The following is a 56,368-nucleotide window of genomic DNA, read 5'->3' on the forward strand; positions in this document are numbered from 1 at the left end:
GGTAAACTTGGCGCCGACAGCGGCGACGTTCTCTTCGCCGGGGCTCAGCGGCTTTTCAACCACGGGCGCGGCGATTTCGGCGACGAACATGCGGTTGGCGCGGATCGCCCGGCGCTGCGCGACAATCAGCCAGATCAGCCAGAAGATGACCAGCAGCGCAATGATGACGATGCGCACATTTTCCGAGGCGAAAGGTTCATAGGGACCGACCCGGACGATCGGGCCGAACACCCAGATAACCAGCGAAAGCAGCGTGATGCCGATCAGCGTCCACAGCCAGCGCGATGTCAGAACCGCCCACAGGAAGCGCAGGATGAACATGTCACAGCCTCTTTTCGACCAGCACCTCGACGCGCCGGTTCAAGGCCCGGCCCTCGCGCGTGCTGTCGTCGGCCACCGGATCGGTGGCTGCGCGTCCTTCGGAATGAACGCGGTCCTGGGGCACCCCGTTCTGGACCAGCATGTCGGCGATGGCCGCCGCGCGAGCTTCCGACAGCCGCTGGTTGGTGGAGAGCGGGTTGGACCTTTGCAGAGGAATGCTGTCCGTATGGCCGACCACGGTGATGTTTCCGATCAGTTCCTGATTGGCGAGGATCACCTTGGCGATCGAGCCGATCAGGGGTTCGAAGCCTTCCGTCAGTTGTGCCCGCGACGACTGGAACAGCTCGGGGTTGGAAGCCTGGACGATCAGCTTGGCCAGCGAAACGCTCTCTGTGCCGCTGAGGGCCGCTCTGAGATCTGCCGGCGCGCCAGCCTGAAATTCCGGCAACAGCGCGAAATCCACGGCCTCTGGTGGCGGTGCCTCGACCTTTGGCGACGTGCGGCTGATATCTCCGCGCGTCGGAGGTGGCAGCGCGCGGACAAGCGCGGAAAGCTCGACTGCCTGGCTGCTCAGTCCCATCGAGAGCCCGATATGGATTGCGGTGGCGATGACCGCCGCAGCGAGCGCCATCACCCAGATCGGAACGATGAAGCGCTGCGGCTCGTCTGACGCGATCACGCCTTTCCAGTTCGGTGACAGTGGCGCGCCCTCGGCGTCGGCATCGCGCAGGAAGCGCGCCGCAGCCACGCGAACGGCATTGAGCGAGCGGTCGCCCGAGCGGCCGGGCACGCGGTATTTGCCGCGAAAGCCGAGCGCCAGGCAGTCATATTGCAATTCCAGCAATTCGCGATCCCGGTTCGGGTGGCGCTCCAGTTCGTCGAGACGGCTGAAGAATTGCGTGCCGGCATCGACATCGCCACGAAGCATGACCACAAGCGGTTGGCGCGGCCATGCGCTGGCGCCACCCCAGGGCGTGTTCAAGGCAAGATCGTCGAGCAACGCCGCCACCGCCCATGCCGCCTGGTCGGCTCGCTCCAGCGATGATCCCGTCGACATTGCCGTGTCGCGTGCCCGAACCAACTCGTCGAGCAACCGCGTGCGCAACGCTTCCGGGTTCTCTGGCGGCAGCGCGCTTTCAAGCTCGGGCGCGAACTCCAGCAAAGACGCAAACGCGTTGACGAGTGCGTTCGGGTGCGTGCGCGACCGTTTCACCGGCGTGCCCGGCAACAGGGGCGTCATCGGCCGCGGCATCGGCGCGCCGGTCAATCGTATGCGGGTACGTTCACGATCCTCCGACAGTCCGAAAGGATCATCCCGGCTCATGATCTCACCTGTTCACCGAATAGCAGTCCACCTGCGGCTCGCTCGGCAGCACACCCGAAACGCCGATAACGAAGCCGGGAGCATCGAGCAGCGAGGCCCAGTGCTCGCTTTTCTGATCCAGCTCGAGGCACAACCGGTCGCCGTCGTAGGGGATTTCGCGAGGCTGCGAATGAAGCGGTTTCAGCGGAATGCCGGGCAGACGGGATTTCCACAGGCCCTCGAACTGGTCGGCCGAGCCGACAGTCGCCTGATTGACGAATATCTTGCGCAGCGCGTCCTCCGACAGCTCGGAGCCGACCCGGATGACGATCCGGCTGGCCACCAGCAGCTTCGGGTTGTCGATACGGATTTTCCAGACGTTGGTCGAATGCCGCATGACGGGCAGCGCACGCGATTTCGGCTCGATGTAACGCAGGCTGAGGATGAGCGAGCGCAGCGCGTCCGCCAGCGCCGAATATGCCGGGCCAGGCGCCATATGATCGTAGGCGGGCAGTTCGCCCAGCCGTCGTGCGCTCGAGCCGTAGGTCGCCATCGAACCGGCGAGGCCGGCGAGCTCGAGGTAAAGCTCTGCCGGATGGAAGACATCCTGCGCCAGCATGTGCGCCAGTCGCGGACGCGCCGCGTTGGCGAGATTGAGCATCAACAGGTCTTCGACGCTGCGCCCCGGCCCGCCCATGACCATTTTGCCATGTGCCTCGGCGATCTGGTCGAGGCCGGCGACAACCTCCAGAAGCAATTGCCGGTACCAGGCGACCGCGCCGGTAACCAGCGTAGGCGGCAGGAAACTCTCATCGAGGGAGACGCCGCCGTCGGCTCGAACCCCTTTGATGTCGGCTATGGGCAGCGCGGTGTAGCCGCCAACCGATTTGCCGGGTGCAAGCAGCAACGCCTGCGGGCGGGCGATTTCGATTTCTTCAGGGTCTGAACCGCCCTGGACGGCGTCGCGGACCGAGACGATCCGCCCATGATAGCGCGCTCCAGTGGATGCGGCGTGCGCGGGATCGAACCCGATACCGCCGGGGGGCTCGAGCGGCAGGGCGATCAACACCGCTCCGGCGCCCGTATCGGGGGTGACCGGCAACGGTCGCGGCGCGTCCATCATGTCCGGGATGGAGAACGGGGTGCCGTCCGGGAAGATGCCCCGCGCGGACAGGATCGCCACCTGGCCGGCATCGAGCAAGGCCTGGTCCAGCGTCAGCTGCTGAAAGCCGAACGTATGCAGTTGCCCGGCCCGCAGCGCGCCGCGCACAGTCGCCTCGAAAAACCGGTCCTGCTGCTGGAAATGCTGGGTCCGGAGAAACAGCCCTTCGGACCACAGCACCCTGTTTGTATCGCTCATGCCGCTACTCTCTGCATCGAGCCCCTTGTCTCGGCCGCTAGGCGGAAATGCCGCCGCTGCCAAGCATGACGTTGATGGTGAATTGCGAGCCCGGCGACACCGACTTGGTTGTCCGCCAGTTTCGTCCGCCGGGCTCGCGGATCAGCGCAACGAAGCCCAGCGCCGTCGCGTCTGGCTCGACCGTAATGGTTTTGGATGCGGTTTTTCGCGGTCCGACGGAAATCTGATCCGATCCGATGAGATCGCCCGCGAGCGCGGAACCCGCATCCCCCTGCAGCGCAAAATAGTCGGCGGAATTGAATTTGCCGGAGCTGCGCAGCCGCATCACCAGCACCGTAACCGGCCGGTCACCGCCACCAGGTCCCGGGTTCATGCCGGCCGCGCCGGTCAGGTTGACAGTGATCACGGATGGCTTTGGCGGGCCGCTCTGGCAAGCTGAAAGCAGGCCCGTCGCGCCCAGGGCAATGATGAATTCGCGTCGGTCGATCATGTCTTAGTCCTCCTCCTCATATGCATCCCGAAAATCAGCGCCGATCTCGCCAAGGAAGCTCGATTCCGCACTCTGGGCGATTTCACGGTGGCGTTTCTGGTAAAGCTCCCACAGCTTGGCGCCGCGACCGCCCGAAAGCAGGGTGCCGATCGCGGAATTCGACTTCAGCTCTTCTTCGATCGCCGCAGGGTCGAAGCGGTCGATCATCCGCCGCAAGGCGGCCTGCACGCCCCGCCAGGCGCGCACGTGATGCTGCGCGAGATCGCGCACCGCGTCCCCGATCGCCGCCTCGCCGGCGAGAAATCCGGGGCTGCGCTCGGCGATGATGGTCACGATGGCGTCGTCGACCGTCGGCAGAAACTTGAGCGGATTGACCTCGGAGGGTCCGACCATGGTCTGGGCGACGCGAGCGTTTCCCTTTTCCTCGGCCCGCTTGCGCAAGAGCTGCATCAGGCCTTCCATCATGAGCCGGTATTGGCGACCGAACTTCTCCATTTCGGCGACGCTGTCGCGCCCGGGGAAATCGGCTTCTTCAATGCCCATGCCACGCAGGAATGCCGTGCGAAGGGCCATGTCTGGCTGCTGAGCCGCCGCCGAGGCGCGGGCAGGTTTGGCAGCCGCAGCCATGCGTGGAGGAGGGGCATCGGCCGCCTGTGCGGGCAAATCCCAGGGATTGGCGGATTGCGGTCTTTTGGCGATGCGTTCGCGCTGGTCGGTCGAGCTGGCACCGTTTCCCGAACCGGGCACAGCAGCCGGCCCGAAGCCGAAATCGTCATCAAATCCGGACGGCTGCCGCAGAACGGTGTCGGTTGCGCCGCCTGGTTCGGGACGGGCGGCGGCGCCTTTCGGCGCCGGCGTCGACACCGGATCGAGGCTGAACGGATCGTCGAACGCAGGCGAACTGCGCAGACTGGAATTGGCACGCTCGAACGCACCCGGAACCGGCTGCTCGAACGGGTTCGGCAGATCGGCTGGACGCGGCCGCCGCGGCTCTTCCTCGACCGGGGCCGAAAAGAAATCGTCACGGCCGATGCTCACCGGTGCCCGCGATGCGGGCGGCGACCGCTCCGGGAGCGGTTGGCTGGCTGGTGCCTGGCCGGCCGGCGTCTGCAGGTCGACGCAGACGATGTAGTCGCCCAGCCTCAGCCGCATGCCGTTCTGCAGCCGCGCCGACTTGCCGACGCCAAGCGGGCTGTCGGAATCGTTTATGAACAGCCCGCTGCTCGATGTGTCGGTGACGAAATATCCGTCCCGCCCGCCGGTGATCCTGCAATGCGAGCGCGAGACGAACATGTCGGGATCGTCGATCTGCCAGCCTGCGTCGGCGCTGCGGCCAATCACCAGCTCACCCTCGTCTAGCCGGGTCTGCCGCACCGCCTGGGTGCGTGGCCCTTGCTCCAGCGTCAGCAGCAGACTCATACCGCGACCCCCGCCATTTCCGGCCGACACCCGACGACGGTCCGCAGCCGCAGATCGTCAGCATCTCCGCTTTCAGCGGGCCGCGCAAGCCAGGCGGTCCGGGCGAGCTGTATCGCTCCGATACGGGGCGGCGGCACCGCGTCGCGAGCGAGCACGATGCGCAGATCGACGTCGAGAGCCCCTCCGACCATGTCGCGAACAGCCTGCTTGAACACAGTCAGGCGCTGACCACCCGGCAGGAACGCCTTGAAGTCCTCATAGGACAGCGGGCCGACACGGAGTTCGATCCTGCTTTGCCGGCTGAAGGTTCGCGGACCGATCGTCGCCCCGCGACCGAGCGCTGCGTAGGCCTTGCCGACACGGCTCTGGAGCTTGGCCGGTATGGCCATCCACGCGGCGACGAATTCCTTGACCTGGACCGGCACCTTGAATGCTTCCGCCAGGAACAGCGTCAGCCGCTCCGGGCCGTCGACCTGGCTGGCGAGCGAGGCGGCCTGGCGCAGCTTCACCGTGTCGAGATCGGGATTTTGGGTACCGGGAAGTCCAATCCCCGCCATGGCTTCGAGCATCGCCCTGACGCGGCCGCCGACCGCGCGTTCGACCTGCACTGCCGGATGCGCGTCTGCCCAGGCCCGATAATACAGGCTGATCATACGGTGCTGAAGGATGTTAACGAAGTCCACGAACGTCGTGTCGCTGGTCTGCTGTGCGTCGGCGCCGGTGAACCAGCGCTGCGACAGGCGATCGAGCACCCAGCGTGTCAGATGAAGCGGCATCGGGCCTTCCGGTCCCAGCAGCCCGAGATTGGCAATCGTCACCCGGGCCGGCACCCCGTCCTTCCCTGGCATCCCGTCCTTCCCCGGCACCCCGTCCTTCCGCGGCACCTTGTCCTTGGCCTGGCGGAATCCAACCACGTCCCTGGCGGAAAAGCTGAGACGTACATGCTGCCCGAGCCTTGCCGGCTCGCGGTCGGGATGGCCGGAATAGCCGAACAGCCCACCTCTTCGTTCGAGCCGTCGCAACAGCTCGAAAAAGTCGAACGCTTCGGACAGCTCCTCGGCCCGCTCGGGGTCGAACTTGTCTAGATCAGGTAGCGATTGCCGGGCGTCATCGGCCATGGCACATCCTCCTGCTTCTGCAGCAGCCGCGTGCGGGTCCGCACAAAGCCGTTTATTCCGGCGTGACGGGCAAACAGCCGTGCCAGCAAGGCCGAAAGCAGCAGCGTGCTTTGTCCTGCCAGGACCGACTGGTCTACATGCAAAGTCACTTCCGTGCCTCGTCCGAAGCACATCGGCCCGTCGATCTGCAGCCGTTCGATGACCGACCGCGAGTCGATGCGAACGATCGAGTGCACGTTGCGGGCAAGGCTCGGATCGCCCCGGTCGGCATAGAGATCGAGCAGCGCATGCAGCGGATCGACGCCGCGGCCTTCCTTGGCAAGGCTGAGGAAGTTGAGCGCGAGCTGCGCCACCAGCCGCCAGGCGAGATTGTCGGCGCGAGATTCGCCCTCGGCGCCGGATGGCAGCGCAGCGGGGATAGCCGGCTGCGGCGGGCGCAACGCGCCGAGAAGCCTGACCGTTTCGACCGGATCGCCGGCCTCCAGCGTCAAGGTCGGATTGTCGTCCAGTATAGGCAGGTCGCGGTTGGTGCAAAGTGCCATGATGTCGAGCCGCATCAGCGGCCGGTTCGCCGGGCTTCCGGCCGGACGCGAGATCGCCAGGAAGACATCGTCGCCGGTGTAAGAGGTGCGGGTCAGGCCGTCGCGCCGTTCATCTTCAGTGGCCCGGCGAGGGCGCCGTTCGGTGGAATAGACCCAGCCGCTGCCGCGGTTTTGCCCCAGGCTGAAGAGCTCCGGAATCTCGGCGTCGGTACCCTCGGTGTCGGCGTCCTCGACGCGGGTGACCCGATAGATTTCGAAATCCCGCGCCCGTGTGCGGTCGGCGTGCAGCACTTGCCGCGTCTTGCGGGGATCGAGCTCGATGACGTTGCACTCGCGCTCGAAGAGATTGATGATCGGCGTTGCGAAAAGCTCGAAATCGGCCGGCGTCAGGTCGGCAAGCTCCGGCACCGGACGCCGGAACATGAAGATGATCTCGAGCCCGGCCGCGCATTTGCGCACCACCGGCTGCAGCCCTGAAACCCGCACATAGTGGAAGCGCTCGGGCATCATGAAATATTCGCGCAGCAGGCGGTAGCCTTCGAATGTCGGACGGGTGCGCGGCATCAAGGCCTCGTCGTCGCCGATGCCGACCATTTCGGGCCCGGGCAAGGGCGACAGCGGGTTGGTCTTGCCCTCCGCGCGTGCCCCGACAGCCGAACAGGCGCCGAAGATCGCGTCGAACAGGAGTGGCGCTTTGGTGCGCCCGGCGAAATAGAGGTCGAGCCGGTCGAGCGCCAGCTCGTCGAGCTTGCCTTTTCCTGTCCGGGCCAGCGCGATGCGAAGCGCGGCTTCGCCGCCGACGCCGCCGATCGGCGTTATGCCGGCCGCAGCCAGCCCGCTGCGATCCTGGAAATAGCTGACCGACGTGATCGCTATCGGCCATAGCGTCATTTCCTGCGCGGTGGTGAATGTGCAGCGCGTCGACAGGCCGGGTTGCAGGCTGGAGACCAGCCGCGTGTTCCGCTTGACCACATGGCCGGCAATCATCGACTGAACCTGCTGGCCGGGTTTCAGCACAGCCATCGCCGTTGCCGGCGCCGGCGTGACCAGGTCGGGATAGAGGACATCCAGCACGCTGCGTGAAAACCGCGAGCGTTCCGCATCGACTTTCAGCCGGGTGCGCGCGGCGAGAAAGGCGACGCCGTCAAGCAGCCGCTCGACATAGGGATCCGGACACGGGACCGTATCGAGCGAAAGATTGCGCGCCACCGCCGGATGCATGTCGGCAAATTCCGCCGCAAGCCCGCGAATATGGGTCAGTTCTTCCTCGTAATATTCTACGAAGACCCGATCCATCTCAGGTTTCCCTAAATTCGGTCCGCGCCAGGCCGTTATCGAGATTGATCGTGGTGCGCAGGCGCATGCGTTCCGGTGTCGGCGTCATGATCAGCACAGCGTCTATCTCGATCTTCAGGCCCACGCTTTTATCGCCGAGGGTCACTGTGACCTTTGTTGCGCTTTCCTTGAGACGTGGCTCGAACGTGGCAAGCACCGAGCGGATCTCGCGTGCAAGGGCCTCGCGATCAAAGTCACGGGACGAACGGCCGGAAAAGGAAGGCACGCCGTAGTTGACGACACTTCGGCGCACCTGCGGAAAATCGGCGAGCGATGGCGGGTTGTCCGCCATCTGTTCGTTTTCGAAATCGGCAAGCAGCGGGACGGCCTCGAAGCGCTCGGTGTTGAACAAAGCCTCGATGTCGCGGCGCACGGCCTCCCTGAGCACGCGCGCCGACACCACAATGCCGCGACTTTCGATCTCAGCGCGGTGCTGGGTCTGGAACGTCAGACGATGCAGCCGCCGCTTCTGATCGGATGTCAGCTCGGCGTCGGCGTCGATGAGCCGCGCGCTGCTCGCAACGAGTGCGTCCAGCCGGTCCGCGCCAAGCTCGTCCCGCAAGACCTGGCGCAGCCCGTCTATCTCGGATGTCAGGCCCGGCAGGTCGTTCACGAGGCGGTCCCAAAGAGAGGGCTGGACCGCTTCGCGTTTCGCTCGCGAACTGCCGGCAACCTGTAGCTTGTCCGCGCCGGGCCGCCGAGCCTCACTTGCCGACATAGACGTCCATTTCAATTTCGTCGTTGCCGTCATAGACGAATTTGATTTTCTTGTAGGCGAAGCTGACCTCTTCCTCGATCAGGTCCGCCTCATCGTCGGCCTGCTGCATGTCGTATTCCATGATCGAGGCGTCAGTCAGGGTGACGACCAGGTAGTCGCTGGTCTCTCCGTCTATGGTCCGGCGCGCCGAGAACACCACTTCGTCCAGGGCCTTGTTGTCGAACAGCGCCTTTTTCAGGTAGGGCGAGGACTTGTCATAGTGCTTGGTGAACTTGATCATGCCCAAGGACACACGACCGCGGCGCGACAGCGAGTTCGGATCGTATGGCGCGATTATCTTGTAATCGACCCCGTGGACTTCGATTTCATCCTCGTGGCCGTCTCTGACGCTTGGACCTTTGATATCCGGAACTTTTAGAAAGCCATCGATCTTCATTGTTGTGGGCATTGTCTTTCTCCACCGCGTTCAAAACAAAACAAGACGTTATTGCTGCAAATCAAGCCTTCACGGACGGCAGTTCCGACACCAGCCGGAGCGAGGCGTTGATGCCTTCCAGCTGGTAGTGCGGGCGTAGATAGAAGCGGGCATTGTAGTAGCCCGGCCGTCCCTCCACGCTGTCCACCTGGACCTCGGCGGCGGCGAGCGGACGCTTGGCGCGCGCCTTGTCGTCGGCAAAGGCCGGGTTGGCCAGCACGTACCGGTTGATCCACTCGGTCAACCAGATCTGCATGTCGGAGCGTTCCTTGAACGAGCCTATCTTGTCGCGGGCAATCGCCTTGAGGTAATGGGCAAAGCGCGAGACCGGGAAAAGATAGGGCAGGTTGGCGCTCAGCCGTTCATTTGACTGTGCATCGGGATCGACCAGCCGCCCGGCGCGCGTCTCGTCGTCCTGCAACGAATGCGCACCGATGAAAGCCGCAAGGTCGGTGTTCTTCCGATGCAGGATGGGCATCAGCCCGAGCTTGGCCAGCTCGGCCTCGCGCCGATCGTCGATGGCGACTTCCGTCGGGCATTTCATCGCCACCGAGCCGTCGTCGGTGGGGAAGCTGTGCACCGGCAGGTTGATGACCGTGCCGCCGTTCTCGACGCCGCGGATCTGCGTGCCCCAGCCATAGAGCTTGTGACTGCGGTTTATGTTCACGCCCATCGGGAAGGCGGCATTCATCCAGACATATTTGTTGTGGTCGCCCTGCACCTCTTCCTCGAAGGTGAAGCCCTTCACCGGAACGGTGTCCGTGCCATACGGCAATCGCGCCAGGACGCGCGGCATGGTCAGGCCGATGTAGCGCGCGTCCTCGCTCTCGCGCAGCGACTGCCACGAGGCATAGGCCGGGTTGGAGACGATCTGCTGCAGGTCCTGCGGGTTCGGCAGTTCCTGCCAGCTGTCCATGCGGAACAGGCGCGGCGAGGCGGCCGCGATGAACGGCGTATGCGCGGAGGCGCAGACGCCCGACATGTTGCGCAACAGGCCGACATCGCGTGGGTGGTTCGAGAACTCGTAGGCGCCGATCAGGCAGCCGATCGGCTCGCCGCCAAGCATCGAATACTCGTCCGTATAGACTTTCTTGAAGATCGGGCTTTGATCCCACATCTGGCCTTCATAGTCTTCAAGCGTGTCGGCGAGTTGCTCCTTGGAAATGTTCATCACCCGGATCTTCAGCTTCTGATCCGTCTCGGTGTTGTTGACCAGATACCAGAGGCCGCGCCACGTGCCTTCCATTTCGCGCACTTCAGGCGCGTGCAGGATTTCGTTGACCTGCTCGGACAGCATCTTGTCGATACCTGATATCAGCGACTTGATCGACTTGATCGCGTTGGACGAGATGGTCGTGGTATCGGAGCGGGACTGCGCCGCAAGCGCCAGATTGCGGACGAGTTGCTGCAGTTTCTCGCTGTCGTCCTTCTTGACCTTGAAATCCTTCTCGAGGAGCCCGCTGAATTCTCCGAGGTCGATCGCTTCCGCTTCGGCGGCGACGGTTGCGGTCTTTTGCTGTTCGGCCATGATCTATTCCTCAACCTTGTCGCCGTCGGACATTGCCTGGCTGGCGATCTTGCTAAGAAGCGGCTCGTTGTTCAGAAGCTGGGCAATGCGCTTTTCGGCATCGACGCGGCCATCCATGAAGCCGAGCAGTTCCTCGAGCTGGCGCCGCATCTTGAGGATCTCGGCCAATTGCGGGACCTGCTCGGCGATCCTGTCCGGTGCGAAATCCCCCATCTTGGAGAAGGTGAGATCAAGCGCCAGTTCCTCGTCCCGTTCGGCGCCTTCAGCCTGAGGTAGTGTGTTCTTCACCCGCGCCTTCACGCGCGGTCCAAGTGCCTCCATGAAACGCGGGAAGCGGTTCGCGTCGGTTTCGACAAAGGAGCGGTCCAGCACCGACTTCGCCGCTTCCTTGGTTTGTGAAGCGCCGGAAAGGTCGGCCATGACGGCCATGACAAACGGCAGCTCGATGGTCGTCGGGCTGCCATAGGTCTCCACGTCGTAGGCGATCTGCACGCGCGGCGCGCGATTTCGTTCGATGACCTTTGCTTTGCTTTCGGCTGCCATGGCTTGCTACCTTTCATCCTTCTGGGCCGTCTTCTTGGCATCGGGAACGCCGGCAAGAAGCCGGAATTCCTTCAGCCCCGACGGGGCGAGATCTTCCATCAGTTCAACAAAGTCCATGTGCACCATCCGGCGCACGCGGCGGGCGAGATGCGGGATCGGGCTTGACGGTTCGGTGCGGTCGTAGAAGGCGACGACGAGGTCGAGGCATTTCACGACGTCGTCGCGGGAGGAAATCCGGTCTGGGAGACCCGTGCTCGATTCCGCGTGGCTTGCCATACTTGCCATTGCATCGGCTCCGTTTCGAGCGGGCGTCGGATCTGCAGGCGTGGGAGCTGGCTTTGCCGCGCCATTCGCCATGGCGCCAGCTGCCGAATTGCGTTCGAGGGTCGTCAGCAAACGCTGCAGAAACCGCTTTAATTCCGGAACGGCGGCGCCGCTGCCTTCCAGACGAACGTTGAGGGTTGTTTCGACCGCGTTGAGGGCCGCTAGCGCGGCGCGGGCATCGGCGATGAGCGACGTCATCTCAGCGCTGGCTTGATCTGTCTGCGCCGCGCATCCACTGCGCACCCGGTTCAAAAGCTGCCCGTGCGCACTGACCAGCGTTGCCTTTTCGGCCGCATTCAATCCTGAAGCCGCTTCCTGAAGCATGACGCGGTCGTCGATCGCGCCTTGTTCCAGGTCGCGTCCACTGATCGGGCCGATTGCGCGCGGTGCGAGGAACGTCATCTGCCGCAGGTCCGTCAGCAACCCGTCCTGACCATTCTGCAGGTCAAGCAGGGCGTTGATCCGGCGCAAGGCGGCGTCGCGTGGCGAAGCGTTGGGCCGCAGTGCGGGATGCATGGTCTCCCAATGTGCATCGAATGTTTGCGCAATAAGGGTCAGACCATGTGCGAGCCCGGCGAGCCCCTCTTCATTGGCCAGCGCGCGGGTGACAATGACAAGCAGGCGCAGATCCCGGCCATGTGCGCGCAATTCCTCCGCCTTGCCGAGGACGGCAAGCCAGTCGACCGGAATGGTCGTTTGCGACGAGGGCTTGTTGTTCCCGTCGTGGTCGACCTTGACCTGAGGCTCGGTGAGACGCTGCAGGTCATGAAAGGCTGGATCGTTGCGCAAATCTTCACCTGACGGATTTTCACCGTCCAGTGGATCCAGCCAGAGTGCGAGATCAATCACACAACCCCCCAGCGACCAGCCTTGCGGCCGCGCGTGCCCGACTTTTATCACGCAGATTCAACTTATCACAATTCAGCTGCCGCTCACAATTAATGAAACGTGTGCAGGCGGCCCTGCTCATCGGCGAAATTCGTGGCGTGATAGTCGGACCCTGTATGTGAAATGCGTCGCATAGAAGCGCGCAATTCCGTGGTTCTTTCTAGCCAGCGGTGCTGGATGTGCCATGCAGCGGAAGAAAATCGACTGTATCGGGCCCTGTGGGCGCCCTATTAATCGAGCTCTTTGTCAAGTGGCTGCTTATGTGGCAGGTTGGTAACTGGCAGCCCTGATTACAGGAGCAAGTTCGATGGAGCAGCGCCGGTCATCACAGAGCTTTAAACGCAAGGAACTGGTCGCCAAGCTCAATCCTGTCTGTTTGCGCGCCTTCAAGGCTGCGGCCGACGCCGCCAAATTGCGCGGCAATCCGTACGTTGAGCTCGTCCACTTTATCGAACAGTTAGTGCTTTCGGACCGCTCGGATGTGCAACTGATACTTGCCGGCGCGGGGGTGGACGCCGGCCGGCTTACGGCCGACATGACCCGCGCCGTCGACAAGCTGCCTTACGGCGCCACCTCGATCGAGGAATTTTCCGACCACATCTTTCATGCCATCCAGGAAGCCTGGAGCCTGGCGGCGCTGGAGTTCGGCGTGGAGGAGGTCCGCAGCGCGCATATTGTCCTTGCCTGCCTGAAGACGCCGGTGCTGGAAGGCCTGCTGTCGAAGATCAGCGGTGAGTTCGACAAGATCGATGCCGACGCGGTTATCGCGCGCTTCGCCGATGTCGTGGAAGGTTCACTTGAGGCTGGCGCCTCCACGACAGCTGCCGCCGCCGAAACGCCGCGACGATCGCCGGCAGGGGATTCGGCGCTGGCGAAATACGCGACCGACCTGACCCAGCGCGCCCGCGACGGCAAGATCGATCCCGTCGTCGGCCGCGACCCGGAGATCAGGCAGATCGTCGATATCCTGATGCGACGCCGGCAAAACAACCCGATCCTGACCGGCGAGGCCGGGGTCGGCAAAACGGCGGTCGTCGAGGGCTTTGCCTTGCGCATCGCGCAGGGCGACGTGCCGCCCACGCTGCAGGGCGTCAGCGTGCGGATGCTCGACGTCGGATTGATGCAGGCGGGCGCCAGTGTGAAGGGCGAGTTCGAAAAGCGCCTGAAGGCGGTCATCGATGAGGTTCAATCCTCCGAAACGCCGGTCATCCTGTTCATCGACGAGGCCCATACCTTGATCGGCGCCGGCGGCGCGGCTGGAACCGGCGACGCGGCCAATCTGCTGAAGCCGGCGCTGGCGCGCGGTGAGCTTCGCACGATCGCGGCAACGACCTGGGCTGAATACAAGCAGCATATCGAGAAGGACCCGGCGCTTACGCGCCGCTTTCAGGTGGTGAAGATCGACGAGCCGTCGGAGGCGGTCGCGGTTCTCATGCTGCGCGGTGTCGCCGGCGTCCTGGAGCAGCACCACAAGGTGCAGATACTGGATGAGGCAATCGAGGCGGCGGTCAGCCTGTCGCATCGCTACATCCCGGCCAGGCAACTGCCGGACAAGGCGGTGAGCCTTCTCGATACCGCCTGCGCCCGTGTCGCGATATCGCAGCACGCCACGCCGGCCGAGGTCGAGGATATTATGCGTCGCCGCCAGGCGCTCGAGGTCGAGCGCGGCATCATCGGCCGCGAGGCTGCGATCGGTATCGAGGTCGCCGACCGGCAGGCTCGGATCGAGACAGGGCTTGCCGAAACCGAACTCACGCTTGCCGCCGCGCAGGAACGCTGGGATCGGGAAAAAGCGCTGGTTGCCGAGATACTCGAATTGCGCGCCAGGCTACGTGGCGAGGGCGTGCCGCTCGATGCGGTGGAGACGCAGGAGGCGGCCACCGGGACAGCCGAGACCGAAACGCCCGAGACCGAAGCGAAGGCAACGGCGATTGCCGATCCTCCTCCATCCGATCCGGCCGCCGATCTCGCGCGGCTGCGGCAATTAATGGCCGAACTTGCCGAGGCGCAAGGCGAGACGCCGCTGATCCTGCCGTCGGTCGACCGCAACGCCGTGGCTGCGGTGGTCCAGGACTGGACCGGCATCCCGACGGGACGGATGCTGTCGAGTCAGACTGAAAAGGCGCTGCGGCTCGCCGCCACTCTTTCCGAACGCGTGGTCGGCCAGGATCATGCCATGGAGATGATCGCCAGGCGCGTGCAGACCAGCCGCGCCGGGCTCGGTGCGCCGGAAAAGCCGGTAGGCGTATTCCTGCTCTGCGGCCCATCCGGCGTCGGCAAGACCGAAACCGCATTGGCCCTGGCCGAGACACTCTACGGTGGCGAGCAGAACCTCATCTCGATCAACATGTCCGAGTTCCAGGAAGCCCACACCGTGTCCACGCTGAAGGGAGCGCCGCCCGGATATGTCGGCTACGGCAAGGGCGGCATCCTGACCGAAGCGGTGCGGCGCAAGCCCTATTCCGTGATCCTGCTCGACGAAGTCGAGAAGGCCCATCCCGACGTGCACGAAATCTTCTTCCAGGTTTTCGACAAGGGGATGATGGACGACAGCGAGGGCCGGCGGATCGATTTCAAGAACACGCTGATCCTGCTTACCTCGAATGTCGGCTCCGAAGTCATCATGGAGCGGACCAGGAACGGCACGGTTCGGGCCGGGCTCGACGATCTGGACACCGCCTTGCGCGGCCCGCTGCTGAAGGTCTTCCCGGCGGCTTTCCTCGGCCGGGTGGTGACCATTGCCTACTATCCGCTCTCGGATTCAATGATCGAAGCCATCACCCGGCATCAGTTCGCCAAGATCGCTCGCCGGCTGCGGGCAAGCAACGATGCCGAGCTGGTGATCGGCGATGGTGTGATGGATCTCGTCAAGGCCCGCTGCACTGAGATCGAATCCGGCGGGCGGATGATCGATGCCATCCTGACCAACACGCTTCTGCCGGAATTGAGCCGCGGCGTGCTGAACCGGTCGCTCGAGGGCGAGAAGATGACGAAGGTGACCGTCGGCGCCTCCGAAGCAGGTTTCACCTATACTTTCGAATAGCTGCAGCCCGTTCGACGAGGCACCGGCTCAGTTGCGTTTCGGCTTGTCGCGGCGCTCGACGATGTAGATGTGGTCGGCCGCCAGAACCACGTCGCCATGTTGGTTGATCACCTCGCAGCGCTCGATGACGCGGCCCGCATCCGGTCGCTTGGGGTCGTCTTCCTTGGCCGCAATGGTCGTGCGGGTCTTGATCGTGTCGCCGATAAAGACCGGCTTGATGAAGCGCAGCCGGTCGTAGCCATAGGAAAAGGCGACCGGGTTGACGACGCTTGCCGTCAGCCCGACGCCGACCGAGAACACCAGCGTGCCATGGGCGATCCGCTGGCCGAAAGGCGTTGTCTTCATGAACTCGGCGTCCATGTGATGGGGAAAGAAATCGCCGGTATGACCGGCATGGACGACGAAGTCTGTCTCGGTGATGGTGCGTCCGCTGGTTATCCGCGACGAGCCGATCTGGTAGTCCTCGAAGTAGGTCGTCTGCTCCATGTCAGGGTCTCGCCGCGATCGGTGTTGCCGGCGCCGCGCTCGATTGGTAGGCGGCCTCGACCAGCGCCATCGTGTTCCAGCCGTCCTCGACGGAACTGACAAGCTCGGTGTCCTCGCCTGACGCATAGCGCTGGACATTGGCCATGCGGCCGACGAAGGCGTCCGGAAACCATTCGCCGGTGAGCGGCACCGCAACCCAGTCGGAGCCGCCCTTCGGATGGATCTCAAGAATATCCGGCTCGCCGCGCGGATAGTCGAGGTTCAGCCCCAGCTTGAGGTAGGCGGCTCCCTCGGTGCCGCAGATGCGGAACTCGCAGGCCTGGTGCCTGCGGCCGAATTTGTGGTCGTGGTTGATCGACAGCGCACAGCGCACGGTCTCGCCATAGTCGAGGATCGCGCTGGTGCGCGTCTGTGCAACCTTGTGGCCGGGATGACCGAGGGTCTTGGCGTGGATGCCTCTGGGATCGCCGAGCAATTGCCGGACCAGGTCGAGATAATGGATCGAATGCATGGCGATCTCGACGCGCGGCGCCTTCAGCAGAAACTCCCAGAGTTGCCAAGGTGTGGCAAGCGCCAGCCAGGCGTCGAAGTCGACCACGTCGCCTAGCCAGCCCTTGGCGATCGCATCCTTCAGCGCCAGCATCATCGGCGCGAAGCGGAGCTGGAAATTCACTGCGGCCTTCAGGTTTTTCGAACGGCAGATTTCGAGGATTTCGGTCGCCTCGCCAAGGTCGCTGCCCATCGGCTTCTGGATCAGTGCCACGGCGCCGTTGGGCAGTACCTTGAGCACGGCGGCATGACGAGCGGGTGGCGTCGCCAGATCGAACACGACGTCCTTGATTGCCGCAGCTTCCTCGGCCGAGCGATAGGCGGTGACGCCCCACTTCTTCGCCAGCTTTTCTGCCTTGGCCTGGTCCGGATCGAAAAGCCCGGCGACCGGAAAGCCAGCCTTCGTGTAAGCCGGGAAATGCGCATCGCCAACGATCGACCCGGCGCCGAAAATGACGATCGGTCTGGGCTTTGACGGTTGCGCCCAAGCCTGGGAAAGCGAGGCAGGATCGAAAACGCCTTCAGTCATGATGGAAGACTTCATCCATCGCCGCCCACCACTCGCCCTCCTTGCGGGTCGGCAACGGCTCCTGGCAAGGCATGCACAGCGCCCACCATTCCTGAGTCTTCGGATCGGCGGCCATCTTCGCCATGTCGGCGGCATAGTCGGTGCCGTGATATTCGAAATAGCTGAACAGCAAGTGCTCCGGCTCCTTGAGGCAGATCGAATAATTCCTGATGTTGCAGGCGGAAATCATGGCCAGCACATCGGGCCAGACGGCAGCGTGAAGCCGCACATATTCAGTGACCTTTTCCGGCTTGAGGCCAAGCACCATTCCGATCCGCTGCATGTCCGCCTCCCTATTTCGTTATCGCCGTGGTGAATTCCGCAATGCTCTTCGCCTTGACGGCATCCCAATCCCAGTCGATGCCGATGCCGGGCTCGTCCGGCGCCAGCGCGTGGCCGTCCTCGATGCGCATCTTGTTGCCGGTCAGGTCGTCGAGCTGGGGAATATACTCGACATATCTGCCGTTCTGAACGGCGCAGGTCAGGCTGACATGCAGTTCCATAAGGAAATGCGGGCACACCGGGATGTCGAACGCCTCGGCCGCATGCGCGACCTTCAGCCAGGGCGTGATGCCGCCGATGCGGCCGACATCGACCTGAATGATCGAGCAGCCGCCTTTTTGCATATATTCGCGGAAATGCCGGATCGAGTAGAGCGACTCGCCGACGGCGACCGGCGTCGAAGTCGCATTCGACAGGCGTACGTGGCCGTCGATATCGTCGGCCGGCAGCGGCTCCTCGATCCAGGCGAGATCAAGATCGCTGAGCCGCTCCGCCCGCCGGATCGCCTCGTCGACCAAAAAGCCCTGGTTGCAATCGGTCATGATCTCGTAGGAGTCGCCGACTGCCTTGCGCACCGCCGTGAGGCGGGCGAGATCCTCGGAGCCGTGCGGTTTGCCGATCTTGACCTTCGAGCCGCGAAAGCCCTTGGCTTTGGCGGCCAGCGCGTCCTCGACCAGTGCCTCGGTCTCGATATGCAGCCAGCCGCCCTCGGTCGTGTAGAGCGGGCAGCGGTCCTTGGCGCCGCCGGCCAGTTTCCACAGCGGCAGGCCCTGCTTCTTCGCCCGCAAATCCCAAAGCGCTGTATCGATAGCCGCGAGCGCAATGGCCGTGATCGCGCCGATCGTCGTGGCGTGGGTGGCAAATTCAAGTTCGTGCCAGATCGCCTCGATCATTTCGGCATCGCGGCCGATCAGCCGCGGCGCGAGGTGATCGGCCAGCAGCCGCATCACCGACGAGCCGCCGGTGCCGATCGTGTAGCTGTAGCCGGTGCCGACCACACCGTCGGCGTCGGTGATGGTGACGATCGGCGTTTCTTGGCTGACAAAACTCTGGATCGCATCAGTGCGCTTGACCTTCGGCACCAGGTCGACCATGCGCAGTTCGACTTTCTCAATCTTTGCCATGACGCTAACCTCGCAATGTCTTGCCCGTTTCAGCAGAAAACAGATGGGCCTGCGACAGGTCCAAACTCATCTTAACCCGGTCGCCTGCCTTCAGCGGCTTTGGATTGAGCATACGGGATACCCAGTCGGCGCCGTTGAATTCGGCGAACACCAGCGTCTCGTTGCCGAGCGGTTCGGTGACAGTCACCGGCAACTCCAGCTGGTGGACATCGGTGTCTTCGCCGGAGCTGATGCCGTGCCCTGTTGGATAGATATCGTCGGGCCTCAAGCCGAACACCACCTTGTCGCTGGTTTTGACATTGGCCTTGAACTGGCTGGGCAAGGGCAATCTCTCGCCACTGGCGAACAGCAGTTGTCCGTCATCGACGGTTGCCTCGTGCAAATTCATCGGCGGCGAGCCGATGAAGCCGGCAACGAAGCGCGTCTGCGGCCGGCGGAAGACCTCGTCGGGGGTGCCGACCTGCTCGATGAAACCGTCGCGCATGATCACGATGCGGTCGGCGAGCGTCATCGCCTCGACCTGGTCGTGGGTGACGTAGATCACGGTCGATTTGACCTTGGCATGCAGCTTCTTGATCTCGGTGCGCATCTGCGTTCTCAGCTTGGCATCGAGATTGGACAGCGGCTCGTCGAACAGGAAGACATCGGGATCGCGGACGATGGCGCGGCCCATGGCGACGCGCTGGCGCTGTCCGCCCGACAGCTGCGACGGCCGCCGGTCAAGCAACTGGTCGAGGCCGAGGATGCCGGACGCCTCGGCGACGCGGCGATCCATCTCGTCTTTCGCCGCACCTGCGATCTTGAGCGAGAAGCCGAGGTTTTCGCGCACGCTCATGTGCGGATAGAGTGCATAGGACTGGAACACCATCGAGATGTTGCGCGAGCGCGGCGGCAGGTCGTTGACCATGCGGCCGCCGATTTCGATGACGCCGTCGCTGATCGCCTCGAGGCCGGCGATCATGCGCAAGGTCGTCGACTTGCCGCAGCCGGATGGTCCGACCAGCGCGATGAACTCGCGGTCGGCGATCTCGAGGTCGATGCCATGCACGACCGCCACGGGGCCATAGCTTTTGGTGAGTTTCTTGAGCGATACGGTTGCCATGTCAGCCTTTCACCGCGCCGGAGGTGAGGCCGCCGACGAGGTGTTTCTGGACGATGAAGGTGAGTGTGAGCGCCGGTATGATCATGACCACGGCGAGCGCGCACATGCCGCGCCAGTCGATGGTGAACTCGGCCGTATAGTCGAGCAGGCCGACCGGCAGCGTCTTGGAGTTGATCGAGCGCGTCAGCTGCGAAGCCAGCGCAAATTCGTTCCAGGAGGTGAGGAAGGCAAAGATGCCGGCCGAAGCTATGCCCGGTCCGGCAAGCGGAAACTCGACCTGCCAGAAAGCCTGCCAACGCGTGCAGCCGTCGATCTGCGCGGCTTCAGCGAGGTCTTTCGGAACCTGCCGGAAGAAGCCGTCGATCAGCCAGATGGTAAACGGCACGTTGAGCGCGACATAGGCCAGGATCAGACCGAAATGCGTGTCGATGATGCCGAGCCGCGCGTAGACGAAGAACAGCGGCAGCGACAGCGCAATGCCCGGCACCGTGCGCGTCAGCATCAGGCCGAGGAACATCGCCGACTTGGCGCGGAAGCGGTAGCGGGCAAAGGCATAGCCGCTGGCCATGCCGATGGCTATGGCGATCAGCGTCGAGGTCACCGAGATGATCAGCGAATTGCGGAAATAATCGAGCACCGGGATGCCGCCCTTGCCGACGCCGCTGAACATGGCGATGTAGGCATCGGGCGAGAGCCGCTGCGGGATCCACACCGGCGGCTTGGCCATGATCTCGACCGTTGGCCGCAGCGACGACAGCACGATCCAGATGCCGGGCAGGCAGATGACCAGCATGGCCAGGAACAGCCCGACGCCATGAGCGATGCCGAGCGCCTCGCGGCGGATGCGATGCAGTCTGTTCTGGTCCATCCTCACCACTCCGCTGCGATCTGCGTCCGCGCCGCGGCGAGCTTGCGATAGAAATAGACGGTGAACAGGATCGACAGCAGGATCGAGAAATAGGCCATGGCATTGGCCAGGCCCATCCTGGCGTCGCTGTAGCCGGTGCGGGCAACGAGCGTCCAGACGAGTTCGGTGCGACCGGCAGGCCCGCCATCGGTCATGATCTTGACGATGTCATAGGCGCGCGCCACGTCGAGCGAGCGGATGGTCATGGCGATGAAGGCAAACGGCATGATGAATGGCCATGTGACATAACGGAATGTCTGCCACGGCGTGCAGCCGTCGACGCGGGCCGCCTCGATCGGCTCGCGCGGCATGGCAAGCAGACCGGCAAGGATCAGGATCGCGAACACCGAGGTTGATGACCAGATCTCGGCGATCAGGATGGCGATGAAGGCAAGATCGCCGTCGATCAGCCACGGGATCGCGCGGCCGGTCAGCCCAAGCGCCTGCAGGGCATTGTTCACCAGGCCGATATTGTCGTTGAACATGAATTTGAACTGGAAGCCGACCAGGATCGGCGAAAACATCATCGGGAACATCATGATGGTGCGCAGGATACGCTGTCCGCGTGATGCCTTCTCCACCAGCAGCGCCAGCCCGAGCCCGATCAACATTTCCAGGTTGAGCGCCACCGTCAGCAGCACCACGGTACGGGCGAAGGCGATCCAAAAATCCCTGTTGGTCAAGATGTTGACGTAGTTGCGCGCGCCGATGAAGACCCAGAACGTCTCCGGCCTGGTCAGCCGGAACGGCGTGAAGCTGGAATAGAGCGAAAGCAGCAACGGCACGACCACCACAGCCGCCAGCACCATGACCGCAGGAAGCAGGAGCAGGAACGGCGCCGAGGGTCTCCAGCCTTTCATGTCGATCCGGTTCTGGTTGGTGCCCGGACGCCGAAGGCCGTTATCGGCGAACGGGAATCGAGACAGAGCGTGTTGTTACGCATGGTTCAAAAAGTTGGGGCGCCACTCTTTCACAAAGTGCGGCGCCCAGTGGAGGATATCAAAGCTTGCCGGCGTCCTCGAGGATCTGGGTGGCCTTGGCGGCAGCGTCGTCCAATGCCTGCTTGGAGGTCTTGTCGCCGAGGATGGCCGCCTGCAGCTCGGGATAGACGGCGTTGGAGATTTCGATCCATTCCGGCGTCTGCGGCACGGCGAAAGCGTGCTTTGCCTCTTCCTGGAACGCCTCGAGAACCTCCTTCTTGTAAGGATCTCCGGCAGCTTGCTGAAGATCCCAGTCCCAGACGGCCGTGCGGGTCGGCAAGGGCCCGCTCGCCGCCTCGAGCTTCTGGCTGTCCTCGTTGGTCAGAAACCAGATCAGGGACGCAGCAGCTTCCTTGTTGGCGCAGTTTTCGGTGACCGAAAATCCGTGATGCCCCGACCAGCCGGTGCGAATGCCGGCCGAGCCCTTCGGCGCCACCTTCACGCCGACATTGCCGGCAACCTTCGACGACTTCGGATCGTTGAAGAACCCTGCCCAGCCCGGCCAGTCGAGGTTGATGGCGACGGTGCCCGAGGCAAAGCCCTGGCCGAGATCGTCCCAGAGATAGTTGGTGGTTCCTGCCGGTACGGCCTTGGCCTTGTAGAGATTGACGAACCAGTCGAGCGCGTGCACGCCGGCCTCGGAGTTGAAGGCTGGCTTGCCGTCCTTGTCGAGATATTCGCCGCCGTCGGCGATGACCATCTCGTAGAAGCGTCCATTGATCGCCTCTTCCTTGCCGGCGAACTGGGTGCCGTAGAAGTCCGGCGGGCTGGCGAAGAATTCGGCCTGCTGCGCGACCTCGTCCCAAGTGTCGGGCGGCGCCAGATCCTTGCCGTACTTGGCCTTGTAGGCGGCCTTCTTGGCTTCGTCCTGGTAGAGGCTCTTCTGGTAGTAAAGTGCCGACACGTCGAACTGCGCGCGCGGCAGCATCACAAGCTTTCCGTCGAGCGTCGAGGCCTTGATCGTCGACGGCACGAAGGCGTCGATCTCCTCTTTCGGCAGCAGCTTGTTGAGGTCGGTGTAGATATCAGGATATTGCGGCGCGAAGGACGAATGGTTCGAGCCGACGCACCAGTTGATGCTGCCGGACGCGATGTCCGACTTGATTTCCTTGTCGAGCTCGAAATGGTTCTTCTTCGAGATCACGTTGACTTTGGCGCCGGTCAGTTTTTCCCATTCGCCGATGCGCGCGTAGAGCGCCTCGTATTGCTGGCCGCCGATCAGCTTGGCGTCGATGGTGACGCCGTCGAACTTGCCGGGCAGGTCGCCGGCAAAGGCAGCGCCAGCAGACAGAGCAAGCAGCGTTACGCCGGCCGACAGGCCGGAAAGCAGTCTGTTCATTGGTTCCTCCCAAAGAGCCTGCGTCGATGACTCATACCGAGACCCGATTAGCAGCTTCATTCATATACAAACAAAACATTTACACAGCCGTCAAGCCAAAACTTCTTTCCGGATGCCGACCATTGTGCGTATATGAAGGCCGAAATTCACTGGGGAGTAACTATGGTCGAGGACGAGGAAGATGAGCGTTACCGCGCCCCGGCGTTGGACAAGGGGCTCGACATCCTCGAGCTTCTGGCCGGCGTCGATGGCGGCCTGACGCAGGCGGAGATTGCCAAGAAGCTCGACCGCAGCCCCAACGAATTCTACCGTATGCTGGACCGGCTGGTGCGGCGCGGCTATGTCACCCGGCCCGACGGCGACCGTTATTCGCTGACGCTCAAGCTGTTTGGCCTGGCGCAGCTGCACGCGCCGGTGCGGCGGCTGGTTTCCTATGCGACGCCGCTGATGCGCGAACTTGCCGAAACCTCGCAGCAGGCAAACCAGCTTGTCGTCTTCGACCGCGGTTCGGCGGTGGTGATCGCGCAGCAGGAGGCCCCCGATTACTGGGGCATCTCGATCCGCGTCGGCTCGCATATCAGCTTGTTCGACACCGGCTCCGGCCATGTGCTGCTGGCTTTCCGCTCGCCGGAAGAGCGGCAGATGATGATCGCCGAACATCTGCGCAGTACCGACAAGCCGCCTCAGTCGCCGGAGTTCTTTGCCCGCCTCGACCAGATTCGCGAACGCGGCTATGAGATGATGGCATCGATGCAGACGGCCGGCGTGTTCAACCTGTCGACACCTGTGCTGGGGTCGGACGGCAGGGCGATCGCCGCATTGTCGATCCCCTACATAACCCTGGTCAATGCTCCCAAGGCGCCCGATATCAACAAGACGATCGAACTGCTGCTGGCCGCAACCGAAAAGCTCTCGCACCTAGCGGGATCGGCCGTCAACTCGAAGTAAATTCTTATTTGAATGAATAATTTCTCCATGAGATGATCTAATCGGCAAGGAGGAAAGCGCCGCCATGATCTTCGACAGCCATCTGCACCTGATCGACCTTTCGGCGCTGCGCTATCCCTGGCTTTCCGGCGTGCCGGCGCTCAACCGCGACTTTTCCCACGACGAATATGCAACCCAGGCCCGGCGCGCAGGCATCGAGGCCGCACTGCACATGGAGGTCGATGTCGATCCGGCCGACATCGAGGCTGAAACCAGCCATGTGAAGGCGCAGTCAAAGCAGACGGGCAGCTTGCTGCGCGGCGCAATCGCCTCCTGTCGTCCGGAAGAAGCAGACTTTGCCGCCTATCTGGAGGCGCAGCGCGCCGATCCCTTCGTCAAAGGTTTTCGGCGCGTGCTCCACGTCATGCCGGACGAGCTTTCGGAAGGCGCGCTGTTTCGCGAAAACATCAAGCGGCTTGCCGGCACCGGGCTGACATTCGATCTCGTCGTCCTGCCGCATCAGATCCCCGAGGCGATCGCACTCGCCGATCTCGCGCCTGGCGTGCAGTTCGTGCTCGACCATTGCGGCGTGCCCGACATCAAGGGCAACAGTGAGCATCCATGGCGCGAGCATATGGCTGAGATCGCCAGGCGGCCGAATGTCGTCGGCAAGGTTTCCGGCGTGGTCGCTTATGCGGATCCCGGCTCCTGGACCGTCGATACCTTGCGCCCCTATGTCGAACACACCATTCAGTGCTTCGGCTGGGATCGCGTCGTGTGGGGCAGCGACTGGCCGGTCTGTACGCTGGGCGGCGGGCTTGCGACCTGGGTGGCGGCCACGCATGCGCTGCTTGAGGGCACAAGCCTGGATGAACGGACAAAGCTGCTGTCGGGCAACGCCAAGCGGCTATGGAATTTCTAACGCCGATCCATCCCGGGCAGCGCCGGGGCCGGGAAACTCTCCAGAAAAAGGCGATTGAGATCGGCAACGACGCGACCGGCATCATGCTTCTCGGTCAGGCCGAGATTGATGCGATCGGATGCTGCCTGCTGGAACGCCATGTAGCCATCGTGCCGCGGCCTGACCCAGGCGCCCTCGAGCGTGGCGCGGGTGTTCCTGTAAAAGTCCCCGGCGGCCGCATTGACGGCTGCATCGCCCCAGGCTGCGGCGTGGCCGGGCTGGCCGCCGGCCGAAGCATACGGGCCGCGCTGCACGTCGCCGCTGGCGATCCAGTAAGCGAAGTCGATGGCCGCCTGCTTGGCCTTCGAAAAGGCCGACACCGAGACGCCGGTTCCGCCGAGCGCCGAGCCCACGGGGCCGGCATTGCCGGCGGCCGGAATGTCGGCGAAGGCAAGGCGATTGGCCCGGGATCCGGCAATGGAGTAGGAAACGTAGCCATAGATCAGCGGCGCACAGGCGATCCTCGAACCGGGCTTGGCCATCTCCTCCAGAACCGCGATCGGGTCCATGCCAAGGCAGGCCGGGTCGACGAGCGCCGCGATCTCGCGCATCATCTCGAAAACCTGTTTGCCCGTTGCAGGATTGACGTGGTAGCCCGGCCCCTCGCTGGCAGGCCGCCCGAGATTGCCGGCAAGCGTGTAGAACGTCATCAGCGAATGCGGCGGCCTGAGCGGCAGCAACGCGCGGCCCTGCCGCGCCAGTTCGTGCATTTCGGCCCAACTCGTTGGCTGAGCGGCAAGCATGTCCGGCCGCCACGCCTGCACCTGGCTGGCCGCGTCGATCGGAAACGCCCACTGCCGGCCTTGCCATCGATAGCTTTGATAGGACTGGCCGACGCTGCCCGCCGCCAGCGCGGCACGTTCCGGTTCCCGCCCGGCGACATCGAGCGGCGCCAGGCAGTTCTCGGCGGTGATCTGGCCGACATGCGGATGATCGATGACGATCAGGTCGTAGGCACGGGCCAGTTCTTCGACCGGGAAGGATTCGAAATCCTGCAGCGAGCGCTTGTCCCATTCGATGGCAACGCCGGCACGTTCCTTCCACAGCGCCGAACAGGCGACCATCGGGTCGTAGCCGCGCGGATGGCTCCACGTCATGCCTTTGAGCGTCAAGCCGCTCACAGGCCGAACTCCTCGCGGATTTTCGCGCTGTGCTCGCCGATGCGCGGTGCGGCGCGCTCGACCTTCGTGCGGATACCGTCGATCTTGAGCGGCAAGCGCGTGGTGAGGATTGAGACGTCATCCTCACGCGTCACCGTCTGCAGCATATCGAGCACCTGAAAGCCCTCGCTGGCCATCATCTCCGGCCAGGTCAGCACCTTGGCGCACCAGATGTCGGCAGGTTCGAGGATGGCGAGCCATTCGTCGATCGTCTTGGTTACGATGCACTGGGCGATGATCGCCTTGATCTCGTCGCGGGCGGTGAACCATGTCGACGGCTGGTCGCGATAGGGCGCAAGGTCTTCGATCCCCAGCAGGTCGGCAAGTTTCGGGATCGGCGTCATGGCGATCGCCAGATAGCCGTCCTTGGCCGGATAGACGCCGTAGGGCGCCGACAGGTAGGCATGAGCACTGCGGAAGCTCGACCGCCGCGGCAGGCGGCGGCCGTCATTGAGATGCGTGGTCAGCACCTCGAACTGGAAGTCGACCAGCGCTTCGAGCAGGCTGGTCTCGATATGGCTGCCCTTGCCGGTCACGCCGCGCCGCACCAGTGCGGCAAGGATGCCTTGCGCGGCGGCCGAGCCCGCCAGCATGTCGGCTATCGCCAGGCCAAAGGGGACAGGCCCCTGGTCTTCGTCGCCGTTCAGCCACATGACGCCGGACCGGGCTTGCGCCAGCAGGTCCTGCCCCGGCCGCTTGACCCAAGGGCCTTCCTCGCCATAGCCGCTGATCGAGGCATAGACCAGGCGCGGATTGATCCTGTGAACCGCCTCGTAGTCGAAGCCCAGGCGCTCGATGACACCGGGCCGGAAATTCTGGATCAGCACGTCGGCCTTGGCCAGCAGGCCGCGGAGCGCGGCAAGGTCGGCCTCATCCTTGAGGTCGATGGCAAGACTTTCCTTGGCCCGGTTGATGGCGTGGAAGATGGTGGAGTCGCCGCCGATTTCGGTATCGCTGAGATAGAGCCGACGCGACAGGTCGCCGCCATCCGGCCGCTCGATCTTGATGACGCGGGCGCCAAGGTCGAGCAGTCTTAGCGAACAATAAGGTCCGGACAGAAACTGGCTCATGTCGACGACGACAAGCCCGTTCAGCGGCAACTCGGCAGTGGCGGCCATCGCCTATTTCTCCGTCTTGCCGGCGAAATCGGCCGGGTTGCGATACTTCACCGTCTGCAGGTGCTCGCAGTAAAGCACGAGCTCACCCTCACCCTTGAAGACTTCATAGCTGGCGCGGATCAGTCCCATCTCCTTGTAGCGGGGTTTCTTGTCGAGGTTGGAGCGGATCGAATAGATCGTGTCGCCGATGAAGACCGGCTTGATGAAGCGCAATTTGTCGTAGCCGTAGGAAAAGGCATTGATGCAGTTGGTGGCAACGAGGCCGAGCCCGGCTGAGAACACGAAGGCGCCGGCGACCAGGCGCTTGCCGAATATGCCTTCGGTTTCGGCAAACATCTGATCCTGCACGTAAGGATGGATATCGAGGACCAGCGCGTTGAAAAGATGGCTGTCGCCCTCGGCAATGGTCCGGCGCAGCGAGCGGATCTTCTGGCCGACCGGCCAGTCTTCGTAGAACCAGTTCTCCGCGTTCCACACGGGGAGGTCGGCGTGGTCTTTCGGCATGTTGGCGGGGTGCGTCGACGTCACGCCCACGGTTGGCGCGAAACCTGTCATGGCAGCACCCTTTGGCAGCGCGGATCATCCGTCGGGGCGTGCCGCGGAGCAGCGGAATACATGATCGATCCTCCCGTCAATCTTCTTTTGTAAATAGTATTTTCACATATGGGGTTATGTTGCAAGCGAGTCTCGGCGAAATTTTGCTCAGTTCGCAGCGAGCTCGGCCCGCGGAACAAGGGAGGATTTTGATGCAGAATGCCTGTGTGGTCTTCGTCGGCAGATCAACCGCGAGGCACCGTATTTTCAGGGCGCGCGCGGCGATAAGGAGACGCTGGAGACCAGGAAATTGGCCGAGACGGACGACGTCGATAATCCGACCTTCCTGTCGGTGACGCCGGACGGCTCCCTCGTCCATGCCAACTCCGAAGTGTTCGCTTGGCGCGAGGGGACAGTCTCGGCCTACCGTTTCGACAGGCAGACCGCCACGCTCTCCTACATCAACAAGCAGCCGGCCCTCGGCGGCATCACCGCGCACAATACGATCACGCGCGACGGAGCAAAGCTCCTGTTGGCCAATTACGGCTTCCTGCTGATCGACACCGGGCGGTCCATCGAAGTCGGTACTCCGATGTGCGTGAAGATCGTGCCCTGACCGCCTGCCTGGCGTGCTAGGCGCGGACGACCCGCTCGGGCTAGTACAGTGGCTTGGCCATGTGCCGGGGCGTCGGCCATTCGGTTGTGATCCCGGGCTGCACCGGCCGCTCGAGGTAAGTCGACAGCACCACATAGCTTCGCGTCGACGTGACGCCAGGCGTTTCGTAAAGCCGCGACAACAGGCCTTCGAGCGCCCTGGTGTCCTCGGTGCGGACCTTGATCAGCATGCACGTGTCGCCGGCCACCGAATGGATCTCCTCGACTTCCGGGTGCTCGGAGATCGCCATCAGTTCCGGGGTCTTTCCCCAGCCCTTGGTATCGATGTGCACGAAGGCAAGCAGCGGCTTGCACACCGCCTTGGGATCGATGATTGCCGAGGTGCTGCGGATGGCGCCGCTGCGCCGAAGGCGCTTCACCCGTTCATGGGCCGCCGGTGGTGAAAGGCCGACGCGATCGCCGAGCTCGGCATAGCTGATGGTCGCGTCGTCGACCAGGGCGCCTAATATCTTTCGGTCGATTGCGTCGACGTCACGGGTGACAGGCCTATTCTGCAGAATACCATCTGTTTCTCCATCCATATTGAATTTCCTTGTTGAAGCGGAATTTAATACGGTCATTATGATCGTATGTCGAACAGTGATCAAGTCGCAACATTGGTAGCAACGCCTAGGCCGCCCATCCCGGCGCTCGCCTATCTCCTGACCGGCTGCATCGCCGTGATCGGTTCGAACTCGCTGGTCCTCGGTCCGATAGCACCGGCCGTGGCCTCCTCGTTCGCGACAAGCGTGCCGGCTGTCATGATCGCATCGGCCGCGTTCGGCCTCGGCACGTCGGCGAGCGCCTTGTTCCTGGCGCGCTATATCGACAGGGTCGGCGCCCGCCGCATGCTGCAAGGGGCATTGGCGCTGCTGGCGATCGCGCTTGTCGCCAGCGCCGCCGCGCCGACGGTAGTGGCGTTGGTTGCGGCGCAGCTTCTTGCCGGTATCGCCGCCGGGGTCGCCATGCCGGCCATCTACGCCAGCTCGGCCGCGATCGCGCCGCCCGGCCGCGAAAGCGGCACCATCGGCGTCGTGCTGACCGGCTGGACGTTGAGCATGGTGGCCGGCGTCTCGCTGTCGGCCGTGCTTGCCGACCTGGTGCATTGGCGCGCCGTTTTCGCAGCGGTCGCGGTCCTTGCGGCGCTTGCACTGGCCGGCCTAACAATGACGTCACTGGGCGATATCAGGAAAAGCGGCCCGGCGCCGACGCCGCTGGGCGCTTTGAGCGTTCCCGGCATAGTGCCGCTTCTGGTCGCTTGTGCCGCCTTCATGACCGCGTTCTACGGCGTTTACGGCTATCTCGGCGATCACCTTCACAACGGCTTGGGACGGCCAGTCAGCGCCAACGGCCTGGCGGCGCTCGCCTATGGCGCCGGGTTTGGCATGGCGGCACTTCTTGACGGTGTGATTGATCGCCTGGGAGCGCGGCGCATCATGCCGTTCGCCTATCTCCTCGTCGCCATCGTCTATGTTGCGCTTGCCGCGGCAAGCGCCAGCTTCGCTCTGACCATTGCGATGGTGGCCGCCTGGGGCCTTGCCAATCATTTCGGGCTGAATGTGCTCGTGATGCGCCTGTCGGCGCTCGATCCTTCGCGCCGCGGCACCATCATGGGTTTGAACAGTGCGGTGACCTATCTCGCGGTGTTTGTCGGCACCACAGCCTTCGGGCCGCTTTATACCGGGTTGGGTTTTGCGGCATCCGCGATCGTGGCAGCGTTGCTCATGCTGGTTGCTGTCACGGCGGCGACGTGGCGTTCGCCGCGCGCGACAGTGGTTCGGCAAGGCGCCAACTGAAGGTTGGCTCGGCTGGCCCGACGCAGGCTCGAACCGGCGTGCGCCAACCTCAAGTCGGGTTGGCAACGACCTTGCCGGCGGCCGGCATCATCCAAGGGCAAGCATAATAGTCGGTGATGCGACTTATGATCCCGTCGACGGCTTTGATCCGAACCGCATGCGCTGGTTTCCAGCCGTCGTCGCTCGGATGCAGCACCAGCAGCACCGCCTCGCCGTCGATCTCGCCCGTCACCATCTTCCAGGTCATTTGCGCCTTTTCATATTCGACAAAGTAAGGCGATTCCGACAGCCGGCCCCTGAAGCAATCCGCGACCCGCAACTGGGCATCGGCGCTGGTCAACGCCCGTACGCCGTCCCAGTCACGACGGTTGAAGAGTTCGACATAGCGACTGAGCAATCGCGAAAGTTCGGGATCACGCTCGGGCTCCGAGCGGACGGTTGGCCCGCCTGGCAACGCAGCAAGCTTCGAGCGGCCACGGCTCAAAGCTGCCTTGACGCCGCCCACCGTCGAGCCGACAAGGTCGGCAATCTCTTCCAGCGAATAGTCGAAGACATCCTTGAGCAGGACGCAGGCGCGCTCCTTGGGCGGCAGGTTGATTACCAGCCGTTCGATCGCCCGATCCGCACCGTGGCCTGCCGGCTCGACGGGCAGGATGATCTCATCTTCGACGAAGCCTGCTTCTGCCCGCTCGCGCACCTGCCGGTTGCGCAGGAAATCGATGCAGCGGTTGTGTGCGATACGAAACAGCCAAGGACGAAGGGCGCTTGTCTCATCAAGCTTCTCGATCTTCCGATAGGCCTCGAACAGCGCTTCCTGCATGACATCCTCGGCGTCGAGCGTCGAACCTGTCATGCGGGCGCAGTAGCGATGCAACCGTCCACGCAAATGCGCGACCGTTTCCAGGAACGCGGCATAGCGGACGTCAAAGAGCCCGGTGGGAGAGAGTCTTGGCTGCATCGTCATATCATCCGGAGCACGGTCAGGCACTTCTCGCAAGGGGAATGCTCGCCTGCCTGCCGGCAAGATCGCCGGCCAACATCCAAGACGTATGACGCCAGCGAAAGGATACGTGTGCTGCCTGACCGACTCCGCTGACGCCATCATCGCGGAACGTAGGTCAGCGTTATGACGCCGTTCCTGAACCGATGCGTATCGACAAGCTCCAGATTGACCAGCGACGGATCGACATCCTGGAAGGCGCGTTTGCCATGGCCCACGCGGGTTGGCACGATGGAGAGCTGGTACTCGTCGACAAGCTTGTTGGCGAGCAGCGTCTGGTCGAGATTGCTCACCCCATACTTCAGTATGTTGCCGCCGGGCTGTTGCTTGATCCTGGCGATTTCGGCGGCGACATCACCCTCGATCAGCGCAGAGTTCCAGCTCACATCCTTGAGGGTCCGGGACGCGACCAGTTTCTTCAGCCCGTTCATCCGGTCCATGTACTTGCTGCCCTTGACCTGCGGCCAGCGCGTCGAAAACATCTCATAAGTGACGCGACCGAGCAGGAAGAAATCCGCCTCGCCGGCCTTTTCGTAGGAATGCTCCCTGGCTTCGTCGTCGAAGAAGGGGGAAGCCCAGTCCATTGGTGCTTCGATGACGCCGTCCAGCGAAACGAAGCTGCCCACGATCAATTTTCTCATTCGTGTCTCCTGATGCACAGATTCCATGATTGAGACGTTCCTGGTTCGGTTTTGGATACGGGGCTCGCACTGCTTGTGCGTTTGCCGGGCGTCAAAGCTTGCAAACCTGCCCGTCCTGTCCTTCGGTAACGCTTGGCGAATATCTGGCGCCGAGCTCCGTCTGGACATGCGATGAACACGACGCTTGAAACCACCGCCGACCCTTCGCCTGAAGAGCTCGCCTTTCTCGGAGAGCGGCTTGCGGCATTCAACGACAGCGATGTCGGCGCTTCCGGGAGAAAGACGCTCGCCGTATTCGTGCGCGACGAGAATGGAAAAGTTGTCGCCGGCATCTCGGGATACACCGCCTGGGGCTGGCTTTACGTGCAATGGCTCTGGGTCGATGAACGGCTGCGCGGCGAGCATCTGGCCGGCAGGATGCTGGATGCGGCCGAGCGGGAAGCCGTCGCGCGCGGCTGTCACGGCTCCTTGATCGACACCTTCAATCCGAAGGCAGCCAAGGCCTATGAGCGCCAGGGATATCGGCCCTTCGGCGTGCTTCCCGACTTCCCCGTCGGCCGTAACCGCGTCTACATGCAGAAGAAGCTGCTGGGTGATTGACCCATCCCATAGAATGGAATGGGTCTATCTTTTTGTTTGACCATGACCTTTTCCGAAAACCGGTTTCCACTTTTCGGGATCATGGTCTAGCCAGCAAGCCGCCCACCGCGCATCGGCTGCGGTACGCCGGTCGTCGTCGGGAAGCTGATCGGCAGGCCCCTGAGCACGCGAACCGCAAGGAAGGCAAAGCACTCCGCCTCGACCGCGTCGCCTTTCCAGCCGAGCGCCTCCGCCGGCACGGCTTCGACGCCGGCGCGGGTGGCAAGCATAGCCATGATCGCCGGGTTGTGACGGCCGCCGCCGCTGACCACCAGTCGCTTCGGCCGGCGTGGCAGTAGGTCGAGCGCCTTGCCGACGGCGGCGCAAGTGAACGCTGTCAGCGTTGCTGCGCCGTCCTCGGCGTTCATTCCGTCGGCCATCGTCGCGCCGAAGTCGAAACGGTCCAGCGATTTCGGATAGGGCTTGGTCAGATAGGGATGTTCAAGCAGCCTGGCGAGCCGCGCCTCGTCGACCGTGCCGGCGCGGGCCAGCGCGCCGTCGCGATCCATTTCGCCAAGCCCCTTCGACTTGATGAAATCGTTGAGCGGCGCGTTGGCCGGCCCGGTGTCGAAGGCAACGACATTGTCCTTGCCGTCCCACCAGGTGATGTTGGCGACGCCGCCGAGATTGAGCACCGCCGTGTCGCCGCTGGCATCGGCATCGCGCAGCAGCGCGGCGTGATAGGCCGCCGACAACGGCGCGCCCTGGCCGCCAGCGCGCATGTCGGCCGAGCGGAAATCATAGGCGACCTTGGTTCCCAGGATCGCATGCATCAGCGCGCCGTCGCCGAGCTGGCGAGTCTGGCCGAGACGGCCGACTTGCGGGGCACGATGCAATACGGTCTGGCCGTGGAAGCCGACGACTCCGATGTCGGCCATCGTCAATCCATAGCTTTCGACCAGCTTCTTGACCGCCGCAGACTGGGCACGCGTCAGCGCCTCTTCGGCCTCGCGGAAGATCGCCGGCTCCGGTCCGCTGAAATTCCACGTCCTTGCCTGGCGCAGCGTCTCCTCCAGCAAGGTGCGGATCGACTGCGCATAGGGCGCCAGCGTGTAGGTGCCGAAATCCTCGATCCGCTCGCCGTCGGTCTTGATCAGCGCGACATCGATATTGCCGTCGAGGACGGTGCCGGTCATCAGGCCGACGGCCCAGATTGGTTCCATGGTTAGGCTCCATTGACGAGATCGCCGACCGATTGGCGAAGTGCTGCGATCCCGCTGTTGAAATGACGTGTCGGATGGATCCGGTTGGTGAGCAAGGTCCACGCTCTGCCTTTGTCGACGTCGATCCACAGCCCGGTGCCGGTGAAGCCGGTATGCCCTATCGTTTCAGGGCTGCACAATCCCCCGCCGGACCAGCCCTCATGTGGCCGCTCCCAACCATGGGTTCGAGTTGCGGACAAGGGTTCGCGCATCAGCGTGATCGAACGGCCGGACACCCCGGTCCCATCCAGCAGCCCTTGCGCGAAGTCGAGGATCGACGCCGCCGTTCCGAACAGCCCGGCGTGGCCTGCGCCTTGCAGCGCCGAGCAATTGTCGTCGTGGACTTCGCCCGAGAGCACGCGATGGCGCCAGGTGCAGTCTTCGGTCGCGGCAGCAGCATCCGGCTCGGCGGAAAACGCAAAGCCCAGGCCGGGATCCATGTCGCGGATGGTCTTTCCTGACAAGCGCTCCAGGGCAAAGCCGAGCAGCATGAAGTTGATGTCGGAATAAACAGGCGTCCCTGCCTGCCATTCGCGCTGCAGGACGAAGGCGCGCAACAGCTCAGGGTCGCGCCCGTAAGTGTAGATCGGCGCGACGGCGGGAAAGGGCGTCTGATGCCCAAGACACTGGCGAAACGTCACCTTCCGCTCCCAGGCCTTTTCATCGTACTGGCGAAGGTCGGGCAGCACCGAGATCAGCGGCGCGTCGAGATCGATGACGCCTTCCTCCGCCAGCGCCAGGATGCGCGGCGTGGTGAAGATGACCTTGGTCAGCGAGGCAAGGTCGAACCAGGTCTCGATATGCATCACCCTGATATCAGGCACGCGCTGGGCCGAGCCGATTGCCTGCACAATGCGTTGGCCGTCCCGGCCGACAATGCCAAGCACGCCGCCCGGAATGCGGCCCTCGTTCACCGCCGCTTCGAGAGGGGCGAATGCGCGGTTGAAAAGGTCGCGATCGATCAATTGCCGCCTCCCTTTGAAAGGCAGCAATCCTTCGCGCGCCCCTCTGGCCTGCCGGCCATCTCCCCCTCAAGGGAGGAGATTGGATGTCGCCTTGGCTTTCGCCAATTTCCAACGTTGCAGAAAAGGACGTCGAGGCCGAAGCTACCAATCTCCCCCCTTGAGGGGGAGATGCCAAATTTTGGCAAAGAGGGCAGGCCAGAGGGGGGTATTGCCGCACTCACGCCTCAACCCTCACCTTGTGATCCGGCCCGAACTCGTCCCACTTGGCCGGACTTGGCTCAAATCCCAGCGGCCGCACAAGCGAGGGCACCTGGCGCGTATCGAGCTCGAAACGTTCATGTCGCCGGTCGATGGTCGGGACGGCCGCAATAAGCTTCTTGGTGTATGGGTGCTTCGGTTGCGACAACACCGATGTGGCGTCGCCGATCTCGACGATCTGCCCGGCATAGATGACTGCGATGCGGTGGGCGATCCGCTCGACGACGGCCATGTCGTGCGAGATGAACAGATAGGCCAGCCCGAACTCGCGCTGCAGGTCGACCAGAAGCTCCAGCACCCTGGCCTGCACCGAGACATCGAGCGCCGAAACCGCCTCGTCCAGAACGACGACGGAAGGGTTGAGCATCAGGGCGCGGGCGATGCACAGCCTTTGCCGCTGGCCGCCCGAGAATTCGTGCGGATAGCGCTCAAGGCTGTTTTCCGGCAGGCCGACGCGTTTCAGCAACGTGGTCATCTTCGCCCGCGTTTCAGCGTTCACATGGCCACCGTTGGCGATGACAGGTTCCGCGAGGATGCTCGCGATGCTGAGCCTGGGATTGAGCGAAGCATAGGGGTTCTGGAACACCATCTGCACCGGCAGCGCGCCCTGTCCGGCTGCAGTCTTGCGGATCCTTGCCGAGAACGTGCCGCGCGTCGACCGCACCAGCCCCAGGACCGCGCGTGCGGTGGTCGACTTGCCGGAACCGCTCTCGCCGACGATGGCCAGCGTCTCGCCGGGCATCAGGTCGAAATCCACACCGTCCACCGCATGCACCGCGCCGGTTGCACGGCCGAAAAGGCCTGACTTGACGGGAAACCGCACCACGAGGCCGTCGACCTTCAGCGCCGGTTCGGTGCTCCTGTCGCTTTCGCGCCGCCCGTCCGCACGCGTCGCGCGGCCGCTGGCGAAATGCGGCACGGCGTGCAGCAGATGCTTGGTGTAGGGATGCTGCGGATTGTCGAGGATCTGGTTCAGCTCACCTTGCTCGACCGCCTCTCCGCCCTGCATCACCAGGATCTTGTCGGCGATGCCGGCGACCAGGCCGATGTCGTGTGTGATGAAGATCATCGACATGCCGGTTTCCCGTTTGAGCTCAGCAAGCAGCGCCATGATCTGGGCCTGCACCGTCACGTCGAGTGCCGTTGTCGGCTCGTCGGCGATGAGCAGGCGAGGATTGCAGGCGAGCGCGATGGCGATCATCACCCGCTGCAGCATGCCGCCTGACAACTGGTTCGGCGTGTATTTCAAGCGCCGTGCCGCATCGGGAATGCGCACGCGGTCGAGCGCATCCTTGGCCGCTGCCGTCGCCTGCCTGCCGGTCAGGCCGCGATGCAGGCGAAACGATTCCTCGATCTGCGTGCCGATGGTCAGCACCGGATTGAGCGAGGTCATCGGCTCCTGGAAAATCATGCCGATCTCGGCGCCGCGGATTTTTGTCAGTTGCGGCTCGGCCGCGGTCGTCAGGTCGAAGATGCTGTTGTCGGTCCGTCTCAGCTTGATCGAGCCGCCAGTGATGCGGCCGCCGCCAAAATCGACGAGGCGGTTGATCGACAGCGCGGTGACCGACTTGCCCGAACCGCTTTCGCCGACGATCGCAAGTGTTTCACCGTCCGCGAGGTCGAAACTGACGCTGCGAACGACCTCGTTGGCTTCAGGGTTGCGGCCGAAGCCGACGCGCAGGTCGCAGACCGATAGAAGCGGGATCATGCGATCGACCTCCGCATTCTGGGATCGAGGATGTCGCGCAAGGCGTCGCCAAGCAGGTTGAAACCGAGGATGCTGATCATGATTGTCACGCCGGGGAAGATCATCAGCCACGGTGCGGTTTCCATCAGATTGCGGCTGTCGCTCAGCATCAATCCGAGCGATGCGGCGGGCGGCTGGGTGCCCAGCCCAAGGAAGCTCAAGCCGGCCTCGGTCAGCAGCGCCCAAGCCAGCGCCAGGGTGACCTGGACGGTCAGCGGCGCCACCAGATTGAGCAACAAATGCCGTGTCAGGATGTAGGTCGGACTGCTGCCGAAGGTGCGAGCGGCATCGACGAATTCGCGCGCCTTGAGCGACAGGGCAGGGCCGCGCACCACGCGCGTGAAGATCGGCGTGTAGACGATGGCGATGGCAACGATACTGGTCCAGGTTCCGGGTCCGGCAACCGCGATGATCAGCAGTGCCAGCAGGATCGCCGGAAACGCCAGCAACACGTCCATGATCCGCATCAGGATGCCGTCCCAGCGGCGTCCGAACCAGGCTGCCGCCAGCCCGAGAACGGTGCCGGCGAGCGCTGCAAAGGCGACCGAGAAGAAGGCGACGGTGAAGGACTGGCCGATCCCGGTCATCAGCCGGCTCGCGACATCGCGGCCGAACAGGTCGGTGCCCATCCAGTAAGCGCCATCAGGCGCATGCAGCCGGTCTATCCGGTACTGCATCAGCGGATTGTGCGGCGTCAGCCCCAGCATTCCGAGGAAAGCGAGCAGCAGGTAAAGCGCAACGATCGCGCCGCCGATCCGGCCGCTGGTGTGCGCGAAGACGCCCCTGAAAATGCGCATCAATGCTCCCTCAGCCGGATGCGCGGATCGAGCGCCACATAGGTGAGGTCGACGAGGAGATTGACGACCATGAAGTTGAGGGCGATGAACAACACGCTGCCCTGCACCAGCGCGTAGTCGCGCTGCAGGATCGCATCCAGAACCATGCGGCCGAGACCTGGCAGCGCGTAGATCTGCTCGACGATGACGGCGCCGCCCAGGAGATAGCCGAATTCGATGCCACTCAGCGTGACGACGGGAATGAGCGCATTCGGCAAGGCGTGCCGCCAGATGACGCTGCGGGCCGACGCGCCCTTGCTGCGTGCCGTCCTGACATAGTCGTCGCTCAGCACATCGAGCATCGCCGAACGCGATATGCGGGTCACCGAGGCGGCGAAGGCGAATCCGAGCGTGACGGCCGGCAGCAACAACTGGCCGAGATTGCGCAGCGGGTCCTGCCACAGCGGTGAAAACTCGCCCATTGCCGGCAGCACGCCAAAACCGGCGGACAGCGTGTAGATGATCAGCAGGGCAAGAACGAAGTTCGGCGTCGACTGGCCGATCATGGCGATCATGCGCACGCCGAGGTCGGACAGCTTCTCATTATGCGTGGCGGCAAAGACCCCGGCCGGCATGCCGACGACAAGCGCGATGATCATCGACAGCAGCGCGAGCTCGAGCGTCAGCGGGAAGCGCTCGAGAATGACGCCGAGCACCGGCTTGCCATAGGTGGACGAGATGCCAAAATTGCCCTGCAAAAGGCCGAGCAGCCAGTGCCAGTACTGGATGAACCAGGGCTGGTCGATGCCGAAATAGGCCGCAAGCGCGTCGCGCTGCTGCGGCGTCAGCAGGCCAGCTTCGGTGCCCAGCATCGCCGTGATCGAATCGCCCGGGACCATCCGGATCGCCACGAACACGACGATCGACACGCCAATCAGGACGAGAGGAAACGTCGCCAGCCGTCGCATCAAGTAATTCAAGCGAAGAACACCTCCCGTCTAGAGCCGGACGCCGCTACTGGATCGTTACCTTGGCGAGGCTGAACAGCGAGCCCGTCGGCACCGGCTCGAATCCCCCGACATTCTTCTGCTGGGCCGTGTAGCTGTACGACGTGTAGAGCCAGATCCAGGGCGACATTTCGGTGATATGCTTCTCGAAATCGGAAAAGATCGCCTTGCGTGCGGCCGGATCGGTCTCAGTGCGGCCCTTCTGCATCAGGCTGTCCAGCGTATCGTCGATGTAGTTCGCCACCTTCTGCAGGTTTCCGGTCTTGGTCCAGTAGCGATTGTACATCGTGTAAGGATCCGCCCTGCCGCCGTTGAGCGCGATGGCCATGTCGAAATCACCCTTCAGCCAGGCGTCGACATAGACGTTGAGCTCCATCATCCTGATGTCGAGCTTGACGCCGATTTCGGCGAGTTGCGACTGGATCACCTGGGCTTCCGCCGCCGCCGTCGGCGGCTCGCCGGTGGCGCCGATCACGGTCGCCGAAAAGCCGTCGGGATAACCTGCCTCGGTCATCAGTTGCTTGGCTTTTTCGACGTCGCGCTTGTAGCAGAACAACTGGCTCGGATCGGTCGCCAAGGCGGGGATCGTCAGCGGGCCGGTGACCTTGCCTTCGCCAAGCGAGGCGGTGTCCAGCACCTCCTGCCGGTCGATGGCGCAGGAGATGGCCTGACGCACCTTGAGCTCGGTCATCGGCTTGCGTGACGGATTGAGCTGCAGCACGTGATAGGCAAGAACCGGCACGCGGTTCAGCTGCAGGCTGGCTTCCTTGGGCACCAGCGTTGCGACAAGCGGGTCGTTCAGCAGCGCAAAGTCGATCTGCTTAGTGCGCATCGCCGCCAGGATCGCGGTCTCGTCCGGCAGCACGCTGATCTCGATGCCGTCGACGCCGGTCGCGCCACCGGCCCAATCCTTGTTGGCTACAAGCACCTCCTTGGAATTCGGATCCCATTTCTCGAGCTTGAACGGGCCTGAGCCGACCGTCGCCGTTCCGATCGAGCCGGCCGTGATTTCGCTTGCCGGGACGATTGCCGCGTTGACGTCGCTCATCGCCGTCAGGATCGGCGCATCCGGCTGCGACAGGTGGAAAACGACGGTAGCCGGATCGGGCGTGTCGATGCTGGCGATCGAAAGGAAATTGGCGCGGGCGGCAGCGCCGGTCTTTTCGTCGAGTATGCGCTCGAACGATGCCTTCACGTCGGCCGACGTCACCGCGGCGCCGTTCTGGAATTTCGCTTTCGGATTGAGCTTGAAGGTCAGCTCCTTGCCGTCCGGCGAGAACTGCCATGAGTCCGCGATCGCCGGGACGATCTGCAGGCTGGCATCGAGGCGCACCAGCGGCTCGTAGATCAGCTCCAGCAGCCGCAGCGACGAAAAGGCTGTCTGCTTGTGAGGATCAAGACCGGTGGCGTCCTGTGACCATGCCATATGCAGCGTCGTCGCATCCGCCTGCACGGGGACTGCTGCAATGCCGAGCATTGCCGCGAGCATCATGCCGGAAAGCAGTTTCTTGCTGAGGTGCTGTACCATTGTCTTCTCCCATTGTTATCGAACTTGATGCCTTGCAGTTCCCCGGATCGCTTCAAAGAGACACGTGCCCCCGGAATATCGGCCCAGCGTATCGGCTCAGTATTCATGCGGCTTCACACCGTCTTTTCGCCCATAGCCTTGCGCAGGAACCCTCCGGCACTGCCGAGCGCCTTGCGCGCCTCTTCGACGCCCATGCCGGTGATCGTCACCAGGATCGCCAGCTTGACGTCATTACCGGTCTGGTCGATCGCCTGTCGTGCTTGCCGCGCCGTACAGCCGGTCGTCTGCATCACAATCTTGACCGCCCTGGCGACAAGCTTCTTGTTGCTCGGGTTAAGGTCGACCATCAGGTTCTGGTAGCTCTTGCCGATGCGGATCATGCTGGCGGTCGTCAGCATGTTGAGGACCAGCTTTTGCGCCGTTCCCGATTTCAGCCGGGTCGAGCCGGTGAGCACCTCCGGGCCGACGACCGGAGAGATGGCGATGTCGGCAATGCCGGCGATGGTCGATCTGGGATTGCAGGACAGTGCCACTGTCGTCGCTCCAACCTGCCTTGCGTAGGTCAAGCCGCCGATGACATAGGGCGTGCGTCCGCTGACCGCTATGCCCACCACCACATCGTCGGCGGTCAGCTTGATGTCCTGCAATGCCTTCGCGCCCTGTTTCGGATCGTCCTCGGCGCCTTCCGCAGAGCGCACCAATGCGTCGTCGCCGCCGGCGATCAGGCCTACCACCATGTCCGCGGGCACGCCGAAGGTGGGCGGACACTCCGAGGCATCGAGGACCCCCAGCCGGCCGCTTGTGCCGGCACCCAAATAGACCAGGCGCGCGCCTTTCTGAAAGGCACTGACAATTCGATCCACCGCGGCAGCGATTGCTGGAATGACTTTTTCGACTGCGGCCGGAACGCCTTTGTCCTCGTCATTGATCTTGCGCAGGATATCGATGGTCGGCAGCAGGTCGATATCCATCGTCCTTGGGTTCCGGCCTTCGGAAACCAACCGCTCCAGTTCCGACATCAACCCCTCTTCGACCATCTGCTTGCTTTCAAGGTTCTGCCGTCAGCAGGAAATGTGATGCTGTGCCAGGTGTCGTCCAGTGCCTGCGGTCGCCGCCTGCTTTCTGGTCGGCTTTCCCGGTTCAGCTTTGTTAACTTTTTAGAATTGCATATTCCCAGTGTCAACGACGGTTTGGAATATAATATTCCATTGCCGACATAGCGCTAACGGCTGCAGAGGGATTTCCTGGCCAGGATGATGGCCCCTGAAACGGCGTCGCCATCGGCCGGCTTCAGACGCCGCCGCACGTCGGGAGCAAGCCACGGTTCGAGCGGGCTGGCCAGACCTCCGAGCAGCGTCACCCGGGGCGCGCCTTTTTCGAACAGTACGCGTACGAAAGTGTCGACCTGCTCGGCAGCGCTTTGCACGATGCGCCGTCCAACTGGATCGCCCTGGTCGGCATGGCGGATCACCATCGGTGCGAGGGCCGCATAGTCGGTGGCGCTTGCCCGGTCCATCCAGGCGACCGCCTCGACCGGGTCGTCCTTGAACCGCTGCATGACCTCCGCCAGCAGCGCGGTGCGCTCATGCCGGCCGTCATGGGCGCGCAAGGCGAGCTGCACCGCCTTCAGTCCAAGATCGGCGCCACTTCCCTCGTCGGAGATTGGAAAACCGTAGCCGCCGACGCGCAGATCACGCCCCTCGACAAAACCGAGCCCGATCGAGCCGGTGCCGGCAATGACGATGGCGCCGTCCTGGCCCGAATGTGCGCCAAGGCAGGCAGCAATGCCGTCGCTGACGAAGTCGATGCTTGCAAAGGGATGGGCGATCGCCCGGAACGCCTCCAGCGCACCTTTGCGGCCGATGCCGGCAAGGCCAATTCCGGCCCGGATCCGGGCGATTTCCGCCGTTCCGAACCCTGCCTCTTCGATCGCCGTGCCAAAGGCTTTTGCAACGGAGGCCCAGGCCTCGTCGATGCCGAGCCGCGTTGTCGCCGGGCCCGACAGGCCTTGCCCCAGCACGGTTCCCGCCTTGTCTTCGATGCGGGCCCGGCAGCCGGTCCCGCCGCCATCGACGCCGAGAAAATAATGCGGAGCGCCGCCACTCATTCGCTTATCCGCTCGATATCGGCGCCGCAAAGCCGGAGCTTGCGATCCAGCTGCTCATAGCCGCGGTCGAGGTGATAGACCCGGTTGATCGTCGTCTCGCCTTCCGACACCAGCGCCGCCAGCACCAGCGAGACCGAGGCGCGCAAATCGGTGGCCATCACCTGCGCGCCCTTCAGCTTCTCGCCGCCGCGGACCAGGGCCATGGTTCCTTGCAGCTTGATATTGGCGCCGAGCCGCATCAGTTCCGGCACATGCATGAAGCGGTTCTCGAAGATCGTCTCGCGCAACAGCGACGCGCCGTCGGCGCAGCACATCAATGCCATGAACTGGGCCTGGAGATCGGTCGGAAAGCCCGGATAAGGTTCCGTCGTCGCGTCGGCCGCCTTGAGCGGCCCATCCCTCGACACGATCAGCCCGCGATCGCCGGGCCAGACTTTGACGCCGGTGGCCTCGAGCAACTGCACCACCGATGCCATGTGTTCCAGCCGCGCATGGGTCAGCTCGAGCTGGCCGCCGGTGATCGCTGCGGCGACCGCATAGGTGCCGGCCTCGATCCGGTCCGGGATGATGTCATGCGTGGCGGCGCGCCAGTTGCTGCTGCCCTCGATCAGGATGCGGTGTGTGCCGGCGCCTTCGATCCGGGCGCCCATGGCGTTCAGGCAGGCGGCAAGGTCGGCTACCTCAGGCTCGCGCGCCGCGTTGAGGATCTCGGTCTCGCCTTTCGCCGCCGTCGCAGCCATCATCGCCGTCTCGGTCGCTCCGACCGACGGCGAACTCAAAACGATGCGCGCGCCTCTCAGTCCGCTGGGAGCGGACGCGACGATCAGCCCGTTTTCAATCGCAATGTCGGCGCCAAGTGCTGCGAGCGCCGCGACATGCATATCGACCGGCCGCGCGCCGATCGCGCATCCGCCTGGCAGTGAAACCCGCGCATGCCCGAAGCGGGCAAGCAGCGGGCCGAGCACGAGGACCGTCGCGCGCATGCGCCGCACGGTGTCGTAGGACGTTTCCTTGGAAACCGCCGCACTGGTATCAATGGTGACGGCATGGGCCGACCTTGTGACCTCGGCGCCGTGAAGCCTGACCACGCCGAGCATGTTCTCGACATCGGTGACGGCGGGCAGGTTCGTCAGTTCGAGCGGGTAGGGGCTGAGTAGCGCCGCCGCGATCTGAGGCAAGGCGGCGTTCTTTGCGCCGGAGATCGTCACCGCGCCCTGCAGCCTCTGTCCGCCGACGATCCGCAATTTGTCCATGGCACTGGAACCTGATCTGACGTGACTGGGATCACTGCGTGATCCCGAGATCACCCTGTGCCCGAGATCACCAAATGTTGTGTCTGCGAATCTACGCGCTCGCAGGCGGTCTTGCATGCCCGAATCGTGGGCCTAGCCGCACCGGCCTCGACAGTCGATGGAACATTCTTGGCTGTCAATCACAGCCGGAATAATTTATTCCTTTGCTTGGCATTGCCCGTAACTGGCGACAAGGGAACGCATGTCCGTCCTGAAGAAGATCGAGGCCAAGCTCGAAATCATGGCGCCCGGCGATCGTGAGATCGGGCAATACATTGTCGACAATCCGGACCAGATGCTGCGCCTGTCGACGGCGGCCCTCGCCGCCGAGATCGGCCGCAGCCAGTCGAGCGTCGTCAAGTTCAGCCAGAAGCTGGGCTATGGCAGCTATCAGGAGCTCAAGCTCGCCGTCAGCGAGGCCAAGTCGCAGGAATGGCAGGTCCCGGCCGGAATGATCCATGGCTCGATCGAGGTTGGCGACAGCTATCTGGTGATCCTGCGCAAACTGATCGGCAGCAAGCTTTTGTCGATGCAGCAGACCGTCGCCGCCAACAATGAGCAGGACATCGGCAAGGCGTTGGAGATGCTGAACCGCGCCCGCCGCATCCATTTGGCCGGCGTCGGCGCGTCTTCGCTGGTGGCGCGCGATTTCTCGTACAAATTGATGAAGCTCGGCCGCAATGTCCTTCACGACAGCGATAGCCATGTGCAGATGGCCAATGTCTCGACGCTTGGGCCTGATGATGTGCTGTTCGCGCTCTCCTATTCCGGGGCGAGCATTGAAACCTTGCGGATAGCCGAGCTAGCCCGCAAGCGTGGCACGACGGTGGTCGCCGTCACCGGTCTTCACGACAATCCGTTGAGCCGCGTTGCCGATATCCGTCTCCACACGATTGCCGACGAAGAACGCGCACGCTCCTCGTCGATCACGGCGCGGGATGCGCAGCTGACGCTGACCGACCTCTTGTTCATCCTGCTCGTGCAAAAGCAGCCCGATGCCAACGAGTATGTCCATAACAGCGAGGTCGCCGTCTCGGTGCTGAAGGCCGACCGGTCTTCCTAGCGCCGTCGAGCCGTGGTAATTCGTAAAGGGAGAAGTTCCATGACATCCGACATCGCAGTAATCGCGGGAGCAGGGCCGGGGTTGAGCGCCTCGCTTGCACGCCTTCTCACCAAAGAGGGTTTTCGTGTGGTTCTTGCGGCCCGCAACGTCGCGAAGCTGAGGCCATTGGTTGACGAGACCGGAGCGCTGGCCGTCGAAACGGACGTCGCCGATGCCGCGTCGGTTGCAAACCTGTTCGACGCTGCCGACAAGGCCGGTCCGCTTGCGCTGGTGGTGTTCAATGCCAGCGGGCGCACGCGCGGACCGATTGCCGAGCTCGATCCCGAGGCGGTCAGGCACGCACTGCTGGTCGGCGCCTATGGCGGCTTCCTGGTTGGCCAGCAGGCCGCGCGCCGGCTGCTTTCCCGCGGTTCCGGGTCGATCCTGTTCACCGGCGCCACCGCCAGCGTCAAGGGATTTTCGGGCTCGGCCGGCTTTGCGATGCCAAAGTTCGGCCTGCGCGGACTGGCGCAATCCATGGCTCGCGAGCTTGCCCCGAAGAACATCCACGTTGCGCATTTCATCATCGATGGCGCGATCGCGCCGCCCGGACAGTCTGATGAGACCGACAGGCGGCTGTCTCCGGACGCGATCGCCGAGGCCTACCTCACGGTCCATCGGCAGCACCGCAGCGCCTGGACCTCGGAGCTCGAGCTGAGGCCATGGGTCGAGAATTTCTGACCAACCGGCCTGCCGTGCTCACCGGTGTGCAATCTTTGAGAGAATATTCCCGGCTCCATGTTTGAGAAGAAATGCAGTTCTTTGATCCGGCGAAGAGCATTGCCGATGATGTCATCAAGGCTTCGCATCCCGCCTGGCCGATATGACTTCAGGATCGCAAGGAACGCATCATGTCCGAACGCGGCAACGCTTCTACGCCTCTCATTTCATCAGTTGTCACCCGGCGCGCCGGCCTCGCCGCGCTTCTTGCCTCGGCGCTCGCGATTGTCGGCCTGGCCGCGCCGAATCAGTCATTCGCCGAAGACAAGAAGGCGATCAAGGTTGGCATCATCAGCGGCGAGGACGAGGACGTGTGGCGCGTCGTCACTGCCGAGGGGGCAAAGCGAGGCCTGACGATTGAGACCGTGGTGTTCAACGATTACACCCAGCCCAACGAAGCGCTCGAGCGTGGCGAGATCGACGCCAACGCCTTCCAGCACAAGCCCTATCTCGACAATCAGATCAAGCAGCAGGGCTATCACATCGTTCCTGTCGGCTATACCGGGGTCTGGCCGATCGGCCTGTATTCCAAGAAATACGCGAAGGTCGCCGACCTGCCCGAAGGCGCCGTCATCGGCCTGCCCAACGATCCGTCCAACGAAGGCCGCGCCCTGCGCGTGCTGCAGAACGAGGGCATCATCAAGCTGAAGCACGGCACCGGTATCCTGGCAACGACCGCCGACATCGCCGACAATCCGAAGAAGGTGGCGGTCAAGGAACTCGACGCCGGTATTGTCGGGCGCTCGGTGGAGGATCTCGACGCGGCCGTGGTCAATACGGACTGGGCACTGAAAAGCGGCCTCACCCCCGAAAACCGCATCGCCCAGGAACCGGTCGCCGATAATCCCTATCGCAACTTCATCGCTGTCAAGGCTGGCAGTGAAAACGAGCCCTGGGTGAAGACGCTGGTTGCCTCCTACCAGAACGAAACGGTGAAGGCCGAGTTCGATCGCGTCTACAAGGGTACTGGTCTCAGCGCCTATTGATGCATCCGGGCGTCGATATCGCGGATATCGGAAAAGAAAGCGGTCCGCGTCCAGACGCGGACCGCGACCGTATTTTGCGGATGCCAGAACAGGAACGGACATGAACCAGCACTTCACTGCATCTGTCGAACTCGCAGACAAGGTCGACAGCCGTTCTGCGGGATTGGGAGACGTTGTCCGTCTCACCGAGCTGAAGCGACGCTTCGGCGAGACTGCAGCGCTCGACGGCGTCTCGCTCACAGTGCGCAAGGGCGAGATACTCGGCCTCATTGGCCGCAGCGGCGCCGGCAAGTCGACACTAATCCGCTGCCTGAACGGTTTGGAGCGGCCGGATTCGGGGCAGGTGTTCATCGAAGGCCGGGAGATAAGCCGGCTCGGCGAACGCGAGCTGCAACCGCTGCGCCGTCGCATCGGCATGATCTTTCAGCACTTCAACCTGCTTTCGGCCAAGACCGTCGAAGGCAATGTGGCGCTGCCGCTCAAGATCGAAGGCCGCCCCCGGGCTGAGCGCCGGGCGCGCGCAGCCGAGCTCCTGCAACTTGTCGGCCTGTCGGATAAGGCAAAGGCTTATCCGTCGTCGCTGTCGGGCGGGCAGAAGCAGCGTGTCGGCATTGCCAGGGCGCTGGCGGCGCGCCCGGCGCTGTTGCTCTCGGACGAAGCGACCTCGGCGCTGGATCCGGAGACGACGCGCTCCATCCTTGCTCTGCTCAGGGATATCAACCGGCAGCTCGGCCTAACCATTCTGCTGATCACCCACGAAATGGAGGTGATCCGTTCGATCGCCGATCGCGTCGCGGTGATCGACGCCGGGCGGATCGTCGAGCAAGGCCCGGTCTGGTCGGTCTTTGCCAACCCGCGTTCCGAGGTCAGCCGCAGCCTGCTCGGCGCCATCCGGCCGGAACTGCCGGCCGAGATACAAAGCCGGCTTGCGCCGGCGGCCGGCGAGGAGACGATCCTCAGGATCGATGTTGCCGGCGAGGCGGCGCGCGGTCCGCTGCTGTCCGACCTTGCCGCTGCCGTTCCAGGCCCGTTCCGCCTCATGCATGGCGGCATCGATCATATCCAGCAGCAGCCTGTCGGCACGCTGTTCCTGTCCGTCCCCGGCGCCGATGCAAATCATCTGGCGCAGGTGATCGCGTTCTTGAAGGCCCGCCAGGCGCGGGTGGAGGTGCTTGGCCATGTCGCCGGTTTTGTTTGAGCTTCTGCTTCGTTCGATCTGGGAAACCATCCTGATGACGGCCGCATCCGGCCTCATCTCGCTGGTTTTCGGCCTGCCGCTCGGCCTGGCGCTGGTCGCCACCGACCGTGGCGGCATCGCTCAAAGCCTTTGGGTGAACCGCGTACTTGGCGCGGTCATCAACGGCTTCCGCTCGGTCCCCTTCATCATCCTGCTGGTGGCGCTGATCCCGCTGACGCGGCTGATCGTCGGCACCTCGATCGGCACCTGGGCAGCCATCGTGCCGTTGTCGATCGCGGCGACGCCCTACTATGCCCGCATCGCCGAAGTGTCGCTGCGCGAGGTGGATCACGGGTTGATCGAGGCGGCGCGCGCCATGGGCGGCAACCGCTGGACGATCATCCGCGAGGTGCTGGTGCCGGAGGCTCTACCCGGCATCGTCGCCGGCTTTACGGTGACGCTGGTGACGCTGATCGGCGCCTCGGCCATGGCCGGCGCCATCGGTGCCGGCGGGCTTGGCGACCTCGCCATCCGCTATGGCTACCAGCGCTTCGAGACCAGCGTCATGGTCGCCGTGGTGATCGTTCTGATCATCCTGGTCTGCGGCATCCAATGGGCCGGTGACCGGCTGGTCGCAAGGCTGGATCACCGCGCGTGACGGGCGCTCTTGCGGATGGCCTTTCGAAGCACTGGCGCGCCGTCCCGTAGATCCGCCAAAGACTATCCGCCCGAACGTTATTTTCCCGCCGGCCGTAAGACACGGCGCTGACTTTCTTCTATTCACGTCGAGATTGGATTGCGCGTTGCTTTGATCGGAACCTCTTGCATGTCACCGTGACGCGGGGCTGGGCTTGTCCAACGAAGGAGCTTGACCATGGCCAGGATTGTACCCGTGCTCGATCTGAGCCGCCTCGAACAGGGCGCGTCGGAGCAGCGGACCTTTCTGTTCGACCTGCGCACGGCAGCCCGCGATGTCGGCTTCTTCTATCTCACCGGCCACGGAATATCGGCGCTGGATATCGCAGAGGTGCTCGACGCTTCGCGCCGGTTCTTTGCCCTGCCAGAAGCCGACAAGCTGGCCATCGAAATGGTCAAGTCCCCGCAGTTCCGTGGCTACACGCGCGCCGGCGGCGAACTGACCCGGGGCAGGGCCGACTGGCGCGAACAACTCGACATCGGCGTCGAGCGCCAGGCCATACCGCAAGGGCCCGGCGTTCCCGCCTGGACGCGGCTGCAAGGGCCGAACCAGTGGCCTGCGGCTTTGCCGGAACTGAAGCTGGCGCTGCTTGCATGGCAGAACAAGGCGACTGCGGTGGCGATCCGCTTGCTGGAGGCTTTTGCCCTGTCGCTCGACCAGGCCGAGGACGCCTTCGATCCGATCTATCGCGGTTCGCCCAACCATCGCATGAAGATCGTGCGCTATCCCGGCCGCAATGCCACCGGCGGCGACCAGGGCGTCGGTGCGCACAAGGACGGCGGCTTCCTCACCCTGCTGCTTCAGGACGAGAACAAGGGGTTGCAGGTCGAGTATGACGGAAGCTGGGTGAATGTGGATCCGATTCCCGACACGCTTGTGGTCAATATCGGCGAACTGCTTGAGTTGGCGTCGAACGGTTATCTCAGGGCGACCGTTCATCGCGTCGTGACGCCACCGGCCGGTGTCGAGCGGATTTCCGTTCCCTTCTTCTTCAGCGCCCGGCTCGACGCGACGATCCCGCTGCTCGCTCTGCCCGAGGAACTGGCGGCCGAGGCACGCGGGCCGGCGAGCGATCCGGACAATCCGCTGTTCAGCAATGTCGGAGCCAACGTGTTGAAAAGCCGCCTGCGCTCGCATCCCGACGTGGCGCGGCGCCACTATGCAGATCTTTTCGAAAAGGGAGCGGCACTCGCCCATGGTGCTGCGCAAATAGAGTAGGAATTTTCGTCATTCTGCTGACTTTTAGAATGCTATTCGTCGTCATTGCTGCCGAACATTCCCACATAGATTGCATCGTTCGACGGTTTCCTCCCATTCCGTCGAACGGTGTTCCCCTCTGAAGGTGTAACCTTCTTTTTGGCCGGGCCGCATTCGAGCCCGGCCTTTTTTTGCCTGCAGTCCTTGCGAGTTGCCCTCAAGGGAACCTGTCCAGTTCGGAGATAGGGGCAGGCTGTGTTTTGCACCTGATTTAAAACGTTTGCATTTTTACCTGAGGCGATTACAAACGTTTCAAACAGTTCGTTTCGGGAGGAACGGTGCCAGCTCGTGTCACCACGCTGAAGGAACTTGCGGCGAGTCTCGACCTGTCGATAACGACGGTTTCGCGGGCGCTTGCCGGCCATGAGCAGATCGCCTTGAAGACTCGCGAGCGTGTCGCCAAAGCGGCGCGTCTGGCCGGCTACGTTCCCAACACCGCGGCGCGCACCCTTGTTTCCGGCCGCAGCGGCTTCGTCGGCCTGGTGCTGCCGATCCGTGGTCCCAACCTTGTCGATTCCTTCCTCGGCGAGTTCGTCACCGGGCTTGGCGAAGGGCTGGTATCGCACGGCGCCGACCTTATCCTCGCCACCGCAGCACTTGACCAGTCCGAGCTGTCCGTGCTGCGCCATGTTGTCGAATCCGGCCGCGCCGATGGTGTCGTCGTCACCCGCATCGCCGAGGTCGACGCGCGTCTCACCTACCTGCGCCAACGCGGCTTTCCGTTCGTCGCCCATGGCCGGCTGCTCGACAACGGCTTTGCCTACAACTGGCTCGACACCGACGGCGCGCGCGCCTTCGGTGAAGCCTTCGACATGCTCTACGATCTCGGACACCGCCATTTCGGCCTGGTGACGATTTCCGAGCCGATGACCTTCCGCCATCTCAGGCAGGACGGTCTCGCCGCCGCCATCGGCCGCCGCGGCGACCCGTCGGTGCGGCTCGATGTGGTAACCGCGCCGCGCTTCGATCGCGGCGCCCGCATCCAGGCCGTCAACCGCATGCTGCAGGACCCCGACCGGCCGACGGCGATTGTTGCCCTGTTCGACGAACTGGCGCTGACGGTGATGGAAGAGGCGGCCCGCACCGGCCTGACCGTGCCGCGCGATCTCTCCGTTATCGGTTTCGACAATATCGTCGCCTCGGCCTATGCGCCGCCGGGCCTCACCACCTTCGACGCTTCGATCCGCCAGTGCGCGCGCGAGATCGCCGACATGCTGCTCACGATCATCACCGATAAGCCGGCCGCACCGCTGACGCGCGTGATCCGGCCGACACTGGTTCCGAGGGCGAGCCATGGACCCGTACCGCAGGCAAGAAGCTGACGCCGGCATGACGGCGCATATCTAGGGAGGAAGACCATGATGAACGCGTTGAAGAAACTGGCAGGTGCCGCGATAGCACTGTCGCTTGCCTCAGGTGGCGCATACGCCCAGCAGGTGCTGTTCTGGTCGACGCAGGCGCGTCCGGTCGAGGAAACTCAGAAGATGCGCGACGAGGTGCTGAAAGGGTTCGAAGGTGCTGTCGACTATCAGGTTGCCGAGGACGGGCCTTGGCTCACCCGTCTCCAGGCCGAGCTGCAGGCCGGTTCCGGCAGCATCGGCGTGCTTGGCGGCCTGCACGGCGACTTCTCCACCGTCGGCGCGAACCTTGTCGCTCTGTCCGGCGTCGATATCGGCGGCGTCAAGGTCAACGACGGCTACAAGAAGCTCGGCATGCTCGGCACCGGCGAACAGAAATACCTGCCGTGGATGCAGGCCACCTTCCTGATGGCGGCCAACAAGCAGGCGCTACAATATCTGCCGGCGGGCGCCGATCTCAACAAGATCACCTATGACCAACTGATCGAATGGGCGAAGAACATCGCCGAAAAGACCGGCTCGCCGAAATTCGGCTTTCCGGCCGGTCCCAAGGGGCTGAAGCACCGTTTCTTCGAGGGTTTCCTCTATCCGTCCTACACCGGCTCGATGGTGACCAGGTTCCGCTCGGCGGAGGCCGAGACGGCGTGGAACAAGTTCAAGGAATTGTGGCAGTACACCAATCCGAATTCGACCAACTATGCCTTCATGCAGGAGCCGCTGCTGACCGGCGAGGTCTGGGTAGCGTTCGACCATGTGGCGCGGCTTGCCGAAGCCTTCAACCAGAAGCCCGACGACTTCGTCGCCTTCCCGGCGCCGGCCGGCCCGGCCGGTCGCGGCTACATGCCGGTGGTCGCCGGCGTCGCCATCCCCAAGACCTCGCCGGATATGGACAAGGCCAAGGCGCTGGTCGCCTACATGCTGAAGCCGGAAACGCAGATCGCGACGCTCAAGGCGACCAATTTCTTCCCGGTCGTCGACGTCAAGCTGCCTGACGACATGCCGGCCTCGGTGAAGGCCTTCAGCCCGGTGATCGCAACCATGACCGGTGCTCCCGATGCGCTGCCGGCACTGCTGCCGATGGGGCTCGGCGGTCTCGGCGGCAAGTTCAACCAGGTCTACACCGACAGTTTCGAGCGCATCGTGCTCGGCGGCGAGGACGTGCACGGCGTGCTCGAGGAAGAGGCGACGGCGCTGAAGGCAATCATCGACCAGTCGAAGGCGCCGTGCTGGGCACCCGACAAGCCATCCGAAGGCGCCTGCCCGGTCGATTAAATCACAATCTACAGCGCCGCGCGTCCTCTTGGACGCGCAAAGGACGCTGCAGCACTTTTAGTTTGCGCATGATCCTTTCCGAAAATTCCGATTTTCGGGGTCATGCGCTGAGATCCTCCCCGGGCGTCCGGAGTATATTGCGCTCCGGGCGCCCACCCCACCAAGGCAAAGGAAACACCCATCATGCACGGCAAGGCTCTGCCCTATCTGCTGCTGATGCCAGCGACGCTGTTCCTCTGCATCTTCTTCCTCTACCCGTTCGCGCTGGTCGCCTTCGAGGCATTCACCCGCGACGGCGCCTTCACTCTCGACAATTTCCGCACCATGGCCGGCAGCTGGAAGTTCCCGGTCACCGTCCGCAACACACTGCTGCTTGCCGCCGTCGTCGTGCCGATCCAGCTGGTCATGGCGCTGTTGATGGCGAGCGTGGTGTCGCGGCTTGAGACCGGGCGCAGCGCCGCCCTCTATATCTTCGCCATACCACTCGGCATTTCCGATCTTGCCGCCGGCCTGATCTGGCTCGCCATCTTCGAGCAATCCGGCTTCCTGAACACGCTGCTCTCCAACCTCGGCGTCATCGACCGGCCGATCATGTTCCTCGGCTATCAAGGCAAGCTGACGATTTTCATTGCCGTGGCGCTGGCCGAGATCTGGCGCGCGACGGCAATCATGATGGTCATCCTGGTCGCCGGCATGGGCCTTATCCCACGCGAATATTACGAGGCGGCGGAAGTGTTTGGGGCGAGTCCGTGGGAGCGCTTCGTCCGCATCACCCTGCCGTTGCTTCGCCCCAGCCTGCAGACGGCGATCATCCTGCGCGTCATCCTTGCCTTCGAGGTCTTCGCCGTGGTCGCCGCCCTTGGCGGAACCAATCTGCCGGTGCTGATGGGCGAAACCTACAACTGGCAGTTCGCCTTGCAGGACCGCAATGTCGCCGCCGCCATGGCGCTGCTCATCCTCGCCATCTCGATCGGCTTCACGCTGTTCTTCCTGCGGGTGCTGCGCGTGCCCCAGGAGGCCCGGATATGACAGGCGCGGATATGAGCACTGTCGCCGCTGAAGCCCCAGGTGCCGCGACCGTCGACGCGCGCAAGGCCGGCGACTGGCTGCTCGTCGCTACCGTCATCCTGCTTTGCGTCTGGGTGCTGCTGCCGATCTACCTGCTGATCGTCAACGCGCTGTCGTCGCCGGAGGAGGTGACCGCTTTTCCCAAGCGCTTCTTTCCGTCCTTCGATGTCGGCAGCCTTTCCTTCTTCATCAATTTCGCCGGTGTCGCCAAGGCGCTGTGGAACTCGGTCCTTGTCGCCACGCTGACGATGATCCTCTCCATCGGCTTCGGCGCGCCGGCCGGCTACGCACTGTCACGCTTCGATTTTCGGGGCAAGGGCACGTTCCGCTTCCTGGTGCTGATGACCCGCGCCTTTCCGTTGCCGCTGCTGGCGCTGCCGTTGGCGGTGATGTTCATCCGCACCGGCCTCGACGACACCGCCATCGGGCTGGCACTGGTCCACACCACGCTGGCGCTGCCGTTTGCCGTGCTGATCACCTTCTCGCTTTTCTCGGGCATTCCGGTCGAGCTGGAGGAGGCTGCCTGGACGCTCGGCTGCACACGGCTGCAGGCGTTTCGCAAGGTCATCCTGCCGCTGGCATTGCCGGGTATTGCGGCCTCGGCCGTTTTCGCCTTCACCATTTCCTGGAACGAGGTGTTTGCCGCCGCCGTGCTCACAATCGAGAACCGGACGCTGACTGCCTTCCTGCTGCAGAGCCTCGGTGAATCGCCGCTCTACCTCAAATTCGCCGGTGGTGCCGCTTTGGTCGTGCCGGCGCTGATCTTCATTTTCGCCGTCAGGAAATATCTGTTTTCCATGTGGGGGATCGCCAACCGATGACGCGCGAGAGGGAGATGGCTCATGGCTGAAATCGCTATCAAGGGAGTGGCCAAGCGCTTCGGCGGCTTCACCGCACTGCATCAGGTCGACCTCACCATCGCCGACCAGGAATTCATGGTGCTGCTCGGCGCCTCGGGCTGCGGCAAGACCACGCTGCTCAGGATCGTCGCCGGTCTCGAAACCCCAAGCCAGGGCGAGGTCTGGATCGGCGGTCGCCGTGTCGACCATCTGCCGCCGCGCGACCGCGGCATCGCCATGGTGTTCCAGAATTATGCCGTCTTCCCGCATTTGACCGTGTTCGAGAACATCGCTTTCGGGCTGCGCATGAAGAAGCTGCCGCAGCAGGAGGTCGAACGCCGCGTCAACAGCACCGCAGAGCTCATGCATATCGAGCAACTCCTGAAGCGCTACTCCGGCCAGCTTTCCGGCGGCCAGCGCCAGCGCGTTGCCGTCGCCCGGGCGCTCGCCATGGAGCCCGACGTGATCCTGATGGACGAGCCGCTGTCAAACCTCGACGCGTTGCTGCGGCTGGAGATGCGCGCCGAGCTCAAGGGCGTGCTTGCTGCGTCGAAGACCACCACCATCTACGTCACCCACGACCAGGTCGAGGCGATGAGCCTAGCCGACCGCATCGCTGTCATGCATCAGGGCCGCATCGTCCAGGCGGCCTCGCCGGTCGAGGTCTATCGCAATCCGGCCGCCCGCTTCGTCGGCTCCTTCATCGGCAACCCGCCGATGAATTTCATTCCGGCGGTGAAGGCTGCGAACGGCAGCTGGACCGTCGCCGGCCTGACGCTGCCCGGCCCGAAGTCGGACAAGCAAAAAATAGAATTCGCCATCCGCCCGGAGGATATCGACGCCGGCGACGAAGGGCTGGAAGCCACCGTGCGCGTCATCGAACCGCTCGGCCCGCACACGCTGGTCACCTGCGATGTCGAGGGCGGCCTGTTTCGCGCCATCCTCGATTCCAATACCGCCGTAGCCGTAGGCGATCGCCTGCGGCTTTCTCCCAAACCCGACCGCATCCGCTGGTTCGATCCCGAAACGACGAATGCACTCTGAAAGACCTGAAGCCTCCATGACTGCTCTTGCCAAGAACGACATCATCGCCCGTGCCGTCGAGGTGCTCAGGGAAAACGACCACGGCGCCTACACCATCCCGACGAAGGGCCTCTACCCGTTTCAGTGGAACTGGGACTCCTGCCTCACAGCGCTCGGTCTTGCGCACTATGACGAGGCGCGGGCATGGACCGAGATCGAGACGCTGTTCGCGCACCAGTGGCCGGACGGCATGGTGCCGCACATCGTCTTCCATGTCTGGAGCGACGGCTATTTTCCTGGACCCGAGGTCTGGCGGACCGGTCGCCCGACGGCCACTTCAGGCATCACCCAGCCGGCTGTTGCCGGCTTTGCCGTGCGCCGCCTGTTCGACCGGGCAAGCGACAAGAAGCTGGCGACGGAGCGTGCCCGCGCACTGCTGCCGAAGATCGATGCCTGGCATCGCTGGTTCTACGAGAACCGCGACCCCAAGGGCGAAGGGCTGGTCGCCATCATTCATCCCTGGGAGTCCGGCCGTGACAATTCGATCGATTGGGACGACGCCTTCGAGCGCGTGCCGACCGAAGGCGTCGAGCCCTACACCCGCCGCGACATCCTGCATGCCGACCCGGCGCATCGCCCGACAAGAGCGCAATACGACCGCTACCTGTGGCTGGTGCAGCATTTCCGCGGGCTCGGCTGGGACAATGCCCGGCTGCATGACGCCTCGCCTTTCCAGATCGTCGATCCCGGCTTCAATGCCATCCTGATCCGCGCCGCGGCCGATCTTGCCGATCTCGCCGAAGCGCTGGGCGAGGGCGAGATCGCCATTGCCAATCGCGCCCGCGCCAAAAAAGGCCTCGCGGCGATGGAGCGGCTGTGGAGCGATGCGCACGGCCAGTATCTTTGCCTCGACCGCATCACAGGAAGACTGGTCGACAGCGCCTCCGTCGGCGGCATCCTGCCCGCCTTCGCGGCCGTCCCGAAGGCCCGTGCCGCGGCAATCGCCGCAACCGTGGAGCGCCTTGCCGGGAAGGCTCGTCACGTCGTGCCGTCGCATGATCCCGACGATCCGCGCTTCGATGCCAAGCGCTACTGGCGCGGCCCGGTCTGGCTGGTGGTCAACTACATGATCACCGACGGTCTTGCCGCCGCCGGCCATGCTGAAGCTGCCAAGCGCATCACCCAGTCCAGTCTCGACCTGATCAGCGAAAGCGGCTTTGCCGAATATTACGACCCGCTCACCGGCGAACCGCTCGGTGGCGGCCGCTTCACCTGGACGGCGGCAATGGTGATCGAGTTCTTGCGCTGAGCGTAAGACCACCCTTCCTTCTCCCACAAGAGAGGGGAGAAGGAGAGCCGCACCTGGCTGCAACGCCGGCGTCAGCTGGCGCTAGCCGAACTTCGGATCGAGACTGCCCGATTTGTAACGCTTGGCCATTTCCGACAGCGGCAGCGGCTTGATCTTCGGCGCATTGCCGGCGGTACCGAACTGCTCGAACCGCTCCTTGCACAGCTTCCTCATGGCGGCCATCGCCGGCGTCAGGTATTTGCGCGGGTCGAACTCCGAAGGGTTCTCGGTCAGCACCTTGCGGATGGCACCGGTCAGCGCCATGCGGTTGTCGGTGTCGATGTTGATCTTGCGCACGCCGTGCTTGATGCCGCGCTGAATCTCCTCGACCGGCACGCCCCATGTCGGCTTCATCTGGCCGCCATATTTGTTGATGATCTCCTGCAGCTCTTCCGGCACCGAGGACGAGCCGTGCATGACGAGGTGCATGTTCGGCAGGCGGCGGTGAATCTCCTCGATGACGTT

The 56,368-nt window shown here is 63.5% G+C and carries 54 protein-coding genes (2 of these 54 only partly in view); 18 read left to right on the plus strand and 36 right to left on the minus strand.

Going from position 1 to position 56,368, the window contains the following annotated elements:
- The 12 genes in view from tssM to tssA are tightly spaced (at most 49 nt apart) and all read right to left on the minus strand, a layout consistent with a single transcriptional unit that may run on beyond the window.
- On the minus strand, positions 1-321 hold the beginning of the coding sequence (gene tssM / locus EN859_RS18275) for a type VI secretion system membrane subunit TssM (RefSeq protein ID WP_127854263.1). Its footprint begins 3,216 nt before the window's first position; only the first 321 of its 3,537 coding nucleotides appear in the window; its start codon is at positions 319-321; its stop codon lies beyond the left edge, outside the window.
- Position 322: 1 nt separating this feature from the next.
- The gene (gene icmH / locus EN859_RS18280; RefSeq protein ID WP_127854262.1) at positions 323-1,645 is read right to left on the minus strand and encodes a type IVB secretion system protein IcmH/DotU; all 1,323 of its coding nucleotides are present in this window, start codon (positions 1,643-1,645) and stop codon (positions 323-325) included.
- A 4-nt stretch (positions 1,646-1,649) separates the two neighbouring features.
- A complete protein-coding gene (gene tssK, locus EN859_RS18285; protein ID WP_127854261.1) occupies positions 1,650-2,984 on the minus strand; it encodes a type VI secretion system baseplate subunit TssK in 1,335 nt (444 codons plus the stop codon).
- 37 nt (positions 2,985-3,021) lie between these two features.
- A complete protein-coding gene (tssJ, locus tag EN859_RS18290) occupies positions 3,022-3,474 on the minus strand; it encodes a type VI secretion system lipoprotein TssJ (RefSeq protein ID WP_127854260.1) in 453 nt (150 codons plus the stop codon).
- Between the two features lie 3 nt (positions 3,475-3,477).
- Entirely contained in the window at positions 3,478-4,893 is a 1,416-nt protein-coding gene (gene tagH / locus EN859_RS18295; protein WP_127854259.1) for a type VI secretion system-associated FHA domain protein TagH, read from the minus strand.
- Positions 4,890-6,011 carry a type VI secretion system baseplate subunit TssG gene (gene tssG / locus EN859_RS18300; RefSeq protein WP_127854258.1) on the minus strand — a complete coding sequence of 374 codons (1,122 nt, stop codon included), beginning with the start codon at positions 6,009-6,011 and terminating at the stop codon, positions 4,890-4,892. The genes tagH and tssG overlap by 4 nt, the downstream gene beginning before the upstream one ends.
- The gene (gene tssF, locus EN859_RS18305; RefSeq protein WP_127854257.1) at positions 5,975-7,849 is read right to left on the minus strand and encodes a type VI secretion system baseplate subunit TssF; all 1,875 of its coding nucleotides are present in this window, start codon (positions 7,847-7,849) and stop codon (positions 5,975-5,977) included. The genes tssG and tssF overlap by 37 nt, the downstream gene beginning before the upstream one ends.
- Position 7,850: 1 nt before the next feature.
- Entirely contained in the window at positions 7,851-8,606 is a 756-nt protein-coding gene (gene tssE / locus EN859_RS18310) for a type VI secretion system baseplate subunit TssE (protein WP_127854256.1), read from the minus strand.
- Positions 8,593-9,054 (minus strand): Hcp family type VI secretion system effector, encoded by a 462-nt coding sequence (locus EN859_RS18315; RefSeq protein ID WP_127854255.1) that lies wholly within the window; start codon positions 9,052-9,054, stop codon positions 8,593-8,595. The genes tssE and EN859_RS18315 overlap by 14 nt, the downstream gene beginning before the upstream one ends.
- 49 nt (positions 9,055-9,103) lie before the next feature.
- Positions 9,104-10,609, minus strand: coding sequence for a type VI secretion system contractile sheath large subunit (gene tssC, locus EN859_RS18320; RefSeq protein WP_127854254.1), 1,506 nt, complete (start codon positions 10,607-10,609; stop codon positions 9,104-9,106).
- A gap of 3 nt (positions 10,610-10,612) precedes the next feature.
- Positions 10,613-11,152, minus strand: a complete 540-nt coding sequence (gene tssB / locus EN859_RS18325) for a type VI secretion system contractile sheath small subunit (RefSeq protein ID WP_127854253.1) — start codon at positions 11,150-11,152, stop codon at positions 10,613-10,615.
- A 6-nt stretch (positions 11,153-11,158) separates the two neighbouring features.
- The gene (gene tssA / locus EN859_RS18330; protein WP_127854252.1) at positions 11,159-12,325 is read right to left on the minus strand and encodes a type VI secretion system protein TssA; all 1,167 of its coding nucleotides are present in this window, start codon (positions 12,323-12,325) and stop codon (positions 11,159-11,161) included.
- 346 nt (positions 12,326-12,671) lie between these two features.
- On the opposite strand from tssA, the gene tssH reads away from it, so the two are divergent.
- Positions 12,672-15,407, plus strand: a complete 2,736-nt coding sequence (gene tssH / locus EN859_RS18335) for a type VI secretion system ATPase TssH (protein ID WP_127854251.1) — start codon at positions 12,672-12,674, stop codon at positions 15,405-15,407.
- Between the two features lie 27 nt (positions 15,408-15,434).
- Here the strand turns inward: tssH and EN859_RS18340 are convergent, their stop codons facing one another.
- The 8 genes from EN859_RS18340 to EN859_RS18375 form a co-directional block, all read right to left on the minus strand.
- Positions 15,435-15,893 (minus strand): MaoC/PaaZ C-terminal domain-containing protein, encoded by a 459-nt coding sequence (locus EN859_RS18340; protein ID WP_127854250.1) that lies wholly within the window; start codon positions 15,891-15,893, stop codon positions 15,435-15,437.
- A gap of 1 nt (position 15,894) precedes the next feature.
- The gene (locus EN859_RS18345; protein ID WP_127854249.1) at positions 15,895-16,971 is read right to left on the minus strand and encodes a Gfo/Idh/MocA family oxidoreductase; all 1,077 of its coding nucleotides are present in this window, start codon (positions 16,969-16,971) and stop codon (positions 15,895-15,897) included.
- On the minus strand, positions 16,964-17,293 hold the full coding sequence (locus EN859_RS18350; RefSeq protein WP_127854248.1) for an L-rhamnose mutarotase: 330 nt from the start codon (positions 17,291-17,293) through the stop codon (positions 16,964-16,966). The genes EN859_RS18345 and EN859_RS18350 overlap by 8 nt, the downstream gene beginning before the upstream one ends.
- Positions 17,294-17,303: 10 nt before the next feature.
- Positions 17,304-18,416, minus strand: a complete 1,113-nt coding sequence (locus EN859_RS18355) for a mandelate racemase/muconate lactonizing enzyme family protein (protein WP_127854247.1) — start codon at positions 18,414-18,416, stop codon at positions 17,304-17,306.
- Positions 18,417-18,420: 4 nt separating this feature from the next.
- The gene (ugpC, locus tag EN859_RS18360; protein ID WP_127854246.1) at positions 18,421-19,518 is read right to left on the minus strand and encodes a sn-glycerol-3-phosphate ABC transporter ATP-binding protein UgpC; all 1,098 of its coding nucleotides are present in this window, start codon (positions 19,516-19,518) and stop codon (positions 18,421-18,423) included.
- 1 nt (position 19,519) lies between these two features.
- A complete protein-coding gene (locus tag EN859_RS18365; protein WP_127854245.1) occupies positions 19,520-20,386 on the minus strand; it encodes a carbohydrate ABC transporter permease in 867 nt (288 codons plus the stop codon).
- Positions 20,387-20,388: 2 nt separating this feature from the next.
- Positions 20,389-21,285: a sugar ABC transporter permease gene (locus EN859_RS18370; protein WP_127854244.1), complete on the minus strand. Its 897-nt coding sequence runs from the start codon at positions 21,283-21,285 to the stop codon at positions 20,389-20,391.
- A 139-nt stretch (positions 21,286-21,424) separates the two neighbouring features.
- The gene (locus EN859_RS18375; RefSeq protein ID WP_127854243.1) at positions 21,425-22,744 is read right to left on the minus strand and encodes a sugar ABC transporter substrate-binding protein; all 1,320 of its coding nucleotides are present in this window, start codon (positions 22,742-22,744) and stop codon (positions 21,425-21,427) included.
- Positions 22,745-22,906: 162 nt separating this feature from the next.
- On the opposite strand from EN859_RS18375, the gene EN859_RS18380 reads away from it, so the two are divergent.
- Together EN859_RS18380 and EN859_RS18385 are read left to right on the plus strand one after the other, a co-directional pair.
- On the plus strand, positions 22,907-23,692 hold the full coding sequence (locus EN859_RS18380) for an IclR family transcriptional regulator (RefSeq protein ID WP_127854242.1): 786 nt from the start codon (positions 22,907-22,909) through the stop codon (positions 23,690-23,692).
- A 64-nt stretch (positions 23,693-23,756) separates the two neighbouring features.
- Complete coding sequence (locus EN859_RS18385) at positions 23,757-24,593, plus strand: amidohydrolase (protein WP_127854241.1); 837 nt, start codon at positions 23,757-23,759, stop codon at positions 24,591-24,593.
- On the opposite strand, the gene EN859_RS18390 is transcribed toward EN859_RS18385, so the two are convergent.
- The 3 genes from EN859_RS18390 to EN859_RS18400 are packed head-to-tail and all read right to left on the minus strand — an operon-like array spanning position 24,590 to position 27,465.
- On the minus strand, positions 24,590-25,729 hold the full coding sequence (locus EN859_RS18390) for an ABC transporter substrate-binding protein (RefSeq protein ID WP_189502084.1): 1,140 nt from the start codon (positions 25,727-25,729) through the stop codon (positions 24,590-24,592). The two genes, EN859_RS18385 and EN859_RS18390, sit on opposite strands and share 4 nt — an antisense overlap.
- 20 nt (positions 25,730-25,749) lie before the next feature.
- Positions 25,750-26,910, minus strand: a complete 1,161-nt coding sequence (locus EN859_RS18395) for a CaiB/BaiF CoA-transferase family protein (RefSeq protein WP_127854239.1) — start codon at positions 26,908-26,910, stop codon at positions 25,750-25,752.
- A 3-nt stretch (positions 26,911-26,913) separates the two neighbouring features.
- On the minus strand, positions 26,914-27,465 hold the full coding sequence (locus EN859_RS18400; RefSeq protein WP_127854238.1) for a MaoC family dehydratase: 552 nt from the start codon (positions 27,463-27,465) through the stop codon (positions 26,914-26,916).
- Between the two features lie 289 nt (positions 27,466-27,754).
- Between EN859_RS18400 and EN859_RS18405 the strand changes: the two genes are divergently transcribed.
- A complete protein-coding gene (locus EN859_RS18405) occupies positions 27,755-28,060 on the plus strand; it encodes a beta-propeller fold lactonase family protein (RefSeq protein WP_245525612.1) in 306 nt (101 codons plus the stop codon).
- Positions 28,061-28,100: 40 nt separating this feature from the next.
- Here EN859_RS18405 and EN859_RS18410 read toward each other — a convergent pair whose 3' ends face one another.
- Positions 28,101-28,640 carry an Lrp/AsnC family transcriptional regulator gene (locus EN859_RS18410; RefSeq protein WP_127854237.1) on the minus strand — a complete coding sequence of 180 codons (540 nt, stop codon included), beginning with the start codon at positions 28,638-28,640 and terminating at the stop codon, positions 28,101-28,103.
- Between the two features lie 48 nt (positions 28,641-28,688).
- On the opposite strand from EN859_RS18410, the gene EN859_RS18415 reads away from it, so the two are divergent.
- Complete coding sequence (locus EN859_RS18415; RefSeq protein WP_127854236.1) at positions 28,689-29,894, plus strand: MFS transporter; 1,206 nt, start codon at positions 28,689-28,691, stop codon at positions 29,892-29,894.
- A 49-nt stretch (positions 29,895-29,943) separates the two neighbouring features.
- On the opposite strand, the gene EN859_RS18420 is transcribed toward EN859_RS18415, so the two are convergent.
- Positions 29,944-30,852 (minus strand): sigma-70 family RNA polymerase sigma factor, encoded by a 909-nt coding sequence (locus tag EN859_RS18420; RefSeq protein WP_245525613.1) that lies wholly within the window; start codon positions 30,850-30,852, stop codon positions 29,944-29,946.
- A 143-nt stretch (positions 30,853-30,995) separates the two neighbouring features.
- Positions 30,996-31,535, minus strand: coding sequence for a dihydrofolate reductase family protein (locus EN859_RS18425; RefSeq protein WP_127854234.1), 540 nt, complete (start codon positions 31,533-31,535; stop codon positions 30,996-30,998).
- A 171-nt stretch (positions 31,536-31,706) separates the two neighbouring features.
- On the opposite strand from EN859_RS18425, the gene EN859_RS18430 reads away from it, so the two are divergent.
- A complete protein-coding gene (locus tag EN859_RS18430; RefSeq protein ID WP_127854233.1) occupies positions 31,707-32,135 on the plus strand; it encodes a GNAT family N-acetyltransferase in 429 nt (142 codons plus the stop codon).
- An 86-nt stretch (positions 32,136-32,221) separates the two neighbouring features.
- Here EN859_RS18430 and EN859_RS18435 read toward each other — a convergent pair whose 3' ends face one another.
- The 9 genes from EN859_RS18435 to murA form a co-directional block, all read right to left on the minus strand.
- Positions 32,222-33,337 (minus strand): anhydro-N-acetylmuramic acid kinase, encoded by a 1,116-nt coding sequence (locus tag EN859_RS18435; protein WP_127854232.1) that lies wholly within the window; start codon positions 33,335-33,337, stop codon positions 32,222-32,224.
- 2 nt (positions 33,338-33,339) lie between these two features.
- Positions 33,340-34,341, minus strand: a complete 1,002-nt coding sequence (locus EN859_RS18440; protein WP_127854231.1) for a serine hydrolase — start codon at positions 34,339-34,341, stop codon at positions 33,340-33,342.
- A 217-nt stretch (positions 34,342-34,558) separates the two neighbouring features.
- The gene (locus tag EN859_RS18450) at positions 34,559-36,307 is read right to left on the minus strand and encodes an ABC transporter ATP-binding protein (RefSeq protein ID WP_127854230.1); all 1,749 of its coding nucleotides are present in this window, start codon (positions 36,305-36,307) and stop codon (positions 34,559-34,561) included.
- On the minus strand, positions 36,304-37,143 hold the full coding sequence (locus tag EN859_RS18455; RefSeq protein WP_127854229.1) for an ABC transporter permease: 840 nt from the start codon (positions 37,141-37,143) through the stop codon (positions 36,304-36,306). Before EN859_RS18455 ends, EN859_RS18450 begins: the two co-directional genes overlap by 4 nt.
- Positions 37,143-38,102, minus strand: a complete 960-nt coding sequence (locus EN859_RS18460; protein ID WP_127854228.1) for an ABC transporter permease — start codon at positions 38,100-38,102, stop codon at positions 37,143-37,145. Before EN859_RS18460 ends, EN859_RS18455 begins: the two co-directional genes overlap by 1 nt.
- A 34-nt stretch (positions 38,103-38,136) precedes the next feature.
- Entirely contained in the window at positions 38,137-39,657 is a 1,521-nt protein-coding gene (locus tag EN859_RS18465) for an ABC transporter substrate-binding protein (protein ID WP_127854227.1), read from the minus strand.
- 113 nt (positions 39,658-39,770) lie between these two features.
- Positions 39,771-40,694, minus strand: a complete 924-nt coding sequence (gene murQ, locus EN859_RS18470) for an N-acetylmuramic acid 6-phosphate etherase (protein WP_127854226.1) — start codon at positions 40,692-40,694, stop codon at positions 39,771-39,773.
- A 185-nt stretch (positions 40,695-40,879) separates the two neighbouring features.
- Positions 40,880-41,764: an N-acetylglucosamine kinase gene (locus EN859_RS18475; protein WP_127854225.1), complete on the minus strand. Its 885-nt coding sequence runs from the start codon at positions 41,762-41,764 to the stop codon at positions 40,880-40,882.
- A complete protein-coding gene (gene murA, locus EN859_RS18480; RefSeq protein WP_127854224.1) occupies positions 41,761-43,017 on the minus strand; it encodes a UDP-N-acetylglucosamine 1-carboxyvinyltransferase in 1,257 nt (418 codons plus the stop codon). The genes EN859_RS18475 and murA overlap by 4 nt, the downstream gene beginning before the upstream one ends.
- 241 nt (positions 43,018-43,258) lie before the next feature.
- Here murA and EN859_RS18485 point away from each other — a divergent pair, with 241 nt between their 5' ends.
- The 12 genes from EN859_RS18485 (at position 43,259) to EN859_RS18540 (ending at position 55,864) form a co-directional block, all read left to right on the plus strand.
- Positions 43,259-44,119, plus strand: a complete 861-nt coding sequence (locus tag EN859_RS18485; RefSeq protein WP_127854223.1) for a MurR/RpiR family transcriptional regulator — start codon at positions 43,259-43,261, stop codon at positions 44,117-44,119.
- A gap of 39 nt (positions 44,120-44,158) precedes the next feature.
- Positions 44,159-44,839 carry an SDR family NAD(P)-dependent oxidoreductase gene (locus EN859_RS18490; RefSeq protein WP_127854222.1) on the plus strand — a complete coding sequence of 227 codons (681 nt, stop codon included), beginning with the start codon at positions 44,159-44,161 and terminating at the stop codon, positions 44,837-44,839.
- A gap of 170 nt (positions 44,840-45,009) precedes the next feature.
- Complete coding sequence (locus EN859_RS18495; protein WP_127854221.1) at positions 45,010-45,864, plus strand: MetQ/NlpA family lipoprotein; 855 nt, start codon at positions 45,010-45,012, stop codon at positions 45,862-45,864.
- A 100-nt stretch (positions 45,865-45,964) separates the two neighbouring features.
- Positions 45,965-47,062 (plus strand): methionine ABC transporter ATP-binding protein, encoded by a 1,098-nt coding sequence (locus EN859_RS18500; RefSeq protein WP_127854220.1) that lies wholly within the window; start codon positions 45,965-45,967, stop codon positions 47,060-47,062.
- Positions 47,043-47,699 (plus strand): methionine ABC transporter permease, encoded by a 657-nt coding sequence (locus EN859_RS18505; RefSeq protein WP_127854219.1) that lies wholly within the window; start codon positions 47,043-47,045, stop codon positions 47,697-47,699. Before EN859_RS18500 ends, EN859_RS18505 begins: the two co-directional genes overlap by 20 nt.
- A 216-nt stretch (positions 47,700-47,915) precedes the next feature.
- Positions 47,916-48,956 (plus strand): isopenicillin N synthase family oxygenase, encoded by a 1,041-nt coding sequence (locus EN859_RS18510; RefSeq protein ID WP_127854218.1) that lies wholly within the window; start codon positions 47,916-47,918, stop codon positions 48,954-48,956.
- 317 nt (positions 48,957-49,273) lie between these two features.
- Positions 49,274-50,317 carry a substrate-binding domain-containing protein gene (locus tag EN859_RS18515; protein ID WP_127854217.1) on the plus strand — a complete coding sequence of 348 codons (1,044 nt, stop codon included), beginning with the start codon at positions 49,274-49,276 and terminating at the stop codon, positions 50,315-50,317.
- Between the two features lie 36 nt (positions 50,318-50,353).
- Entirely contained in the window at positions 50,354-51,625 is a 1,272-nt protein-coding gene (locus tag EN859_RS18520) for an ABC transporter substrate-binding protein (protein ID WP_127854216.1), read from the plus strand.
- 183 nt (positions 51,626-51,808) lie between these two features.
- Positions 51,809-52,654 carry a sugar ABC transporter permease gene (locus tag EN859_RS18525; protein ID WP_127854215.1) on the plus strand — a complete coding sequence of 282 codons (846 nt, stop codon included), beginning with the start codon at positions 51,809-51,811 and terminating at the stop codon, positions 52,652-52,654.
- Positions 52,651-53,514, plus strand: a complete 864-nt coding sequence (locus tag EN859_RS18530; protein ID WP_189502069.1) for a carbohydrate ABC transporter permease — start codon at positions 52,651-52,653, stop codon at positions 53,512-53,514. Before EN859_RS18525 ends, EN859_RS18530 begins: the two co-directional genes overlap by 4 nt.
- Before the next feature lie 21 nt (positions 53,515-53,535).
- Positions 53,536-54,576: an ABC transporter ATP-binding protein gene (locus EN859_RS18535; RefSeq protein WP_127854214.1), complete on the plus strand. Its 1,041-nt coding sequence runs from the start codon at positions 53,536-53,538 to the stop codon at positions 54,574-54,576.
- A 16-nt stretch (positions 54,577-54,592) separates the two neighbouring features.
- Positions 54,593-55,864, plus strand: coding sequence for a trehalase family glycosidase (locus EN859_RS18540; protein ID WP_127854213.1), 1,272 nt, complete (start codon positions 54,593-54,595; stop codon positions 55,862-55,864).
- A gap of 81 nt (positions 55,865-55,945) precedes the next feature.
- Here the strand turns inward: EN859_RS18540 and fba are convergent, their stop codons facing one another.
- Positions 55,946-56,368 carry the 3' end of a class II fructose-bisphosphate aldolase gene (gene fba, locus EN859_RS18545; protein ID WP_127854212.1) on the minus strand. It continues 642 nt past the right edge of the window, so 423 of the gene's 1,065 nt are visible here — the last part of the coding sequence; the start codon falls outside the window, past its right edge; the stop codon is at positions 55,946-55,948.

This window comes from Mesorhizobium sp. M00.F.Ca.ET.216.01.1.1 (assembly GCF_004010325.2).
Taxonomy (GTDB): domain Bacteria; phylum Pseudomonadota; class Alphaproteobacteria; order Rhizobiales; family Rhizobiaceae; genus Mesorhizobium.

Bases quoted from the DNA above. Each gene is read 5' to 3' on its own strand.
- icmH (WP_127854262.1), bottom strand. From the start codon at position 1,645: ATGAGCCGGGATGATCCTTTCGGACTGTCGGAGGATCGTGAACGTACC.
- tssK (WP_127854261.1), bottom strand. From the start codon at position 2,984: ATGAGCGATACAAACAGGGTGCTGTGGTCCGAAGGGCTGTTTCTCCGG.
- tssJ (WP_127854260.1), bottom strand. From the start codon at position 3,474: ATGATCGACCGACGCGAATTCATCATTGCCCTGGGCGCGACGGGCCTG.
- tagH (WP_127854259.1), bottom strand. From the start codon at position 4,893: ATGAGTCTGCTGCTGACGCTGGAGCAAGGGCCACGCACCCAGGCGGTG.
- tssG (WP_127854258.1), bottom strand. From the start codon at position 6,011: ATGGCCGATGACGCCCGGCAATCGCTACCTGATCTAGACAAGTTCGAC.
- tssF (WP_127854257.1), bottom strand. From the start codon at position 7,849: ATGGATCGGGTCTTCGTAGAATATTACGAGGAAGAACTGACCCATATT.
- tssE (WP_127854256.1), bottom strand. From the start codon at position 8,606: ATGTCGGCAAGTGAGGCTCGGCGGCCCGGCGCGGACAAGCTACAGGTT.
- EN859_RS18315 (WP_127854255.1), bottom strand. From the start codon at position 9,054: ATGCCCACAACAATGAAGATCGATGGCTTTCTAAAAGTTCCGGATATC.
- tssC (WP_127854254.1), bottom strand. From the start codon at position 10,609: ATGGCCGAACAGCAAAAGACCGCAACCGTCGCCGCCGAAGCGGAAGCG.
- tssB (WP_127854253.1), bottom strand. From the start codon at position 11,152: ATGGCAGCCGAAAGCAAAGCAAAGGTCATCGAACGAAATCGCGCGCCG.
- tssH (WP_127854251.1), top strand. From the start codon at position 12,672: ATGGAGCAGCGCCGGTCATCACAGAGCTTTAAACGCAAGGAACTGGTC.
- EN859_RS18340 (WP_127854250.1), bottom strand. From the start codon at position 15,893: ATGGAGCAGACGACCTACTTCGAGGACTACCAGATCGGCTCGTCGCGG.
- EN859_RS18345 (WP_127854249.1), bottom strand. From the start codon at position 16,971: ATGACTGAAGGCGTTTTCGATCCTGCCTCGCTTTCCCAGGCTTGGGCG.
- EN859_RS18350 (WP_127854248.1), bottom strand. From the start codon at position 17,293: ATGCAGCGGATCGGAATGGTGCTTGGCCTCAAGCCGGAAAAGGTCACT.
- EN859_RS18355 (WP_127854247.1), bottom strand. From the start codon at position 18,416: ATGGCAAAGATTGAGAAAGTCGAACTGCGCATGGTCGACCTGGTGCCG.
- ugpC (WP_127854246.1), bottom strand. From the start codon at position 19,518: ATGGCAACCGTATCGCTCAAGAAACTCACCAAAAGCTATGGCCCCGTG.
- EN859_RS18365 (WP_127854245.1), bottom strand. From the start codon at position 20,386: ATGGACCAGAACAGACTGCATCGCATCCGCCGCGAGGCGCTCGGCATC.
- EN859_RS18370 (WP_127854244.1), bottom strand. From the start codon at position 21,285: ATGAAAGGCTGGAGACCCTCGGCGCCGTTCCTGCTCCTGCTTCCTGCG.
- EN859_RS18375 (WP_127854243.1), bottom strand. From the start codon at position 22,744: ATGAACAGACTGCTTTCCGGCCTGTCGGCCGGCGTAACGCTGCTTGCT.
- EN859_RS18380 (WP_127854242.1), top strand. From the start codon at position 22,907: ATGGTCGAGGACGAGGAAGATGAGCGTTACCGCGCCCCGGCGTTGGAC.
- EN859_RS18385 (WP_127854241.1), top strand. From the start codon at position 23,757: ATGATCTTCGACAGCCATCTGCACCTGATCGACCTTTCGGCGCTGCGC.
- EN859_RS18390 (WP_189502084.1), bottom strand. From the start codon at position 25,729: ATGACGTGGAGCCATCCGCGCGGCTACGACCCGATGGTCGCCTGTTCG.
- EN859_RS18395 (WP_127854239.1), bottom strand. From the start codon at position 26,910: ATGGCCGCCACTGCCGAGTTGCCGCTGAACGGGCTTGTCGTCGTCGAC.
- EN859_RS18400 (WP_127854238.1), bottom strand. From the start codon at position 27,465: ATGACAGGTTTCGCGCCAACCGTGGGCGTGACGTCGACGCACCCCGCC.
- EN859_RS18410 (WP_127854237.1), bottom strand. From the start codon at position 28,640: ATGGATGGAGAAACAGATGGTATTCTGCAGAATAGGCCTGTCACCCGT.
- EN859_RS18415 (WP_127854236.1), top strand. From the start codon at position 28,689: ATGTCGAACAGTGATCAAGTCGCAACATTGGTAGCAACGCCTAGGCCG.
- EN859_RS18420 (WP_245525613.1), bottom strand. From the start codon at position 30,852: ATGCAGCCAAGACTCTCTCCCACCGGGCTCTTTGACGTCCGCTATGCC.
- EN859_RS18425 (WP_127854234.1), bottom strand. From the start codon at position 31,535: ATGAGAAAATTGATCGTGGGCAGCTTCGTTTCGCTGGACGGCGTCATC.
- EN859_RS18430 (WP_127854233.1), top strand. From the start codon at position 31,707: ATGAACACGACGCTTGAAACCACCGCCGACCCTTCGCCTGAAGAGCTC.
- EN859_RS18435 (WP_127854232.1), bottom strand. From the start codon at position 33,337: ATGGAACCAATCTGGGCCGTCGGCCTGATGACCGGCACCGTCCTCGAC.
- EN859_RS18450 (WP_127854230.1), bottom strand. From the start codon at position 36,307: ATGATCCCGCTTCTATCGGTCTGCGACCTGCGCGTCGGCTTCGGCCGC.
- EN859_RS18455 (WP_127854229.1), bottom strand. From the start codon at position 37,143: ATGCGCATTTTCAGGGGCGTCTTCGCGCACACCAGCGGCCGGATCGGC.
- EN859_RS18465 (WP_127854227.1), bottom strand. From the start codon at position 39,657: ATGGTACAGCACCTCAGCAAGAAACTGCTTTCCGGCATGATGCTCGCG.
- murQ (WP_127854226.1), bottom strand. From the start codon at position 40,694: ATGGTCGAAGAGGGGTTGATGTCGGAACTGGAGCGGTTGGTTTCCGAA.
- EN859_RS18475 (WP_127854225.1), bottom strand. From the start codon at position 41,764: ATGAGTGGCGGCGCTCCGCATTATTTTCTCGGCGTCGATGGCGGCGGG.
- murA (WP_127854224.1), bottom strand. From the start codon at position 43,017: ATGGACAAATTGCGGATCGTCGGCGGACAGAGGCTGCAGGGCGCGGTG.
- EN859_RS18485 (WP_127854223.1), top strand. From the start codon at position 43,259: ATGTCCGTCCTGAAGAAGATCGAGGCCAAGCTCGAAATCATGGCGCCC.
- EN859_RS18490 (WP_127854222.1), top strand. From the start codon at position 44,159: ATGACATCCGACATCGCAGTAATCGCGGGAGCAGGGCCGGGGTTGAGC.
- EN859_RS18495 (WP_127854221.1), top strand. From the start codon at position 45,010: ATGTCCGAACGCGGCAACGCTTCTACGCCTCTCATTTCATCAGTTGTC.
- EN859_RS18500 (WP_127854220.1), top strand. From the start codon at position 45,965: ATGAACCAGCACTTCACTGCATCTGTCGAACTCGCAGACAAGGTCGAC.
- EN859_RS18505 (WP_127854219.1), top strand. From the start codon at position 47,043: ATGTCGCCGGTTTTGTTTGAGCTTCTGCTTCGTTCGATCTGGGAAACC.
- EN859_RS18510 (WP_127854218.1), top strand. From the start codon at position 47,916: ATGGCCAGGATTGTACCCGTGCTCGATCTGAGCCGCCTCGAACAGGGC.
- EN859_RS18520 (WP_127854216.1), top strand. From the start codon at position 50,354: ATGATGAACGCGTTGAAGAAACTGGCAGGTGCCGCGATAGCACTGTCG.
- EN859_RS18525 (WP_127854215.1), top strand. From the start codon at position 51,809: ATGCACGGCAAGGCTCTGCCCTATCTGCTGCTGATGCCAGCGACGCTG.
- EN859_RS18530 (WP_189502069.1), top strand. From the start codon at position 52,651: ATGACAGGCGCGGATATGAGCACTGTCGCCGCTGAAGCCCCAGGTGCC.
- EN859_RS18535 (WP_127854214.1), top strand. From the start codon at position 53,536: ATGGCTGAAATCGCTATCAAGGGAGTGGCCAAGCGCTTCGGCGGCTTC.
- EN859_RS18540 (WP_127854213.1), top strand. From the start codon at position 54,593: ATGACTGCTCTTGCCAAGAACGACATCATCGCCCGTGCCGTCGAGGTG.